Here is a 54,854-nt window from a genome sequence, read left to right as displayed (position 1 = left end):
TTCGAAGGAAACGCGGATCTTGCCGCCCGCATCGGGCCGCCGCGCGAATCGGTAGTTCGTCATCACGCCATCTCCCTGCGTGCGGAATTCTCTTCGGCCGCGACGGCGACCCGCCGGTCGCGCGCAAGCCACAGCTTCACGGTCAGCCCCTCGCCCGCCTCGGCCTCGGGCGCGAAGCTGCGCGTCTCTTCCAGATCGAGTTCGGCTTCGGCCAGCCATTCGGCGATCTGCCGGTCGGCGAAGCCGAGACGCAGATGCGCATGCTCCTCGCGCAGGAACTCATGCCCGTGCGGCGCGAAATCGGCGATGACCAGCCGACCGCCAGGCCTGAGCAGACGCGCGGCCTCGCGGATCGCGGCGGCCGGATCCTCGAGATAATGCAGGACCTGATGGATGGTCACGAGGTCGTGCGCGTCCCGCTCGACGGGCGGCGCATAGATATCGCCCTGGCGCACCTGCGCGCTGGCGATCTCTGCCCGCTCCAGATTGGCGCGCGCCACCGCGAGCATGTCCCGCGAAAGGTCGACGCCGACGCCGCGGCGGTAGAGTGGGGAGAAGAGCTCCAGGAGCCGGCCGGTACCGGTGCCGAGATCGACCATAGACTGGAAGGGCCGATCCCCGACGAGCGCCTTCAGGCCGGCCTCCACGGCAGCATCCGGCACGTGAAGCGACCGGATCTGGTCCCAGCTCGCGGCGTTCTTGGAGAAATACTCCGCCGCCCTCTCCTGCCGCCGGCGCTTGATGCCCTCGAGGCGCTCGAGATCGCGGTCGGTGACGGGGTCTGTGCGGTCGATGCGCGCCACCACCCCATCGATGAATTCCCGCGCCGCTTCCGTATCGGAAAGACGGAAGAAGGCCCAGGAGCCCTCCTGATAGCGGGCGATGAGATCCGCATCGAGCAGGAGCTTCAGATGGCGGGAGACGCGCGGCTGCGACTGGTTGAGGATCTCCGTGAGATCGGAGACGGTGAGGTCGGCATAGGAAAGCAGCACGAGAATGCGCAGCCGGCTCGGCTCCGCCGCCGCCTTCAGGATGTCGACCATCACGTCGAGCCGGATTCTCGCCCGTGTCAGCATGCGCCTCACTCCAGAAAGATATAAAGATATGTTTATATCGATAGAAGCCATTTGGCAAGTGGCTTGCGAAAGGCGGTGCTGGTAACTAACCACCCTTCACTCGACGCATCGGCAGGAAAGGTGAGCCGTGAAAGCACCAACCACACGCAGGCGCGCCGTAGACAAGGCGCTCACGGCGCTGCTGCCGCAAGCGCCCTATTCCGACACGGAGGCAATCCGGACGCTTGCCAATGACCGCAAGCTGCGCTCACTGCCCGCTTCGGTGACGGTGTGGCTTGCGACGGTCGCACATGTTCGCCACGTCCACAGCGATTACGACCAGCTTTTGGCCGAGGGTTACGATCGGGATGCGGCGCGTTTTTTCGTGGTCGACCAGATCAACGACGTGCTGACGCACTGGCGCGCAACGCGCCTGCTGGACCCTGACGAGGACGAGGGCGAATTCACCGCCGGCACGATCGATGGCGGGCCGCCTGATTGATTGTTCGGCCCGGCCGCGATGGCCTGGCCGTCACATCATCCTCAGCAGCGCGCCGCCGATGGAATAACCCGCGCCGAAGGCGCAGAGCAGGCCGAACTGGCCGGGCTCCATGTCCTCGTGGTTTTCGGCGAGCGCGATGACGGCGCCCGCGGCGGCCGTGTTGCCGAGCCGCTCCAGCACGGTCGGCGCACGGTCCTGCCCCACCTCCTCCCCGAAGGCGAGCTTGAGGATCATCGCATTCATGCGGGCATTGGCCTGGTGCAGCCAGAACCGGCGCATGGTGTGCGGCGTGTGGCCGTACTCGGCCAGGAACTCGACGATGAACTGATGGCCGGCGACCGTGACCTCCTTGAAGACCTTGTTGCCGATCTGCTTGATGAGTTGCCCCTCCATCGCGAGATTGTAGGGGTCTTCCTGGGCAAGGCGGCTCATGAAGCCGAAATTGGTGCGGATATTGCTGGAGAACTGCGTCCAGAGGCGGGTGTCGACGACCTCGAAGCGGCCGGGATAGTGACTGCCCTGATCCATCGCCTCCACGACGAAGGCCACCGCCGCGTCGCCGAAGATGAAATGCGTCTGCCGGTCGCGGAAATTCAGGTGGGCGGTGATCAGCTCCGGCGTGACCACGAGGATGCGGCGGTGCGCTCCCGCACGCACGAGATTGGCGGCCATATGCAGTCCCGCGAGCGCCGAGGAGCAGCCGAGCCCCATGTCGAAAGCGGCCCCTTCCGCCCCCAGCGCCTGCTGGATCTCGATGGCGATCGCCGGATAGGGCCGCTGGTGATGGGCGGCCGAGCAGATGACGAGATCGATATCGCGCGGCGAAGCCTTGGCATGCGCCAGCGCCTTGCGGGCGGCCTTGAGCCCGAACTCGGCCATCACCGAGAGCTCGCCATCGCCGCGCGCGGGTATGACGGGGGCCATGCGGGCCGGATCGAGGATGCCCTCCCGCTCATAGACGTGACGCCGACGGATGCCGGACGCATGCACGATGAAATCCGCGCTCGAGCCGGGCAGCGGCTCCTCTCCGCGCTCGGCGCGGCCCATGTTCTCGGCCCCGACCCAGCGATTGAACGCGTCGACCAGTTCCTCGTTGGAAATCGAGGCTTCCGGGATTTCCACGCCGAGACCCGCGAGGCAGATGCGGTCGGACAGCTCCCGTGACCGGGCCGGCGCGAAGTCCTCTGCGCCGCGCTCACCTATCCGGCGTAGCATCATCGATCTGCCTTGTTGCGCATGCGAGCCGGAGCCACTATGGCTCCATCCTCCCTCCGATACTATGTTCGGCAGAGGAAGGGAATGCGGATAAGCTATATTTGCCGGCTTTGCGGCACGCCAGGCTTACTTATCCCCTAACGCCCGTCCAGCACCCGTGTGAGCGCGCGCGCCACATCCTCCGAGGTGTAAGGCTTCTGCAGCATGGGGCGCCCGTGCCATTCGGCCGGAATTCCCGTCTGGTCGTAGCCGGTCGCGAAGATGATGGGCATCCGGCCTTCGAGGCGGTGGGCGAGCGGGAAGACCTGTCGCCCACCGACATTGACGTCGAGGATCGCGACGTCGGCGGCAAGCTCGCCGCCGATCATCGCCTCGGCCCGGTCGAACCGCATCGCTGGGCCGACGATCAAGCAGCCGAGATCCTCGAGGATCATCTCCAGGTTCATCGCCACCAGCGCCTCGTCCTCCACAATGAAGATGCGCAGCCCATCGAAATTGTTCGGATCGGAAGACATTGTTTCAGGTTACCCGGGGGAAAAGGGGGCAGGAGTCGCGGCAAGGCGCATAGCGGCAGGGGACCATGTCTCTGACCGGTGCAGGAGTTGAATCATGGACATGGTCCCCGCTCATGTTTCATCAAACGCGGAGAACGCCTTTTGGTTTCCTGCGCTCTCTGCCGAATACCGACGCTCCCCTGCTCCCGTCGGCTAGCGCGTCAGCGGTTTATAGGTGACACGCTTCGGATTGACGCTGTCCGGCCCCAGCCGGCGCACCTTGTCCGCCTCATATTCCTCGAAATTGCCTTCGAACCATTCGACATGGCTGTCGCCCTCGAAGGCCAGGATGTGGGTGGCCAGCCGGTCGAGGAACATGCGGTCGTGGGAGATGATGACGGCGCAGCCCGGGAAAGCCTCCAGCGCATCCTCCAGCGCCGCCAGCGTCTCGGTGTCGAGGTCGTTGGTGGGCTCGTCGAGCAGGATCACGTTGCCGCCGTCCTTGAGCAGCTTGGCGAGATGCACGCGGTTGCGCTGGCCGCCCGAAAGCGTGCCGACCTTCTGCTGCTGGTCGCCGCCCTTGAAATTGAAGGAGGAGCAGTAGGCGCGGGAATTCACCTCGTGCCGGCCGAGCTTGATGACGTCGTTGCCGCCGGAGATCTCCTCCCACACGCTCTTGTTGGGATCGAGCGTGTCGCGGCTCTGGTCGACATAGCCGAGCTTCACCGTGTCGCCGATGCGGATCGACCCGCCGTCGGGCTCCTCCTGGCCGGTGAGCATGCGAAAGAGCGTCGTCTTGCCCGCGCCGTTGGGACCGATCACGCCGACGATGCCGCCGGGGGGAAGCATGAAGCTCAGATCGTCGATGAGAAGCCGATCGCCGTAGCCCTTGGTGAGCCCTTCGGCCTCGATCACCACCTGGCCCAGCCGCTCTCCGGCCGGGATGATGATCTGCGCCTCTCCGGGGCGGCGGTCGTTCGCAGCCGTCACCAGTTCGTCATAGGCGCGGATACGGGCCTTCGACTTGGCCTGTCTGGCCTTGGGGCTTGCCGCGATCCATTCGCGCTCGCGCGAGAGCGCCTTGAGGCGCGCGGCCTCTTCGCGGCCCTCCTGCTCCATGCGCTTGGCCTTCTTTTCCAGATAGGCGGTGTAGTTGCCTTCATAGGGAATGCCGCGCCCGCGATCGAGCTCCAGGATCCAGCCGGTGACGTTGTCGAGGAAGTAGCGGTCGTGGGTGATGATCATCACCGCGCCCGGATATTCGCGCAGGTGCTTTTCAAGCCAGGCGGTCGTCTCGGCGTCGAGATGGTTGGTGGGCTCGTCGAGGAGAAGCAGGTCGGGCTGGCGCAGCAGGAGCTGGCACAGCGCCACGCGGCGCTTCTCGCCGCCTGAAAGCTTCGTCACGTCCGCATCGGGTGGCGGGCAGCGCAGCGCCTCCATGGCCATCTCAACCTGGGAATCGAGGTCCCAGAGGTTCTGGCTGTCGATCTGGTCCTGCAGCTTCGCCGCTTCGTCTGCCGTCTCGTCCGAGTAGTTCATCATGAGCTCGTTGTAGCGGTCGAGAATGGCCTTCTTGGCGGCCACGCCCTCCATAACATTGCCCATGACGTCGAGCGCCGGGTCGAGTTGCGGCTCCTGTGGGAGGTAGCCGACGGTGGCGCCTTCGGCGAGCCAGGCCTCGCCGGTGAACTCCTTGTCCAGACCGGCCATGATGCGAAGCACGGTGGACTTGCCGGCGCCGTTGGGGCCGAGAATGCCGATCTTGGCATCCGGATAGAAGGACAGGTGAACGTTCTCGAGAACCTTCTTGGCTCCGTAGACCTTGCCGAGGCCGGCCATGTGGTAGATGAATTGGCGTGCCATGGGGGCGGGACTGCTCCGTGGTGTTGGGGGTGAGAGCGAATAGGGAGTAGCGAATAGGGATCAGGCGGGCGTCCGGAACCGCGTATTTCCCCTACTCGCTATTCGCTACTCCCTATTCGCTTTTTTCGCCGCGTATGTAGGCCAAACATGCCCAGGGGGCAACGTGGCATTCGAGATCGGGACGACACTGAGGACGCCGACCGGCGCGACGCTCCGCCTTTATGCGGAGCACACGCAGGATGCGCCGCGCGGCATTGTGCAGATCAATCACGGCCTGGCCGAGCACGCCGGGCGCTATGCCCGCTTCGCCCGCTTTCTCGCTGGGCACGGATTTCACGCCTACGCCCACGACCACCGCGGCCACGGGCACACCACGGCCCCAGGCGCGGCGTTCGGCTCCTTCGGGCCGGAGCCCGCGGCGAAGAATGTGCTGGCCGATGTGCTCGCCATCCATGACCACATCACGGCGGAGCACCCGGGCCTGCCGGTGATCCTCTTCGGCCACTCCATGGGCGCCATGATCGCGCTCGCCTTCCTTGCGCGCCATCCGGACCGCCTCCGGGCCGCCGCCCTCTGGAACATGCCGCTCGCCACGAGGACCGAAGCCCGCGCGGCCAGGGCGCTCCTTGCGTGGGAGCGCTTCCGGCTCGGCTCCGACGTGCCTTCGCGCCTGATGCCGCTGCTCACCTTCCGCGCCTGGGCGAAGGCGGTTCCGGATGCGCGCACGCCTTTCGACTGGCTGTCGCGCGACCGGGAGGAGGTGGAAAGCTACATCGCCGACCCGCTCTGCGGCTGGGACGCCACGGTGGGCATGTGGCGGGAGATATTCGATTTCAACCTGATGGACACGGACGATCGCGCGCTCGCGGCCATTCCCGCCACCTTGCCGATCCAGCTCGTCGGTGGCGGTGCCGATCCCGCCACCGCGGGCGGGATCGCGCTCAGGAAGCTTGAAATGCGCCTACGACGACTGCGCATTTCGAATCTGGAAACAAGGATTTATCCCGAAACCCGACACGAATCTCTCAACGAGGTGAACAGAAGCGAGATCATGCGCGATTTCGTGACCTGGGCCAGCAAAGCGCTCCGCTGAGGATCATTCGTGCCGTGTGGCGCGGCATGCCGGCATCTGCTAGGCAGCACCGTATATTCGAGGGAAGGGCACACCGGTCCATGGCAGAACCGCCGCTCAAAGGCATTCGCGTCGTCGAGCTCGCACGCATCCTGGCCGGCCCCTGGGCGGGGCAGATGCTCGCCGATCTCGGCGCCGACGTGATCAAGGTGGAAAACCCCGACGGCGGCGACGACACGCGCGAATGGGGACCTCCGTTCGTCACGGGTGCGGACGGCGACAACCTCTCGGCCGCCTATTTCCACGCCTGCAACCGCGGAAAGCGCTCCGTTGCGCTCGATTTCAGCCGGGAGAAGGACCGTGCTGTCCTCCTGAAACTGATCGCCTCGGCCGACGTGCTGATCGAGAATTTCAAGCTCGGCGGCCTGAAAAAATACGGACTCGACTACGAGAGCCTGACGGCGGTCAATCCGCGCCTCGTCTATTGCTCGATCACCGGCTTCGGCCAGGACGGCCCCTACGCGCCGCGCGCGGGCTATGACTTCATCATCCAGGGCATGTCCGGCCTGATGTCGATCACCGGCCCCGCCGACGGCGAGCCGCAGAAGGTGGGGGTGGCCGTCACCGATATCTTCACCGGCCTCTACTCGGTGATCGCCATCCAGGCCGCACTCCGCCACGCGGACAAGACCGGCGAAGGCCAGTTCATCGACATGGCGCTCTTCGACACGCAGATCGCCGTGCTCGCCAATCAGAATCTGAATTTCCTGGTCTCGGGCGTCGCGCCCGGCCGCATGGGCAACGCCCACCCCAATATCTGCCCCTATGAGGTGTTCGAGGTGGAAGACGGGCATTTCATCCTGGCGGTCGGGAACGACGGGCAGTTCAAGCGCTTCTGTGCCGTGATCGGGCGTGAGGACCTGTCCGCAAGCCCGGACTTCGCCACCAATGCCGCCCGCGTCGCCAACCGCATCAGGCTGCGCGAGGAGATCGCGCCGCGGCTGAAGACCTTCGCTCGCGACAAGCTCCTTGCAAAGCTGGAGGAAGCGGGCGTGCCCGCAAGCCCGATCAACACCATCGCCGACATGTTCGCGGACCCGCAGACGATCGCCCGTGGCATGCGGCTCGACCTGAAGGACGGGCAAGGCAACGTGCTTCCCTCCGTGCGTTCACCTATGGTTCTATCCGAAACGCCGCTCGCCTATTCGCGCCCGAGCCCGCGGCTGGGCGAGCATACGGAAGAGATATTGCAGGAATTGGGAGAGGCCGAATGAAGACCGGCGGACAGCTCATCGTCGAGGCCTTGGAGGCCAACGGTGTCGACCGGCTCTATTGCGTGCCCGGTGAAAGCTATCTCGCCGTGCTCGACACCCTCCACGATTCAGAGATCCGCACCATCGTCTGCCGGCAGGAAGGGGGTGCTGCCATGATGGCTGACTGCCACGGCAGGCTCACGGGCCGCCCGGGCATCTGCTTCGTCACGCGCGGCCCCGGCGCCACCAATGCCTCGGCGGGCGTCCACATCGCCCGCCAGGATTCCGTGCCGATGATCCTCTTCATCGGCCAGGTGGCAAGCCACGCCCGCGAGCGCGAGGCCTTCCAGGAGGTGGACTACCGCGCCTTCTACGGCCCGATGGCCAAGTGGGCGACGGAAATCGACGACCCGGCGCGCATCCCGGAGATCGTCACGCGGGCCTTCGCGGTTGCGACTTCCGGCCGGCCAGGCCCGGTCGTGATCTCTCTTCCGGAGGATATGCTGACGAGCGAGGCGGACGCGCCCGCCGCCCTGCCCTATACGCCCGTGGAGACCCGGCCCGGCCATCACGAGATGCAGAAGCTGCGAGAGCTTCTGGACACGGCCATGCGCCCCTTCGTCATCCTCGGTGGCACGCGCTGGGACGAAGCCTCCGTCTCGGCCTTCCAGAAGGCGGCGGAGCGTTGGGCGCTTCCGGTCGGCGTCTCCTTCCGCCGCCAGATGCTCTTCGACCACCTCCATCCCTGCTATGCGGGGGACATCGGCATCGGCCCAAACCCGAAGCTTGCGGAGGCGGTCAAGACCGCCGATCTCGTGCTGCTCGTCGGCGGACGTTTTGGGGAGATTCCGTCTTCAGACTACACGCTTCTGAAGAGCCCCTACCCCGACCAGAAGCTGGTGCATGTACACCCCGACCCGGACGAACTCGGCCGCGTCTATCGCCCGACGCTCGCCATCAACGCCACGCCGGCAAGCTTCGCCACGGCCTTCGCGGAGCTCGATCCCGGCGCCACGCCCGACTGGGCGGACGAGACGACGCGGCTGCACGGCGCCTATCGCGCCTGGTCGACGCCGCCCGCCACCGGCCCCGGCCCGGTGCAGATGGGGCCGATCTGGACCCATCTCGAAAGCGTGCTGCCGGAAGATGCGATCCTGACCAATGGCGCGGGCAACTACGCCACCTGGATCCACCGCTTCCACCGCTTCCGCCGCTATGCCACGCAAGGAGCTCCCACCTCGGGCTCCATGGGATACGGCACGCCGGCCGCGGTGGCGGCGAAGGACCTCTTCCCCGACCGTCTCGTCGTGGCCTTCGCCGGCGACGGCTGCTTCCTCATGAACGGGCAGGAATTCGCCACCGCCGTGCAATACGGCCTGCCCGTCATCGTGATCGTCGTCAACAACGGCACCTACGGCACCATCCGCATGCACCAGGAGCGCGAATATCCCGGCCGCGTCTCTAGCACGGACCTGAGAAACCCCGACTTCGCCGCCTTGGCCCGCGCCTATGGCGGGCACGGGGAGACGGTGGAGAAGACCGAGGACTTCGCCCCGGCCTTCGAGCGCGCGCGGGAAAGCGGCAAGCCGGCCATCATCGAGGTGAAGCTCGACCCGGAAGCGATCACCCCGACGAGGACGCTGACGGAGATCAGGGAGGGGCGGTAGGCCTGGCGGTAGCTATCGCCGCATTCTGGACATTTGACGCGAGCCGATGATCTCTTGAAAGCCGACTGTCCTACCGGCCTGTGTCTTCCACGAAATTCATCATCACTTCCTCGAGTCTGGAAAAGCCGATGCCCGTGCCGTTCTCCCGGACATCTCCGTCAGCCGGGTTTGCGAAGACAGCTTGTTCGGTAAATGTCATCGCGGTTTTGCCGTCCCGGCCTTCGAACTCGACAGTGACGAGCGAGGACGAAATGGGGGCGCCGTCGGTCCGCATTGTGTAGGCATAGACGATGCGTTGGCGGGGGTGAACTTCGAGGAAGTGCGCCAGCAGAGCCTGCTCGGTGCCGTCTGGCATTCGCCAGACCATGCTCTCATGGCCATCGACGCGGAAGTCGAAGCGATCCTGGATGACCGTCCAGTCCGGATGGCAGCTGTTCCAGCGGCGCTTGAGCTGGTGGTCCGACCAGAAGCGAAAGGCGTGCGCAGGGCTGCCCGGCAACTCACGTTCGATGACGAAGCTGCGGTGGTCGACATTGGTACCCATCAGTGATCCTTCTCTTCGGGCACTTCGGCCATAGCGGCCGCCAACCTGTCGAAGGCGGCATTCATGTCGTGCTGGCGCTGCTCTATCCAGGTGTTCACGGCATTGAAGGCATCGGGCCGAATGCGATAGGTGCGCACGCGGCCAACTTTTTCGCTCACGATGATGCCCCCCTCCTCGAGCACACGAAGGTGCTTGAGCACGGCCGGCAGCTGAACGTCTGCCGGGGCCGCCAACTCCTTCACCGAGGCGGGGCCCTTGGAGAGCCGCTCGACGAAGCCACGCCGGTAAGGGTCCGCCATGGCCTGGAAATAAAGATCGACGGGTTCCGTTCTGGTCATGTCACAGGCTCCAGAAAGCGTGGCGGCATGGCGTCGCGATACGGAAAAAACTTGAAGCAAGGCTGCGCCTCGGCGAGCACGCGCTGCACCGATGGCCGCCCCAGCAGGCGCTCGAAATAGTCTCTAGACTGCGGCCTGCCTTCGCCAAGCGGATGAACGATGGACCCGAAGAATAGCGCTGGCAGCGCCGAACAATCTGCCATGGTAAAAGTCTCCCCTGTGACCCAGCTGCGTCCATCGAGCTGCCTCTCGATCATGTCATAGGCCGTCTCCAATGTCGCATGTGCTTCCGCAACGCCGTAGGGGTCGGTGGCGCCTTCGGGACGAATGCGGTCACCCACGATCTTCTGCATGGGCACACTGACATAGAGATCGAAAAAGCGATCCCAAAGGCGCACATCGAGCTGCTCCTCGGGCTCGCGCGGGATCAACTGGACCGGACCGGGATAGTGCTGCTGCAGATACTCTATCATGATGCTGGTTTCGGCGACCACTCTATTGCGGGCGCTGTCATGCAGAACCGGAACCTTGCCCACCGGCCAGCGCTCGATATGAGCGGCAGCGGACCTGGGATTCGAAAAGTCGACGAAACTGGGTTCAAACGCCGTGCCGTTCTCATAGAGGCCGATAAGGACCTTATGACAGAAAGAAGCGAGGGGGTGGAGGTAGAGTGTGAGAGCCATTGCTGCGCCTATTAGTTTCCAATTGTGGAAACTAATAGATCACTGCTTCAGGCGAGTCAATAACAGTTTCCGATTCAGGAAACTTATCTGGTCGACTTTTGCATAGCCGCAATGCGACGACTGCTTTTCTCGATTCGTGCTAAAGCCTGCCAGCCGCTTTCCACCCCGTTCCTGCCAGGCAAGTGTCGACCCCCTTGCGGCCGATCGCGGGCTTGGTAGCTGCATCAAAAGCGGACATAGAGCAACAAATTGAGCGTGTTGCAGGTTAGGGAATTCGCGGCAGGTGGCGGAATCTATTGGTAGCTAGTCAGCCAGCCAGCGAAACGCCCGGCGCAGGAACGCTTGCCCGTCATTGGAGATCAGCGGGCCGTGGGCTATAACCACCTTGTCCGTGGGCCACGTCAGAATACGCTGGAGAGATTCGCGCGCGGCGCGTCGGTCGGTGAATGCGACCCGAAACTTTCGAGGCACCGAAGGTTCGGACGCCACCATCAGGTCTAGCCGGGCAACGAGCGCCCGCCAGCCCCTGAACCATCCGCGCGGAAACTGCTGAATCAGATCGGTGAAGATCGCGGTTCCGCTCTCACGGTGAAAGAAGACAACCTCCGTTGTGATCCGATTGCCCCACATGATCGCCAGGTCGATCTCTCCCGCCCATGCTGCGATAGGACCATCGCTAATATCGCCATCAAATCTGATGTCCTTGCGCTTCTCCCGCAGGCCGGGCGGCGCATAGATCTTGGCGTCAGGATATGCCCGCTGCCATTCGCCAAGAAATGCGTGGTGGAGGGAGTTGGGAGGGATTAGATAGCGCACCGCGCCCAACGTCTCCACCTCGCTGCGCAAATCGTCCGTAAGGGCCGTTGGCGACCAAACAACTACATCGCCATTGGTCAACCTGATGACGGCCATGCGCGTGGGATAGTGAAATCCGGCCGCCGCGGTGACCGTTGGCCCCTCCGCAATCCAGATATTCGGTCCAAACTCTTTCAACACGACGGTCACTCCATTAATGTTTACATGTGTGTAAATTTATACCATCGTGTAAATATGGCAATCCCAAAGCGAACTGAACGATCCCGAGTCCTCATCCTCAATGCTGCCGACGCGGCGTTTCGGGAGATGGGGTTTGCTGCTACCTCCGTTGAGGAAATCGCGAACCGGGCGGGGCTGACCCGCAAGACGGTCTACAACCTGTTCGCCTCGAAATACGAAATCGCCTCGCAGCTCATAGCCCGCGTGGAAGCCAATGACGCGCCCTACCGCGACCGAATGAAGGCCGGAGAAGACGTATTTCCTTTGCTTGAAGGCGTCTTTCTCGACAGCGCGTGTTGGTGTCTGGCGAATCCCTCGCTTGCAAAGCTGGCCCTCGCCCCGGCCGAAAGACCATCCCTTGAGCCACCTTCCGACCGACCGTCATTCCAGCGACTTGTCAGGGACATTCTGGTGCTCGGCCAGAGGCAGGGTGTCATTCGCAAGGATGATGACCCCAATTTCATGGCGCTGATTCTACTTGGAGTTTACGGGCAGGCGATGCTTTCGATCCTCGCCGGACGGCACTTCACAGAGGACGAAATCAGACGCCTTATCCGTATCGTTGTTGAAGGCATTGGCGAGCGTTCATCGCGGTAAGCCGCGTTGTCGCGCATCTGCCAAGATCGGCCGCCCGTCGGGCCCAGTTCTTTGACTGCGAACCCCGTCGCCAAAATCAGTCCTATCTCCTAATTTGCTACGGCATCGAAAGGCCGCATGATAATGTTGCCAGCCCAAAGTTGCCGGTCCGGAAACCACCCCACAGCGGACGCGCAGACCAAAGCTCCTCACCCCAGGAACAGCCCCTCCAGAAACCGCGCCGCGTCCTCGAACCGCCCTTCCCCGCCCCGGTCCGGCCCTAGCACGGCGCGCACCTGCACGTCGAAATCGGCATAGTGCTGGGTGGTGGCCCAGATGGCGAAGATGAGGTGGTGAGGGTCGCCCTTCTTCAGCCGGCCCTGCCGCATCCATTCCTTGATGATCTTCGCCTTCTCGTCGACGAGATCCTTCAGCTCTCCTTCGAGCAGCGGCATGATGCGGGGGGCGCCCTGCAGGATCTCGTTGGCGAAGAGCCGGCTTTCGCGCGGGAAGTCGCGCGCCATTTCCATCTTACGTCTTATATAAGATCTTATTTCCCGGACCGGGTCGCCGTCCGCATCCATCTCGCGCAGCGGCGCCAGCCACGCCTCCATGAGCCGGTCGATCAGCGTGACGAACATCGCCTCCTTGCCCCTGAAATAATAGAGCAGGTTCGGCTTCGACATGCCGGCGGCCTCCGCGATCTGGTCGATGGTCGAGCCGCGGAAGCCGTGCTGCGAGAACACCTCGAGCGCCGCTTCGAGGATCAGTTCGCGTTTCTCGCGCTGAATGCGCGTGCGCCGCGGCCTCGCGATTTCATCCATCTCGTCGTCCGCCCTCGGGCACTCTTCTTCCCACGTCCCCCCGCCCTCCAGACTGGCCCAGCGTATCTGACGGACTGGTGCGCGCGGGCGCAAGCGCAAATCCCTACAATGCCCTTGACCACCCCAATCGCGATGTTAACGTTTGTCCAAACGGTCAAAAATTGAGTATCATATTCGGGGCGGAGTACCAAGCTTGACCGGGACAACAAAGGAAAGAAGGAGGCTTGGTGATGCTCGAGCGAGCCAATAAGAGGCCGAACGATCTCAGTGCATTCTGGATGCCTTTCACGGCGAACCGGCAGTTCAAGCAGGCGCCGCGCATGCTCGTCTCGGCGAAGGACATGCAATACACGACCGACGACGGCCGCAAGCTGCTCGACGGCACCGCCGGGCTGTGGTGCGTGAATGCCGGCCACTGCCGGCCGCAGATCACCGAGGCCATCCGCCATCAGGCCGGCGAGCTCGACTATGCGCCGGCCTTCCAGATGGGCCATCCCCTCGCTTTCGAATTCGCAAGCCGTCTGGTCGATGTCGCGCCTGCGGGCATGGACCACGTCTTCTTCACCAATTCGGGCTCTGAATCGGTGGAGACGGCGCTGAAGATCGCGCTCGCCTATCACCGCGCGAAGGGCGACGGCGCCCGCACGCGCCTCATCGGCCGCGAGCGGGGCTATCACGGTGTGAATTTCGGCGGCATTTCCGTGGGCGGCATCGTCAACAACAGAAAAATGTTCGGCACGCTGCTTGCGGGCGTCGACCATCTGCCGCACACGCATATGCTCGACAGGAACGCCTTCTCCCGCGGCGAGCCGGAGCACGGGGTGGAGCTTGCCAACGAGTTGGAGCGGATCGTCGCCCTCCACGACGCCTCCACCATCGCCGCCGTGATCGTCGAGCCGGTGGCGGGCTCGGCGGGCGTGCTGATCCCGCCGAAGGGGTATCTCAAGCGGCTGCGCGAGATCTGCGACAAGCACGGCATCCTGTTGATCTTCGACGAGGTGATCACCGGATTCGGCCGCCTGGGCACGCCGTTTGCCGCTGACTATTTCGGCGTGGTGCCGGATATCATGACGACGGCCAAGGGCGTCACCAACGGCGTGATCCCCATGGGCGCGGTGTTCGTGAAGAAGGATATCCACGACGCCTTCATGAACGGCCCCGAGCACATGATCGAGTTCTTCCACGGCTACACCTATTCGGGCAACCCGATCGCCTGTGCGGCCGGCATCGCCACGCTGGAGACCTACAGGGAGGAAGGTCTCCTCACGCGCGGCGAGGAGATCGGGCAACATTGGGAAGACGCGCTGCACTCGCTCAAGGATGCGCCGCACGTGATCGACATCCGCAATATCGGTCTCGTCGGCGCAATCGAGCTGGAGCCTATCCCCGGCCAGCCCACCAAGCGCGCCTTCTCCGCCTTCCTGAACGCGTTCGAGAAGGGCCTGCTCATGCGCACCACGGGCGACATCATCGCGCTCTCGCCGCCGCTCATCATCACCAAGGGGCAGATCGACGAGATTGTCGACCACCTGCGGGATGTGCTGAACACGATCGATTGACACATCAAGGAAGGCCGGCCCCTCGGGGCCGGCCTTTTTCGCACCGAGCCATAAGAAGACCACAAGGGGAACAGATGGCAGCACCCGGCGAAAACCTGAGAATCAATGCGGACCGATTGTGGGAGTCCATTCACGAGATGGCGGAGATCGGGCCCGGCGTGGCGGGCGGCAACAACCGCCAGACGCTGACGGACGAGGACGGCGAAGGCCGTCATCTCTTCAAGAAATGGTGCGAGGAGGCGGGCATGACCGTCTCGGTCGACGCCATGGGCACCATGTTCGCGCTGCGTCCGGGAACCGATCCCGACGCCCTGCCCGTCTATGTCGGCTCCCATCTCGACACCCAACCGACGGGCGGCCGCTATGACGGCGTGCTGGGCGTGCTCGGTGGGCTGGAGGTCGTGCGCACGCTGAACGATCTCGGCATCAGGACGAAGCACCCGATCGTCGTCACCAACTGGACCAACGAGGAGGGCACGCGCTTCGCGCCGGCCATGCTCGCCTCCGGCGTCTTCGCCGGGGTGCACGAGCTGGAATGGGCCTACGACCGGACGGACCGGGAAGGAAAGCGCTTCGGCGACGAGCTGGCGCGCATCGGCTGGAAAGGCGAGGAGCCGGTCGGCGAGCGCAAGATGAAGGCCTTCTTCGAACTGCATATCGAGCAGGGCCCGATCCTCGAGGACGAGGGCGTCGATATCGGCGTCGTCACCCACGGCCAGGGGCTGAAATGGCTGCAGGTGACCATTCACGGCAAGGAGAGCCATACCGGCTCCACGCCCATGCCAAAGCGGCGCAATGCCGGCCTCGGCATGGCCCGCGTGATCGAGCTCGTGCACGAGGTGGCGATGGACTACCAGCCCCATGCGGTGGGCGCCGTCGGCCACATGGAAGTCTACCCGAATTCGCGCAACATCATCCCCGGCAGGACGGTCTTCACCATCGACATCCGCTCGCCGGACAAGAAGGTGCTGGATGCGATGGACGCGCGGATCCGCGAGGGCATTCAGACCATCTGCGAGGCGATGGACGTCGATTGCGAGGTGGAGCAGGTCGGCCATTTCGACCCGGTCACCTTCGACGAGACCTGCGTGAAGGCGATCCGCGACGCGGCCGAGCGGCTGGGCTACACGCACCGCAACATCGTTTCCGGCGCGGGGCACGACGCCTGCTGGATCAACCGCGTCGCACCCACGGCGATGGTCATGTGTCCTTGCGTCGACGGCCTCTCGCACAACGAGGCGGAGGAGATCACCAGGGAATGGGCGCAGGCGGGCGCCGACGTGCTGTTCCATGCCGTGGTGGAGACGGCGGAAATCGTGGAATAGGCTGCGGCGCAGCCGACAACGAGTGGACGAGGAGAACCGATCCCGGCATAAAGCCTTGATCTTCAGACGCACAAGAACAACAAATTCGGGGAACGTGCGTGCACCCAACGCAGAACATCGTCGAGGCCCGCAACCTGAGCCTCATCTTCGAGACCGGCGACGGGCCGGTCCAGGCCCTGTCCAATGTGGATCTCACCGTCGGCCGCGGCGAGTTCGTCTCCTTCATCGGCCCGTCCGGCTGCGGCAAGACGACCTTCCTGCGCGTCATCGCGGATCTGGAGCAGCCGACGGCGGGCGAAATTCGCGTCGGCGGGCTTTCGCCGCAGGAAGCACGCAAGGCGCGCACCTATGGCTATGTGTTCCAGGCCGCGGGGCTCTTTCCCTGGCGCACCATCGAGAAGAACGTCGCCCTGCCGCTGGAGATCATGGGCTACTCCGCCGGCGAGCAGAAGGAGCGCGTGGCGCGGACGCTCGACCTCGTCAACCTCGCCGGCTTCGAGCGCAAGTTCCCCTGGCAGCTTTCGGGCGGCATGCAGCAGCGCGCCTCGATCGCCCGCGCGCTTTCCTTCGACGCCGACCTTCTCCTGATGGACGAGCCCTTCGGCGCGCTGGACGAAATCGTGCGCGATCATTTGAACGAGCAGTTGCTGGAGCTATGGGCGCGCACGAACAAGACGATCTGCTTCGTCACGCACTCGATTCCCGAGGCGGTCTATCTCTCGACACGCATCGTGGTCATGTCGCCCCGCCCGGGTCGCGTGACGGATGTGATCGAATCCACTTTGCCGAAGGAGCGCCCGCTCGACATCCGCGACACGCCGGAATTCCTGGAGATCGCCCATCGCGTCCGCGAGGGCCTGAGGGCGGGGCATGGAGATGATTGATCGTGGCGCCACATACGCTCTGCCCTGCCGGGCATCTCCCCCTCAAGGGGGGAGATCAGTCGCTTCGATGTCAGCGCCTCTGCTGGGTTTCCGAATAAGGCGAGGCCTTGATGAAGGCGTAATCGCCCCCCTTGAGAGGGAGATGCCCGGCAGCCCAGAGGGGGGTGCAGCAACCCCTCTACCGTCCTGTCGGAGGCATGGATGACCGCCTCCGCGCGCATAGCCGCGCCGGGCTCCGCCTCCGCCGCGACCGGTGCGGCGCTGCGCAAGCTCACGCAGGGCAACACCCTGCCTGTGCTGATCGTCGTGGCTGCCATCGTGGCGGTCTGGTACGGCTTCACGGTCTATCTGAACGCGCCCTGGCAGATCGACGCCTATGAGCGCGCCGGCACGCAGTGGACGGCGGCGGATCTGGTGCGCGACACCATGGCCCAGGACCGGCCGGTGCTGCCCGCGCCGCATCAGGTGGTGGCCGAACTCTGGAAGACGGTGGTGGAGGTCCGCCCGACCTCCAACCGCAGCCTTTTGAAACACGCCTGGATCACACTCTCCTCGACATTGCTCGGCTTCGCGATCGGCACCACGCTCGGCGTGCTCCTGGCCATAGGCATCGTGCATAACCGCGCCATGGACAAATCCGTGATGCCGTGGGTGATCGCCAGCCAGACGATCCCCATTCTCGCCGTGGCGCCGATGATCATCGTCGTGCTCAACGCGATCGGCCTTTCCGGCCTCCTGCCCAAGGCGCTGATCTCCACATACCTTTCCTTTTTTCCGGTGGTCGTCGGCATGGTGAAGGGCTTCCGCAGCCCCGAAGCGATCCAGCTCGACCTGATGCGCACCTACAATGCGAGCGGCCCGCAGACCTTCTGGAAGCTGCGCTGGCCGTCCGCCCTGCCCTTCCTCTTCACTTCCATGAAGGTGGCCGTCGCCATCAGCCTCGTGGGGGCCATCGTGGGCGAGTTGCCCACGGGCGCGGTCGCGGGTCTCGGTGCACGGCTGCTCGCCGGCTCCTATTACGGCCAGACCGTGCAGATCTGGTCCGCGCTCTTCATGGCTGCCGCCCTTGCCGCTATTCTCGTCGCCGCCATCGGCATCGCTCAGCGGCTGGTCATGGCCCGCATGGGGGCGCGTCCATGAACGTCGCGGTCACGGGCGCGCTGGTTTTCTGGGCGGGCGCCTGGGCGCTCAATGAATGGCTGTCGCGGCTCAGCCCGCGCACGAAGCTCGGCCGCCGGGCTGTGGGCCTTCTGGTGCCCGCCATTTTCGGCGTGACCCTGCTCGCCGTCTGGGAGGGCCTGGTGCGCGGACTCGATGTGCCCACGGTGCTGCTCCCGCCGCCCTCCATGATCTGGGCACGCATTGTCGGATCCCTTCCCACGCTCTGGGCCGATTTCCGCCAGACATTCCTGAAGGCGGTGCTCATCGGCTACGCGCTCGGCTGCGGCTCGGGGTTCGTGGCGGCGATCCTCATCGACCGCTCGCCCTTCCTGAAACGCGGGCTCTTGCCGCTCGGCAATTTCGTCTCGGCGCTGCCGATCGTGGGCATCGCGCCCATCATGGTCATGTGGTTCGGCTTCGACTGGCCCTCGAAGGCCGCCGTCGTGGTGGTGATGACCTTCTTCCCCATGCTGGTGAACACGGTCGAGGGGCTCAATGCTTCGAGCGCGATCGACCGGGACCTGATGCGCACCTATGCCGCCTCCTATTGGCAGACGCTCTTCAAGCTGCGCCTGCCCGCGGCTGCGCCCTTCATCTTCAACGCGCTGAAAATCAACTCCACCCTGGCGCTGATCGGCGCTATCGTGGCGGAGTTCTTCGGCACACCCATCGTCGGCATGGGCTTTCGCATTTCCACCGAGGTCGGACGCATGAACATCGACATGGTGTGGGCGGAAATCGCGGTCGCGGCACTCGCGGGTTCGCTCTTCTACGGTGTCGTGGCCCTGATCGAACGGGCCGTCACCTTCTGGCACCCGTCCGTCCGCGGTGGATGAACACGAGCAACAAGAAACCAACCTCAGAGGGAACGAAAATGAAAAGACTGATGACGACCATGCTAGCGGGCGCGCTGTCGCTTACGGCTTTCTCCGCACTGGCGGCCGACGACGTTGCCCTGCAGCTCAAATGGGTGACGCAGGCCCAGTTCGCTGGCTACTACGTGGCCAAGGACCAGGGCTTCTACGAGGAAGAGGACCTGAACGTCGAGATCAAGCCCGGCGGACCGGACATCGCGCCCGTGCAGGTGCTGGCCGGCGGCGGCGCAGACGTGATGGTGGACTGGATGCCCTCCGCGCTCGCCGCCCGCGAAAAGGGCGTGCCGGTGGTCAACATCGCCCAGCCCTTCGCCCGCTCCGGCCTCAACATGGTCTGCCGCAAGGAAACCGGCATCGAGAAGCCGGAGGATTTCAAGGGAAAAACGCTCGGCACCTGGTTCTTCGGCAACGAGTATCCGCTCTACAGCTGGCTCGCGAAGCTCGGCATCCCCCGCGACGGTTCGCCCGAGGGCGTGACGATCCAGAAGATCGGCTTCAATGTCGATCCGCTCCTGCAGAAGCAGGCCGACTGCATCACGGCCATGACCTACAACGAATACTGGCAGATCATCGATGCCGGACTGACACCTGAGGACCTCGTGGTCTTCAACTACACGGACGAGGGCGTGGCGACGCTGGAGGACGGGCTTTATGTGCTGGAGGACAAGCTCCAGGACCCCGCCTTTGTCGACAAGATGACCCGTTTCGTGCGCGCTTCCATGAAGGGCTGGCAGTGGGCGAAGGAGAACCCGGACGAGGCGGCGATGATCGTGCTCGACAACGACGCGACCGGCGCCCAGACGGAAGAGCACCAGAAGCGCATGATGGGCGAGATCGCCAAGCTTCTTGGCGACAGCCCCAGGCTCGACGAGGCGGCCTACCAGCAGACGGTGGAATCGCTCCTGCAGGGGGGCTCCGACCCCGTGATCACCAAGGAGCCGGAGGGCGCCTACACGCACGAGATCACGGACAAGCTCTAGGCGCGGCTGTTGCGGGGGGCGGGCATCCCGCCCCCAAGTTGCCTACAGCCCTACTGCCTTTCGCAGCGCCGCATTCATGCGGCGCTGCCAACCAGGGCCTGTCGCCTTGAAGCGTTCGAGAACTTCGGCATCTACCCGCAGCGAGATCGCCTTTTTCGGGTTCTCGGATGGCGGACGGCCTCGGCGTACCAGCCTTTCGCCCTCATAGACGTCCGCCCGCTCGAAATAATCGTCCGTCAGTTCCGGAGCGTCGTCGAGGTCAACCCAGTCGTTTGAGCCAGCGTGCTTCTTCTTTGGCATGACAAAACCTCATCGAGATGATGTGCCGCGCGTCTCCGCGGGGCGTCCATACGAGCACCACCATGCGGCCGCGAAGATAGCCGGCCGAGATGTAGCGCCGCGACCGGAAAAAACCTCCACCGCATCAGCGAAGTCCAAGCCCCGCTCTTCCAAGGTTCGCACACGCTTTGCAGGATCAAAGGCTATCTTCATTATTGTATATACATAAATCTCCTGAAACGACAAGAGCGCTTCCCTAAGCCGCCAGCTTCCTCTGCTCCATCTCGCGGAAGGCGCCCGGCGTGATCCCGGTCTGGCGCTTGAAGAAGCGGTTGAAGTAGGCGGGATCCTGGAAACCCAGCGAATAGGCGATCGCCTGGATCGGTGTGGGGGTGAAGACGAGTTCGCGTCGCGCGGCCTTCAGGAGATGACGGGCGGCAAGTTCCTGCACGCTGGCGCTCGCCTCGCGCCGCGCGATGCGGTTGAGATGGGCGGGCGAGACACCGAGCTTTTCGGCATAGAAGCCGACCGGCCGGTGCTCCCGGCAGTGGGCGGCGAGTAGTGTCGAGAGCGCGTGCATACGCTGGCGGTCGCGGTTCCGGAGGGCGGCCGGGGTCTCCGCTTCCTCGGCACGAGCGCCCGCCCGCGCAAGCCGCAGCACCAGTTCCGTAACCATGGCGTCGAGCAGGACATCGCCCCCCGGCCCGGCACGGTGAAGCTCGTCATGGATGCGGGCCGCCAGGGGCGCGACCAGCGCGCCGTCGGCCCCCGTTCCGGCGAGCGCCGTGATCTGCGTCCTGGCCAGATAAGCTGCGATGGCGGGATCCACGGCGCGGATCGGCGACAGGCGGTCCGCCAGAGTCGTGATCACCAGCCCGTCGGCATTGCGTGCATAGTAGCGGAAGCCGTGCGCCGCACCCGGCGCAATGTAGATGGCAGCGGGGGCAGCAAAGGGATGCGGCTCGTCCTCCCCGAGAAGCTCACCCTCGCCGGCCTCCAGGATGAAGATCTGGAAGAGCGCCTCGTGCCGGTGCAGCGAAATCTCCCAATTGTGCAGCCGGCTGCGCAGCGGCAAGGTTTCACTATGTAGCCAGAAACCTTCCGATTCTCCTGTTTTTTCTCGATAAAGCCGGTAGTTGGGAACTTTCTTCGCGCACATGGTATCCTCACGCCATGATCGGAAAGTGCAATAATACGCCGCAAAAGTCCATTGCCGCTCGACATCGGGAGTTCCAATGTCCGCCGCAAGGATACATGCTGTCCCCGCCATGGTTTTTTGACGGGCAGATGCGGGAGGAAATATGAGCGCTGACGAAAAGTCGAAGCGGTTCAAGGAAGGCATGGCGACGCGCCGCTCCGTGCTGGGCGATGCCTGGGTGGATCGGGCCGAGGCCAACAAAACGGAGTTCGATGTCCCGTTTCAGGAGCTGATCACCGAAGCCGCCTGGGGGCATGTGTGGTCGCGCCCGGACTGGACCAAGCGCGAGCGCTCGATGGTGACCATTGCGCTGCTCGCAGCTCTTGGCCAGCATGAGGAGCTTGCCATGCATGTGCGCGCCACCGCGAACACGGGCGCCACGGCGGAAGACCTTCGCGAGGCCATGCTGCATGTGGCTGTTTATGCCGGCGTTCCCGCCGCCAACCACGCGATCAAGATCATCAAGCAGACGCTTGCCGAGATGGAATCGGGAGAGAAGACATGAAGAATACGAAGCCTGAGACGGGCGGCTTCTTCCAGCGCGACCGGACCTGGCATCCGCCGGCCTTCGCGCCGGGCTACAAGAGCACGGTGGTGCGCTCGCCGCAGCGCGCGCCCGTCTCCTTCGGCAACACGCTTTCCGAGATCACCGGCCCGGTCTTCGGCCGCAGCATGCTGGGCCCGCTCGACAACGACCTGACGCTGAACTACGCCAAATCAGGCGAGAGTGCCATCGGCCCGCGCATCATCGTCTATGGCCGGGTGCTGGACGAGAGCGCGCGGCCCGTGCCGAACGTGCTGGTGGAGTTCTGGCAAGCCAATGCCGGCGGGCGTTACCGGCACAAGAAGGATGGCTATCTCGCGCCACTCGATCCCAATTTCGGCGGCTGCGGGCGCACGATCACCGACGAGGACGGCAACTATCACTTCCGCACCGTCCAGCCGGGCGCCTACCCCTGGCCCAACGGCATCAATGATTGGCGCCCGGCCCACATCCATTTCGCCATCTTCGGGCACGGCTTCGTGCAGCGGTTGATCACGCAGATGTATTTCGAGGGCGACCCGATGATCTGGCAGTGCCCGATCGTGCGCACCATTCCCGACAAGCGCGCGATCGAGGGGCTGATCGCCGCGCTCGACATGGAATCGACCGTGCCGATGGATGCGCGGGCCTATAAGTTCGACATCGTGCTGCGCGGGCGCCGCTCGACGCTGTTCGAGAACAGACTGGAGGGGAATTGATGATGGCGCAGACGCTGACGCGGCTTAAGGAAACCGCCTCCCAGACCGCAGGCCCTTACGTCCATATCGGGCTCACGCCGAATGTCTGCGAAATCAATGGCGTGTACCCGGAGGATCTCGGCATCGCCATGGTCAACGAGAAGACCAGGGGCGAGCGGATCACGCTGAAGATGCGCATCTTCGACGGCACGGGCTCGGTGATCAGGGACGCGCTGATCGAGATCTGGCAGGCGGACGCCGACGGGCTCTACAACTCGCCGTCCGAGCCGCGCGGCAAGGCCGATCCCAACTTCACCGGCTGGGGCCGTCAGGCCGCCGACGGCGATGGTGTCTTCACCTTCGCGACGGTCAAGCCCGGCCGCGTGCCCTTCCTCGATGGAAGGCCGCAGGCGCCGCACGTCTCGCTCTGGATCGCCGCGCGCGGCATCAATCTCGGCCTGCAGACGCGCATGTATTTCGGTGACGAGCAGGAGGCGAATGCCGAGGATCCCATCCTCACGCGCCTGGAGCACCAGAACCGGGTGCCGACCTTGATTGCGCAGCGGGACGGCGACACCTACAGTTTCGATATCCATCTCCAGGGCGAGAAGGAAACCGTGTTCTTCGACGTGTGAGGCGGAATGAGCGTCAGCGCCTTCGACCACCCGATCCTTTCAGCACTCGTCGGCGACGAGGATTTCGCTACGCTCTTTTCCGTGGCCGCGGAGCTTGCGGCCATTCTCCGCTTCGAGGCGGCACTCGCCGAGGCCGAAGCCGAGGAGGACCTCATTCCGGCGGAAGCGGCGGAGGCGATTTCCGCCGCCCTCAAGCGTTTCAAGCCGGATATCGGCGCGCTGAACCAGGGTGTCGCGCAGGATGGGGTGGTCGTCCCCGCCCTTCTCCGACAGGTCCGCGAGACGCTCGCGGACGAGCACCGCGTCCATCTCCATTTCGGCGGGACCAGCCAGGATGTGATCGACACCGCACTCGCGATCCGTCTTTCCGAAGCGGCCTCTCTTCTCGCCGCACGGCTCGATACGGTGGTCGAGACCCTCGATGCGCTGGAGAAGCGCGACGGCGGCATCGAGGTGATGGCGCATACGCGCATGCAGGCGGCGATCCCCATCACTGCCGCGCGCAAGATCGCCTCCTGGCGCGAGCCGCTGATGCGGCACCGCGCGCGGCTTGAAACGGTGCGCAAGTCGGTGGCCACCCTTACCTTCGGCGGTGCTGCGGGTACGCTTGAGAAACTCGGCGGCAAAGGCGCGGCCGTCGCCGCGCGGCTCGCCAGGAAGCTGGGCCTCAACGTCGTCGCCCATGCCCGCCATTCCGAGCGCGACGGCATCGCCGACCTCGCGGCCTTCCTGTCACTTGTCACGGGAAGCCTGGGCAAGATGGGTCAGGATGTCGCCCTGATGGCGCAGAGCGAGATGGGCGAAGTGAAGCTCTCTACAGGCGGCGGATCCTCCGCCATGCCGCACAAGCATAACCCGGTGAAGGCGGAGACCCTCGTCACGCTCGCCCGCTTCAACGCGACGCTGCTTTCGGGCATGCACCACGCGCTGGTGCATGAAAACGAGCGCTCTGGTGCCGCCTGGACGCTCGAATGGATGCTCCTGCCGCAGATGGTGGTGGCGACGGGAGCCGCGCTCAGGACGGCGAACGATCTCGCGGGCGGGATTTCCTTCGTCGGGCGGAGGAAGTCATAACGCCCCTATCCCAGACGCTCAGCAATCCATAATTTGATAAGAGCTTGGCGGCTGACGCCCAGCTTCTTCGCCTGCTGGTCAAGTCCTTCCACGACCCAGGCTGGAAAGTCGACGTTCACCCTTCTGGTTTCCAGATTGGGCCGTCGAGAAGCGCCCCAATCAACCAGATCGGAGACATCCTCTCCTGCGTCGAAGGCCTCATCGAACTCTGCGGCTTTAACTTTCATATCACGTCCTCGTAGTGGCGGACTTCCTGTTCCCGAGAGCAGCGAACCGACATAAGCCTTATCCGGCCGTTTCTGCGCGTGAAGACCGCTGTCCAATGCTTCCCGCCCAACGTGCCGATCGCGAGATACCGCGGCTCATCGACCGTTCGCGCCGAGACTTCGAGCAGCCACTCGTCCAGCCAAAGGGCCTGTGCCTCCTCGAAATCAATGCCGTGTTTGGCGCGGTTTCGAGCGCTCTTCTCCGGATCATATTCGAACTCCATGCTATAAATATACCAAATGGGTATGAATTCATCACCGGCAACACCTCTGCCGTGGCTATAATGCCATCACCAGCAGAAACGCGCCGACCAGCGCCACGTTGCTGACCACGCCGTTGATGCGGTTGCCGCGCTCGATCCCCTGATGATCCCAGAAATTGTTGAAAAGATAGGTGGCGAGGACGAGGAAAAGGATGAGCCCCGCCGCCGCGGCGACGGTCCAAACCCCGGTGATGACCAGCAAGCCGCAGACGATCTGAACGGCAATCCCGGCAAGAAGCGCCACGCGCGGCAGCGGTACGCCGCGGCCGGCCAGGATGGAGGTCAGCACGGGGAGGTTTGTGAGGTTGCGGAGCCCCGCGAAGGCGAAGGCGCCGCCGAGAAGGATGCGGGCAAGGATCACGACCCAGGGAAGGCTGTCGCCAGGCATGGAGTTTCCTTTCGGACCGCCTGCGCAGCTGCGCCCGGCGTCAAGGTGGGTAGCGGAGCGCCGCCCAGGCGGCGCTCCGACGCGGGATCACTCGGCAGCGGCCCGGCTCTCCGTCTTCACCGGATGGATGCTGCGGAAGGGCACGCAGAGGCGGTTCCACACATTGATCATGCCGATGGCGACGGAGAGCTTCACCAGCTCGTCCTCGGAGAAATGCTTGCGCGCCTCCTCGAATTCCTCGTCCTCGACCATGGCGGTTTGCGAAAGCCGCGTCAGCTTCTCCGTCCAGGCGAAGGCGGCACGCTCGCGCTCGGAATAGAGCGGCGATTCCCGCCAGGCCGCCACGAGAAGCACGCGCTGTTCGCTGTCGCCGTCCTCGCGCGCCTCGCGGCTGTGCATGTCCACGCAATAGGAGCAGCCGTTGATCTGCGACGCCCTGAGCTTGACGAGGTGCAGGAGGCTCTTTTCAAGGCCGCACGTGTCCACGGCCTGATTCAGCGTCCGAACGGCTTTGATGATCTCAGGGGAAGCCTGGAAGAAATTGAGGCGCGGTTGCATGCGTTTTCCTTTCACGTCTGCTTTTCGGAGGAGGATTCGTCGTGCGGCCGCTGGTGGCGGGCCACAAAGGCGCAGTTGAAGGCGATTGCGCGGGGATCGGCCTCGGCCTTGTAGCCGGCGACGATCTCGGAAAGCTTCGTTTCGGCGAGCACGGCGCGCCAGGCGCGCTCGGCCTTGAGCATGGCGACCTTGATGCCGCATGGCTTCACATAGGCCGCAGGTTCCAGCGCGCCCGGACCGCGCTGCCGGATCTCGGCGCAGCGGAAGGCGGGCTGCTGCCCTTCCACGGCCAGCACGATGTCGAGCAGGCTGATCTTCTGCGGCGCGCGGGCGAGGCGATAGCCGCCATGCGGGCCGGGGACGGATTCGAACACCTTCGCCGCCGCGAGAGCCTGCAGATGCTTGAGCAGGTAGCTCTGCGAAAGGCCGTGCAGCTCGGCAAGCGCACTCGCCGGCAATGTGCGCCCTTCTTCAAGGCTCGCCAGCACCGCCGCACAGTGAATTGCCGCCTCGACCCCTTCGCTCAACTTCATCTCAAGCTCCTATCCTGGATATTTTATATCATCGATAATTCTTATCTACAATCAAGAGGCCGTCCAATCGCCCCAGCTCACGCAACGCTGCTGACAACTCCTGTCGATTTGAGATGAAGGAAGGCGCGCTGCTATTCGAGCTTCTTCAGAAGGCGCACGAAAGTCTCGGCTTCCGCGGCGCTGAGGCGGGAGCCCACCGTCTCCTCGATCGCCGGTCCGTAGATCTTCCACATCTGCGCGCGCAGCGCGCGGCCCTCCCCCGTGATCCTCAGCACCTGGCCGCGGCGGTCTTCCGGGCACGCGCAGCGCTCGATCAGGCCCGCGGCGGCCAGCCGGTCGGCGAGCCGCGAGAGATTGTACTGCTCGAACAGCAGCGCCTTTTCGAGCTCGAAGGGACGCAGCCCCTCCTCGCCGGCCCTTTCCAGTTCCCAGAGCGCGTCGTACCAGGCCAGCGGCGGTAGCTCCGCCGCTTTCAACCGCGCCTCCACCCGGCCCACCGCGAGCCGCTGCGCGCGCATGAGGCCGGTCCAGGCGGCAGTGATGGTTTCGTTCGGCTTGGCGGACATGGATCACCAACAGTTGATTAGATGCAATTGCATGCAGATTGACACGGCATGCGACCCATCCAATATAGATGCAACTGCATCAAAGATCCATGCAGGCGATTTCAGGAGAAACTCACATGCCCGAGAAACTCACCCTCGTATCCTTCGATCTCTGCCCTTACGTTCAGCGCGCCGCGATCGTGCTCAACGAGAAGGGAGTGCCCTTCGAACGCGTCGACATCGATCTCGAGAACAAGCCCGACTGGTTCCTGAAGATTTCGCCGCGCGGCAAGGTGCCGGTGCTGCAGGTGGGCGATGACGTGCTCTTCGAAAGCACGGCAATCGTCGAATACCTGGACGAGACGCATGAGCCGAGGCTGCACCCCGACAATCCGATCCAGCGCGCGCGCCATCGCGCGTGGATGGAGTTCGGCTCGGCCGCCCTGAGCGACATATGGACGATCGAGACGACAGGCGACCAGGCCGCGTTCGATAAAGCGGTCGCCGCGCTCAAGGAGAAGTTCGCCCGGCTGGAAGCCGAGCTGGGTGACGGCCCGTATTTCGCCGGCCAGAAGTTCACGGTCGTCGATGCGGTCTTCGCGCCCGTCTTCCGCTATTTCGAAACCTTCGACACGATCACCGAACTCGGTATCTTCGATGGTTTGACGAAGGTGCAGGCCTGGCGCAGGGCGCTGGCGGAGCGCCCGTCGGTCAGGAATGCCGTCGCTCCGGATTTCAGCGACCGCCTGCGCAGGTTCCTGGCCAAGAAGGGCGGTCTGCTGGCGCGGAAACAGGCCGTCACGACCTGACCTCTTGCCGGAGGTGACGGCGGTCCGCCCCTACTCCGCCGCCACCTTCGCCATCGGGTTGTTGGGGTGCGTGGTCCAGTTGGCGTAGTCGGCAGGGACCACCCTGCCCGTCCGCCGGTCCATCTCGCCCGCGGCCAGCGGCACCATGGTGATGCAGTCCTCCACCGGGCAGACATTGACGCAGAGATTGCAGCCGACGCACTCCTCCTCGATCACCTCGAAATGGCGGATGCCGTCGACCATGGCCGTGATCGCCTGGTGCGAGGTGTCCTCGCAGGCGATATGGCAGCGCCCGCATTTGATGCACAGGTCCTGGTCGATACGGGCCTTGGTGATGTAGTTGAGATTGAGATACTGCCAGTCGGTGACGTTCGGAACGGCGCGGCCGACGACGTCGTCCAGCGCGGCATGCCCCTTTTCGTCCATCCAGTTCTTCAGGCCTTCGATCATCTCCTCGACGATCTTGAACCCGTAGGTCATGGCAGCCGTGCACACCTGCACGTTGCCCGCACCGAGCGCCAGGAACTCCGCCGCGTCGCGCCAGGTGGTGATGCCGCCGATGCCGGAGATGGGCAGCCCCCGCGTCTCTGCGTCCCGGGCGATCTCGGCCACCATGTTGAGTGCGATGGGCTTCACCGCCGGCCCGCAATAGCCGCCGTGGCTGCCTTTGCCGTCGATGGTGGGTTCCGGGGCAAAAGTGTCGAGGTCGACAGCCGTGATGGAGTTGATCGTGTTGATCAGCGACACCGCGTCAGTACCGCCGGCATGCGCCGCGCGCGCAGGCTTGCGGATGTCGGTAATGTTGGGCGTGAGCTTGGTGATGACGGGCATGCGCGTGTTCTGCTTGCACCAGCGCACCACCATCTCGACATATTCCGGCACCTGGCCCACGGCCGAGCCCATGCCGCGCTCGCTCATGCCGTGCGGGCAGCCGAAATTGAGTTCTATGCCGTCGGCTTCGGTCTCTTCCACCAGCGGCAGGATGGCCTTCCAGGCCTCCTCCTCGCAGGGCACCATGAGCGAGACCACCAGCGCCCGGTCCGGCCAGTTGCGTTTCACCTGCTTGATCTCGGTGAGGTTCAGGTAGAGGTCGCGGTCGGTGATGAGCTCGATATTGTTGAGGCCGAGCAGTCGGCGGTCCGCGCCCCAGATGGCCCCGTAGCGCGGGCCGTTCACATTGACGACGGGCAGCCCCTCCTCGCCCAGCGTCTTCCAGACAACGCCGCCCCAGCCCGCCCTATAGGCGCGCTCGACGTTATAGGCCTTGTCGGTGGGCGGCGCGGAGGCGAGCCAGAACGGGTTCGGCGATCTGATGCCGACGAAATTCGAACGGATGTCTGCCATGGGGTTTCTCCTCCTCAGCCCAGCAGCGCGCCGTGAATACTCTCCGCCGCGTCACGCCCCTGCGCCACGGCCGAGACGGTGAGGTCGTCGCCGCCCGCGATGCAGTCGCCGCCGGCCCAGACTTTCGGCATGGAGGTGCGGCCTTCCGCATCCACGAGAACGCGGCCATTCTCCAGAGCGATCGCCTCGCCGCTGCCATTGAGCACGGCCGGCTCGAAGGTCTGGCCGATGGCCTTGAAGATCTGATCGGCCCTCAGCGTCAGCGTCTCGCCCGTGCCGACAAGTCGCCCGTCCACCATCGCAGTGTACTCCATCTCGATGCCGGCGGCGCGGTTCTCTTCCAAGACAACGCGCTTCGGCTGCAGCCAATGGCGGATGGTGACGCCCTTGGCCGCGGCGAGTTCCTGCTCCCATTCGGAGGCGTTCATGTGCTCCTTGCCCCGGCGGTAGCAGATCGTCACTTCCTCGGCGCCGAGCAGGCGCGCCTGCACGGCCACGTCGATGGCCGTCATGCCGCCGCCGATGACGACGACACGCCGGCCGACCGGGAGCTGCGCCAGATCCTGCGCCTGACGAAGGGTGGCGATGTAGTCGACGGCATTCTCGACGCCTTCCGCTTCCTCGCCCCCGGCGCGCAACGCATTCACGCCGGCAAGCCCCATGGCGAGGAACACGGCGTCGTGGCTTTGCGTCAAGCCCGCCGGCGTGAAGTCGCGGCCGAGCGCCTTGTCGTGCTCGATCGTGATGCCGCCGATGGAAAGAAGGTAGTCCACCTCCGCCTGCGCGAAACCGCCCGGCGTCTTGTAGGCGGCGATGCCGTATTCGTTGAGCCCGCCGGGCTTCGGCCGGGCCTCGTAGATGGTCACGTCATGGCCGTGCATGGCGAGCCGGTGCGCGCAGGCGAGACCCGCCGGCCCCGCGCCGACCACCGCCGCTTTTTTGCCGGTGGGTGCGGCCCGCGTGTAGAACTGGCGGCCAGCGGCCATGGCCGTATCGGTGGCGTAACGCTGCAGCCTGCCGATCTGCACCGGCTTGCCTTCCGCATGCTCACGCACGCAGGCCTCCTCGCACAGCGTCTCGGTGGGGCAGACACGGGCGCACATGCCGCCCAGGATGTTCTGGTCGAAAATGGTCTTGGCCGAGCCGAGCGGGTTTCCCGTCGCGATCTGGCGGATGAACAGCGGAATATCGATGGAGGTGGGACAGGCCTGCATGCAGGGCGCGTCGTAGCAGAAGTAGCAACGGTCCGCCTCGACATGGGCTTCATGCTCGTCGAGCGCGGGATGCAGGTCCGCGAAATTCCGCGCATAGACGTCCGGCGAGAGGCGGCCGGCGACGATCCCGTCCTCATAGTGGCGCTGAGCCATACCGTTCCCCTTTTTTCTTTTATGAGGGAACGGTACCGCAGTTTGTTTTTTTGATCAATCGGTCAAATTCTGGCCGCCGGCATGCTCGCCGAAGGCTCATCAAGAAGTGAGCGGGCTCCCCACGATTGAGTGTATGGCTGCGCTCCGCCGATCGTCCTATGGTGGCAACATTGGTCCCGTATGGTCTTCGCAGGGCTCAAGCCACGGCGACAGGCCGAAACGTGAGGAGAAACGACCATGCCTGCCAAATCCTTCTTCTGGTACGAACTGATGACCACCGACATGAAGGCCGCCGCGGCGTTCTACGCCGACGTGGTCGGCTGGCAGGCCACCCCCTGGGGCGAGCCGAGCAGCCCGCCCTACACCATCATGAATGCCGGGGAGCGCGGCGTCGCCGGCATCATGCACATCCCGGACGAGGTGCGCCGCTCCGGCGGCCAGCCGATGTGGCTCGGCTATATCTACGCGGAGGATACCGACAAGGCGACCAACGGCGTCGAGCAGGCGGGCGGCACGGTGCACCGCCCGCCCTCCGACATCCCTGGTGTCGGGCGCTTTTCGGTGGTTTCCGACCCGCAGGGTGTGATGTTCATGCTGCTCAGCCCCATCGGGCCGGACCAGCCGCCCGTACCCGCCGGTACACCCGGCCATATCGGCTGGCACGAGCTCTACACGAGCGATTGGCAGAAGGCATTCGAGTTCTATTCCGGCCAGTTCGGCTGGACCAAGGAGGACGCGATGGATATGGGCCCGATGGGCACGTACCAGCTCTTCGCGGCAGGCGACGATCTGATCGGCGGCATGATGAACAGGCCGGCCCAGATCCCCTTCCCCTTCTGGCAGTTCTATTTCAATGTGCCGGCGGTCGAGGCCGCCGCCCAGCGCGTGAAAACCGGCGGCGGACAGATCCTGATGGACCCCATGGAAGTGCCGGGCGGCAGCTGGATCGTGCAATGCATGGACCCCCAGGGCGCGGCTTTCGCGCTGGCGGCACCGGAGCTATGAAGCCGGCAGCGCCTCCCTTAGGAGGGAGTCTCATGCTTCCTCCACCTCGATTACCGGCTTCATCCCGGTGACCACGTCATCGCCGAGCCAGCAGAGGCTGCGGTGGCCCTGCCCTAGGTCACGGAATGGCGGCAGCTCGCGCTCGCAGAGCCTGTCCGGCACAAGATGCTTGTAGCGGCAGCGGGTCTGGAACGGGCAGCCGGGCGGGGGGTCGATGGCCGAGGGGACGTCGCCCTCCAGCACGATCCGCCGCTTTTTCACCCGCGTGTCGGCGATGGGGACGGCCGACAGCAGCGCCTCCGTGTAGGGGTGGTAGGGCGGCGCGAAGATCTGGTCGGTCGTGCCCTGCTCCACGATGTGGCCGAGATACATGACGATCACCCGGTCGGCGATATAGCGCACGACCGAGAGATCATGGCTGATGAAGAGCATCGTCGTCCTGTTCCGCCGCTGGATATCCATGAGCAGCTCGGTGACGGCCGCCTGCACCGAGACGTCGAGCGTGGAGACAGGCTCGTCCGCGACCACCACCTTCGCATCGCCCGCGAAGGCGCGGGCCACGCCGATGCGCTGCTTCTGCCCGCCCGAAAGCTGGCGCGGCATGCGCGTCGCGAAGGACTTCGGCAGCTTCACGAGGTCGAGCAGCTCGAACATCCTCTTGCGCCGCTCCCGGCCCGTGCGGCCTATCCCGAACTTCTCCAGCGTGCGCATGATCTGCGCACCGACGGAATGGCTGGGGTTCAGGGTGTCGAACGGGTTCTGGAACACCATCTGGATGCCGGATACCGTTTCCGCGTCACGCTCCTCCACCGGCGTGCCCTCGATTTCCTCGGTTCCGAGGACGACCCGGCCCTCCGTTGCGGTCTCCAGCCCCAGCAGCACCTTGGCGAGCGTGGATTTCCCGCAGCCTGACTCGCCGACGATGGCGAGCGTCTCCCCCGCCCGCGCCTCGAAGCTGACGGCCTCGTTGGCCTTGACCATGCGCGCCTCGCCACCGAGCAGGCCGCCGCCCTCCGCCCGGTAGTACTTCTTCAGTCCGTCGACCCTGAGCGTCGGTGCACCGGGAGGGACCGGCTCTCGTGTCGCGGCAGTACCCACCGGTACGGTGTCCCAATCGATCTCCCCGATACGCACGCAGCGCGAAAAATGCCCCGCCGCTTCGTCCGCCGTTACCATGGGAATGTCGGCGGCATCGCAGAAGCCGGCGCGGAAATGCACGCAGCGCGGCCCGAAATTGCAGCCCTGCGGCCGCTCCTGCGGCGCCGGCTGCTGGCCGGGGATGGCCACGAGCGGTCGCGTGTTCTTGTCCGCCGAGGGCAACGGAATCGCGCGGAAAAGCCCCTGCGTATAAGGGTGGCGCATGCGCTGGAACACGTCCCGTACGGGGCCGGTCTCCACCGCCTCCCCGGAATACATGACCGTGACGCGGTCGCAGGTCTCCAGGACGAGGCCGAGATTGTGCGAGATGAAAAGCATCGACGTGCCGTATTCCCGGCCGAGCGTCTTCAGGAGATCGATGATGCCGGCCTCCACCGTCACATCGAGCGCGGTGGTGGGCTCGTCGAGGATGAGCAGCGAAGGCCGCGACAGGAGCGCCATGGCGATGACGATGCGCTGCTGCTGGCCGCCGGAAAGCTGGTGCGGATAGGCGCTCATCATGCGCTCCGGGTCCGGCAGGCGCACGGCGCGAACCATGTCGAGCGCCCGGCTGCGTGCCTCTTCCTTCGACACCTTCTCGTGGACGAGCGGCACTTCGATGAGCTGGCTGCCGATCCTCATGGCCGGATTCAGGCTCGCCATGGGCTCCTGATAGACCATGGCGATGTCCTTGCCGCGGATGCGGCGCAGCTCCTCCTCGCGCATCGCGCCCAAGTCGCGGCCCTGGAAGCGGATGTGCCCGCCGGTGATCTTCCCGGCATTGGAAAGGTCGCGCATGATGGCGAGCGCGACGGTGGACTTGCCGCAGCCGGATTCGCCGACGATCCCCATGGTTTCCCCCGGCATGACGCTGCAGGAGAAATCCGTGACGGCCGGCACCTCGCCGGCGCGCGTGAAGAAGGAGATCGAGAGATTCTCGATCTCGAGGAGGGTGTGCCCTCCCCCGCTGACACCATTACCTTGAACGGCATCTGTCATGGCGCCGCCCTCCCGCGTGGAAATGCAGCGATATCGCCCTTCACACCCCCTCTGGCCTGCCGGCCATCTCCCACTCAAGGGTGGAGATTACTCTATGGCGATGCCGACTCCCTGCTGGAAAGCCGTCCATAGGGGAGCGAGGCTGATGCAGGCTAATCTCCACCCTTGAGTGGGAGATGGCCGGCAGGCCAGATGGGGGTGTATCTGAGCACGGCATCGATCAATCCTTCAGCGCCTGCTCGCGCAGCGCGTCGGCGAGCAGGTTGAGTCCCAGGACGAAGGACATGAGGGCCACCACCGGCGGCAGCGCGGGATGGATATGCGCGCGCAGGAGCCTGCTCGATTCCTTGATGGCGGTGCCCCAGTCCGGGCTTTCGGGCGCGAGCCCCAGGCCGAAATAGCCGAGCGTGCCAAGCAGGATCGTCGTGTAGCCCACCCTGAGGCACGCATCCACGATCAGCGGCCCGCGCGCATTGGGCAGGATCTCCCACAGCATGATATACCAGGGGCCTTCGCCGCGCGTCTGGGCCGCTGCCACATATTCGCGCGTCTTGATGTCCATGGTGAGCCCGCGCACGATGCGGAAAACGCCGGGGCTCGAAGCGAAGACCACCGCCACGAAAATGTTGAGCTCGTTGGGCGCGATCGAGATCACGCCGAGCGGGTCCGCATCGAAGACCAGCCCCGCATAGACCCAGCCGCCGAGGAGGACGACGGCGACCAGGAGCACGGCAAGAAGGCCGGGCCGGCTCGAGAAGCCCGTATAGACCAGCGTTCCGAAGAAGATCATCGGAAAGATGAAGAAAATGCCCGCAAGCCATTGGGGGAGCGGCGTTTCCCGGACACCCGGCGTGACCAGAAGGTAGAAGAGCAGGATCACGGGGAAGGCGAGCACCAGATTGGCGAGGAAGGACAGGACCTTGTCGATCCGCCCGCCGTGATAGCCCGCAGGCAGGCCGAGCATGGTGCCCACGACGAGGGCGAAGAGCGTGGCGGCCGGCGCGATCAGAAGCACGATCTGGCTGCCGAAGACCACGCGTGAGAAGACATCGCGCGCGAGCCTGTCGCCGCCCAGCAGGAAGACGCCGCCCGTCTCCGGGACGATCGCGCCGGGCGGCGCGTCCTTCATCACGGCGATCTGCTGCAGCGGGTCGAAGGGTGCGACGGCATCGGCGAAGATGGCCGTGAACAGCCAAAAGAAGCAGATCGCCAGCCCCGCAATGCCCGCCGGGCTGGCATAGAGATGGCCGTAGAGCCCGAGGCGCTTTCTGAAGCTCAGGCTGACGGCGAACACCAGGGCGAGTGCCCCCCACACCGGCCAGAAGCGGGCGACGACGCCGAGGAAGATGCCGAGGGCTCCGACGGTCTCGTACTGCATCTTCTGCCCTATCGCACGCGGATGCGCGGATTGAGGACCGCGTAGCCCACATCGGAAACGAGCTGGGTCGTGAGCACCACGAAAACCGAAATCAGCGAACAGGCGAGAAGCAGGTCGATATCGTTGTTGGCCGCCCCCTCGACCAGCGTGAAGCCGAACCCCTGATAGCGGAACATCACCTCCACGATCGCAACACCGGTAAGGAGCCACGGGAACTGCAGCATGATGACGGTGAAGGGCGCAATGAGCGCGTTGCGCAGCGCGTGCCTGAACACCACCGCGCCAAAGCTCAAGCCTTTCAGCCGTGCCGTGCGAATATATTGCTGCGTCATCACCTCGGCCATGGAGGCTCGCGTCATGCGCGCGATATAGCCCGTCCCGTAGATGGCCATGGTCATCACCGGCAGGGCGAAATTGTAGAAGGTCACGCCCTGGTTCGTAGCGGAAGCGGCCGAGCCATTGAGCCAGCCGAGCCAGGAGGCGAAGATCACCGTGAGGATGACGCCGGAGATATATTCCGGCGTCGCGGCGGTGATGATGGAGGCGGTGGAGAGCGTCCGGTCGGTGCGGCTGCCCTCGCGCATGCCCGCCAGCACGCCGATCAGCAGCGAGACGGGCACCATCACCGCCATCACCCAGAACATCAGGACCCCGGTGGCTTGAAGCGCGGGAAAGAGCTTCTGGACCACGGGCACCTTGAACTTGGTCGAGCAGCCGAAATCGCCCTGCAGGACACCGGAATAGCGCAGTTCCGCCGGTTCATCGCAAAACCTGAAGCGCGGCGAAGCCTCGCCCGTCCCCGCATCGACGCCCGGAGCCTTCGGCACGACGCCCAGCCACTGGCCGTAGCGCACCAGGAAATTCTCGCGATAACCGTTCCGTTCGAGCCAGCTCTCCAGGTCTTGCGCCGAAGAGCGCATGTCGAGCTGACTGATCGCCAGCTTCTTCAGGTTCGGCTCCAGATTGACGAGGTAGAAGACCGCCAGCGAAAGGCACAGCATCGCGAGTGCCATGCCGGCCAGGCGGCGGGTGATGAAACTCAGCATTCCCGCCCCGAAGATTGTTGTCCCATACCAGCAGTCCTTGCTTTCACCGCTGGCTTAGCGGGTTCGTTCAGGCATGGATCCTCGGGTCAAGCCCGAGGATGACGAGGAGGAGAGGCCTCCGCCAAGCACCGACGTCGGTGTCTTGCGGCCAGCAACCCCGCTTTCGTCATCCTCGGGCTTGACCCGAGGATCCATGCCTGAACATCGACGCGCCACTACAACTCAGTCTTGGCCAATTATCAGCTTTTCGCCTCACGCCTCGTCCAGCCACACCTTCCCGAACTCCACCTCGAAACCCGGATGGATCCTGTGGTTCTTCACCGCCTCGACCGAGTGGTTGTAGACCCTGCGCCAATAGGGCTGGATGATGATGCCGGAATCCTGGATATGCTGCTCGATCTCCTCCATCACCCCCCGGCGCTCGTCCGGATCGGGTATGGTCAGCGCCTTGTCGATCATCGCGTCGAGCTCCGGGTTGGAATAGCCGGACTCGTTCCACGACTCGCCAGAGCGATAGGCGAGCGCCACCGTCTGGATGCCGAGCGGACGCGAGGCCCAGTTGGTCATGGAGAAAGGATATTTCATCCAGTCGTTCCAGAAGGTTGAGCCGGGCAGGACCTCGCGCTTGACCTTGAACCCCGCCTCGCGGATCTGGGCGGCGATCGCATCGCCGGTGTTCTTGTGCCAGTCCTCGTCCACCGTGATCAGCACATGCTCGAAATCGCTCTGTCCGGCTTCCTCCATCAGCGCCTTCGCCTCGTCCATGTCCCGCCCGACCTTCGGCAGTTCGGCATATTCGGGATGGATCGGGCAGACGTGGTGGTTTTCGGCCACGTCGCCGGCATTTCCGTAGCCGAGCGCAAGCACCGTCGCATTGTCCACCGCAAGCTGCAGCGCCCGGCGCACGCGCTGGTCGTCATACGGCTTGTTGGTGACATTGGTGCGGGCGACGATGGTGGCGGCCGTCAAGGTCTCGCTCTTCACCAGCCCCAGCCCGTCCAGGATGTCGACGTAATCGGCGCTGGTCTCGTAATTCGTGTGGATCTCGCCCGCCTCGAAGGCCGAGACCATGGCGGAAGGATCGGTTCCATAGTCGATGAACTCCACCCCGTCGAGATAGGGCTCGCCACCCCACCACTGGCCGTTCTCGCGCCGCTTGACGACGACGCGGTTGCCCACCTCGTAGGACACGAGCTCGAACGGCCCCGTGCCGATCGGGTTCGCCACGAAATCGCGGCCCGTCTCGTCGAAGCTCCGGTGCACCACGAGCGCGGGATAATCGGTGAAGTTCGCGATGATCGAGATATCCGGCTGCTGCAGGACGAGCCTCACCGTATGGTCGTCCACCTTTTCGAGGGCGCCGTCCCGGACCTTCTTGGTCCCCGGCTCGATAAGCGAGGTCAGCCGCGTGGCCATGGAATTGCCTTCGGCCGTCTGGTCGCACCAGCGGGTGATGTTGTAGATCACGTCGTCGGCCGTGAAGGGATCGCCATTGTTCCAGGTCACCCCCGGCCGGACGTGAAGCACGTATTCCGTCGCCTCCTCGTTCACCTCCCAGCTTTCGAGCAGCCGCCCCTCGAAGGTGAAGTCGGCGGTGTATTTGACGAGCGGCTCCAGCGTCTGGCGCATGGCGTTGGCGATCTCGGACCAGTCGGCCGTGCGTGGATCCTTGGGTTCCTTGATCCACATGGCCATCTTGAGCACGCCGCCTTGCCTCGGCTCCTGCGCCAGCGCCCGGACGGGCAAGGTCAGGCCCGCCATCGCATAGGCGCCGGCAGCGGTCGCGCCGAAGGTGCTCGCGAGCGCCAGGAATTCGCGGCGGTCGATCCGGCCGGTCCGGGCCTTCTCGCCGAGTGCCTCGATACGCGCGGGGACGGCTCCACTGTTGCTCTTGAAGAATTTCATGGGCTCTCTCCCCTCGGGTTGCCGATCTACTGCCGTCTGGATGGCCTGATCCCTAACATTCCGCAACCACAGCCGCCTTGTCAAAGAGCCTTTCCTGACGGGACCCTGTCAGTTGCCCGGCACCTGGCGGCGTGCAGCAAGTTGAGCCGGGAGAATACCGTTTTGGCTACCCTGCGTCTTCGACAATATCGCGGCCGTTTCGAGGCGGCGCCAAGCGCCGATTGACGGCGTGCCGGCGCATTGATAATGCTCGCTTCGTGCCTGAGGTGCCCCGCGGAACGCGGGGTTAAAAGGGAATATGGAAGGGCGGTTTCCGCCTGAACCGTAGCTGCTCCCGCAACTGTGAGCGCCGAGGTCTTCTCATTTGCCACTGGGCCGTTGCGGCCTGGGAAGGCGAGGATACCGGTGAAGCGCAAGCCAGGAAACCTGCCTCGGGTCGTCACCTGCCGGATGCGGGACGCTTCCGGAGCTGTGGTTTTCGCAGTGGTGACGGACAGTCATCGCTGGCGGGGACCAGGCCAAGACGGCCGTTCCTCCAGCATACCGGGGTATGTGCGGAGGGGACGACATGACCGCATCATCGAAGACATTCCTGGCCGGCGTTTCGGCCCTTTCCATCATGCTTGCCTCAGGCGGCGCAGACGCGCAGGACCTCGATCTCGGCGAGATCGTGGTGACGCCGGATCGTGCGCCCACTGAACTTTCCAGGACCGGTTCCTCGGTCACCCGCATCGACAGCGAAGAGATAGCCGAGCAGTCGCAGCCGCTCGTCCTCGACTACCTGACGCTCGTGCCGGGCGTGGCGATCACCTCCCCCGGCGGGCCGGGCACCGAATCCAGCCTGGCGATCCGCGGCGCCCCCCGGCGCTATGTGAAGACGCTCTATAACGGGATCGACATCTCCGACCCCACCAACACCCAGGTCCAGACCTCCTACCAGTATCTGCTCTCCGGCGGCATCGATTCCATCGAGGTGCTGCGCGGCTCCCAGAGCACGCTCTACGGTTCGGATGCGATCGCGGGCGTCGTCAGCCTCTCCACCTTCGGCGAGATCGAGCCGGGCGTGACGCACCTGATCTCCGGCGAAGGCGGCTCCTTCGGCACCGCGCGGGGCACCTACGGCCTGCGCGCGGCGAACGCTGACTCGCGCCTCTCCTTCAACGCGACCGGCTTCCGCACCGACGGCATCTCCGCGGCGGAGGAGCATGCCGGCAATCCCGAACGCGATGGCTATGAGAACATCACGCTGGATATCGCCGCCGAGCATGCATTCTCCGACGTCTTCTCCGTCTTCGGCTCCGCGCTGCTGATCGACGCCGAGGCGGAGTTCGACGATTCCGGCTTCACGGATTTCTTCACCGGCGATTTCGTGCCGCCGACGGACAATCCGACGGCGACGAATGTGAGCAAGCAGCTTGCGGGCCGCGCCGGCTTCAACCTTAACCTCCTCGACGGCCGCTTCCGCAACACCGTCTCGGTCCAGGCCTTCGATCTGGAACGCACCATCGACGGCACCACCTTCGACGGCACCTATGAGGGCCGCCGCAAGAAGATCGACTACCAGGGCGCCTTCGACGTGACCGAATGGCTGACCCTGCAGGCGGGCGCGGATTACGAGAAGCAGGAGGCCACCTTCCCCGAGGGCGCGTTCAACCCGGAGATCGACGCGGATTTCCACATGACCGGCCTCTGGACGGAGGCGATCCTCACGCCGGTCGAGGATCTGACGCTCACCGCGGGGCTGCGACACGACCATCATTCCGAATTCGGCGGCCACACCACCTACCGCCTGACGGGATCCTATCTCTTCGCCCAGACCGGCACGCGCCTGCACGGCTCCTTCGGTACGGGCTTCCGCGCGCCCAGCCTCAACGAGCTCTTCGGCCCCTTCGGCGCCAATCCGAACCTCGATCCGGAGACGAGCACCGGCTTCGACATCGGCGTGGAACAGCGATTCCTCGGCGGCGCGCTCATCGCCGACGTGACCTATTTCGATCTCGAGATCGAAGACCTGATCGCCTATGAGAACGGGGCCTACACGCAGATCGAAGGCACCTCCACCTCGCGCGGCGTGGAGACCTCCCTCACATGGCGCCCGGACGACCGTTTCTCCTTCACCGGCTCCTACACCTACACGGATTCGAAGGACCAGAACGACGACCGGCTCGTGCGCATCCCCCGCCACGCCGTCGGCCTGACGGCGGCCTACAGGCCGACCGAAAAATGGATGATCTCGGCCATGGGCAAGGTCGCGCTCGACACTGTGGATTCGGACGAATTCGAGCTCGACGACTATTTCCTGCTCAACGCCAAGGTGGCCTACAAGCCGACGGAAGACACCGAGCTCTACCTGCGCGTGGAGAACCTGCTCGACCAGGATTACCAGACCGCCCGCGGCTACGGCACGCCGGACATCTCGGTCTTCGCGGGCTTCAAGGCGAAGTTCGGGCCGTGATGACGGCGGGCCGGAACATCGTCCTGCATCTTTCCGGCTTCGTTCTATGTGCCGGCGCGGTTCTCGCGCCGGCATTTTTGCTTTTTGCCCAGCCAACCGCAGCCGACGCACCATCGCGAGTCATGTCGCTCAACCTGTGCACGGACCAGCTTGCCATGGCGCTCGCCGCCCCCGGGCAGCTCGTCTCCGTCTCATTCCTCTCGCGCGACCCGTCGCTCTCCCCCATGCACCGCGAGGCCGGGTCCTATCCGGTCAACCATGGCCGGGCGGAGGAAGTGTTCCTCGAACGGCCCGACCTCGTCGTCACCGGCACCTATTCCCTGCAGAACACGACCGGGCTCCTGAAGCGGCTCGGCTTTCGCGTGGAGGAGTTCAGCTTCGTCCAGACGCTCGACACCATCCCCGGCGAGATCCGGCGGATGGGGGCGCTCCTCGGGCGCGATGAGCAGGCGGAAGCGATGGCGGAAAGGTTCGAGACCGAGCTTGGCGAAATCGAAGCCCGGCAGTGCGCCAAGCCTCCGACCGCGCTCGCCTTCGAGCAGGGCGGGGTGGCCGCGGGAAGCGGCACTCTGGCGGATTCGGTGCTCGCGGCGGCGGGCTTCCGCAACCTGGCCGCCGAAGCGGGCATCGTCGGGATGGCCCCCCTGCCGATCGAGCTGATCGTGGAAAAGGAGCCCGATGTCATCATCACCCGGGCGGGCGAGGAGGATGCGCCGTCGCTCGGCGCGCGCGTGCCATACCATCCGGCGCTGCGCGCGCTCGAGGAGACGCGCATCGGCCCCTTCGTGCCGCGCGGCGCATGGTCCTGCGGCGGCCCCTTCGTCATCGAGGCGGTAAAGGCGCTCGCCGCCTTGCGCGAGGAGATCGCGCCCTGCGAGGCGACGCAATGAAGCCGCTCGCCCTCAATCTCGCGCTGGGCGCGCTGATGCTCGCCCTCTTCATCGCCTCGCTCGCCGTGGGGCCGGCGGAGCTGGGCGTTTCGGAAAGCGTTCGCGGGCTTTTCGCGGGCGGGGGCGAGGCGGCGGCGATCATCATGCGCGAGATCCGCCTGCCCCGGGCGCTCCTGGGCCTCGGCATCGGCTTCACGCTCGGCGTCTCAGGCGCCGTGCTGCAGGGCTTCCTGCGCAACCCGCTGGCGGAGCCCGGCATCATCGGCGTTTCGGCCGTGGCGGCCTTCGGCGCCGTCCTGATTTTCTATTCGGGCCTCGCGGGCAGCACGCTCTATGCCCTGCCTGCCGGCGCGCTGATCGGGGCGCTGGTCGCCGTCCTCCTGCTTCTGGCGCTTGCCGCCCGCAGCGGCTCGACGCTCACGCTGATTCTCGCGGGCGTGGCACTCTCCAGCCTTTCCGGGGCGCTGACCTCGCTCGTGCTCAACCTCTCGCCCAACCCCTTCGCGAGCTACGAGATCATCTTCTGGCTGCTCGGCTCGCTCAAGGACCGGTCGATCGAGCATGTCTGGATCGCCCTCCCCCTGATGGCGGCGGGCTGGCTGCTGATCGCGCTCGCCGCCCGCGCCATCGACGCGCTGTCCCTGGGCGAGGAGGCGGCCGCGAGCCTCGGCACGCATATGCCCCGCACGCGGCTTCTCATCATCATGGGCGTCGCGCTCGGCGTGAGCGCTGCCACCGCCGTTGCCGGCACGATCGGCTTCGTGGGGCTGGTCGTGCCCCATCTCATCCGCCCTCTGACGAACCGCCTGCCGAGCCGCCTGCTTCTGCCGGCGGGCCTCGGCGGCGCCGCTCTGCTGCTCGCCGCCGATGTGGCGGTGCGCATCGTGCTGCCTGCGGGCGAGCTCAATGTCGGCGTGCTGACGGCGCTCATCGGCGCGCCCTTCTTCCTCTGGCTGGTCGTACGCTCCCGCCGGGAGGTCTTCTGATGCGACTCGTCGTGGAGCATCTCGATGTCTCGCTGTCCGGCCGCCCGGTGCTCCACGGCATCAATATGGCGCTTTCGCCCGGCGAGGTGGTGGGCCTGCTGGGCCCGAACGGCGCCGGCAAGTCCACCCTGATGCGCGCTCTGGCGGGGCAAATCGCGGCAGGCGGCAGGATGCGGCTCGATGGCGGGGATCTCGCCGGCCTTGCTCCGGCTGCCCGAGCGCGCCTCCTCGCCTACCTGCCGCAGGCCCGCGTGATCGGCTGGCGGCTCACCGTGCGCGATCTGGTGGCGCTCGGAAGGCTCCCCTGGCGCAGCTTCGGAGTCCGTCCCACGGTTGAGGACGAGCGGATCGTCGCGGATGCCCTGAAGCTGATGGACATCGCGCATCTCGCCCAGCGGCCGGCGACGGAGCTTTCCGGCGGCGAGCAGGCGCGCGTGCTTGCCGCCCGAGCCGTCGCGCAATCCACATCGCTCCTGATCGCCGACGAGCCGGCCTCCGGACTGGATCCGGCCCACCAGATGATGATGATGCACGCGCTGCGCCGCCTCGCCGCCGAGGGCCGCACCATCCTCGTCTCCCTGCACGATCTCACGCTCGCCGCCCGCTGGTGCGATCGCGTGGTGATGCTGAAGGAGGGGCGGACCGCCGCCGAAGGTGCGCCGGAAGAGGTCATGACGCCTGAGCGGCTGGCGGAAGTCTACGGTGTGACGGCGCATTTCGCGCGCGACGAGGGCGGCATGATCCTTGCGCCCACGGGGCTGACGGGTGCGCCATGATTCCCTGGCCGAAGATCGCGCACCTGCGTGAGCTTGCCGCGGCCGAGCCGGTAGAGCCGCCGCGCCCCGAAACGGCTGGGGCGAAGGCGGAGACGCCGCCGGTGGTCCTCGACGCCGCTCTTCCCGCAGGCGAGGCCGGGCCTGCCCTGCCCGGCCCGACTGAACCCTTCCTCCCGCGCCGCACCCGCGCCTACTCGATCGGCCTTGTGCTCGCACTGGGCTTTTCGGCGCTGGTGCATGCAGGTGTGCTCTCCTTTCTCGTCGAGCGGATCGCCAGACCGGGCGTGGAAGCGACGGCCGAAGCGGCAAGCGTGGAAATCGTGCTGGAAGAGCCGCCTTCGTCCGATGCGGGACAGCAAAGGCCCGCGGCTCGATCGTCACCTGCCGCCGAACCGCAGGCCTCCGCGAACCATACACCTGCTCCGAAGGATGCCCCGGCAAAGCAAGAAGTCACCCACGAGGGGCCGCGGCGAGAGAGCACCCGGACCGGAGAGGTTTCGGAGAAGCCCGCGTCGGACCGGGCGGAACACGCCGCTCCCCCATCCGAGGCGGAGACCGCCGAGGCACGGCCATCGATGGAACCTGCACCGCACCGCCCCGCGCGGGCGGAAGCGCAGCGGGACCGGCCGCAAGCCGAGCCGGCGCCGGAGGACGTAACGGACGCTCCGTCCGACGAGGTGGCGACGGTCACGCTGCCGGTCGAGAACATTCCCGTGCCCGCCTCCCGCCCCGAGCTTTCCGAAAGAAAGGCGGAGAGGACGGAACGCAAGCGGGCTTCCGCGCCGGCGAGAACACGGGAAGGCCGGTCAGCCGAAGCCCCCGCGAAGCGGAAACAGGCCGCCGCGGCGAAACCAGCCGAATCGACCCGTCAGCCCGCCACCGCTTCGGCCGGCAGAAAAGGCGGCGCGACCGCGGGCGAGATCGAGGCGTATGCACGCCGGCTCAACAGGCATGTGCGGCGGCACCAGAATTATCCGCCGGAAGCCAGGGGCATTTCCGGCACGGTCCGGCTGGCGATCACCCTCGATTCGCGGGGCCGCTTCCGGGGCGCGAAGGTTTCCGGAAGCTCCGGCCATGCCGTGTTCGACCGGGAAGCGCTGGCCACGGCCCACCGCGCCCAGCCTTATCCCCGCCCGCCTGAGGGCTACACCGGCGGCACCAACATGGTCTCACTGGTCTTCAAGCGGCGCTAGCTTGAATTCCGCCGCAAAAGGCCGATATCCGCTTCGAGCGTTTCGCCGGTGCAAGGATTCCGGCGGACGGCAAATCGAGCGGCGCACCGCTTTGGAACGAAGAGATGGAGCGGATCACCCGATCGGAATCGCTCCAGAGCAAGACATCGGAGAAGCGCCATGGTCTCGGACAAACTTGAAGTGCGATGCCGGCGGACGGCGGGCAAGCACCGCCTTCTTCCTGGTCTTCTCCTCGTCGCCGTTGCTCTCTCCGCCCCGGCATCCGCCCAGAGCGGTCAGCGCCACCGCAATATCGAACCCACCTGCCCCACGGGTTCCGTTCAGATCGACGGTCGCTGCACCAGACCGCAACTGCGACAGTCATGTCCGCCGGGCACACTCGGCGTATATCCCAATTGCAGGCCGGCGGTGCGGTCCGCCTGCCCGAGCGGAACGGTGGGCGTCTACCCCAACTGCCGGCCGACGCTGAAACTGCCGCCCCCGCTGGACGAGCAGCAGCGCATGCCGCGAATCCAGCCGGAGCCGCCGGAGGTCCGTATCCCCTCATACCCAACGGGAGAACCCCGCCGGTAAACCGACGGGGCCTCTGCCGCATTCGCCGCGGCTGCCCGGGCGACCGAGGGAGAACCGCCGGGCGCTTCCCCCTGGGCTCTCCGCCGCGGGGGAAGCAGGCAAGCCTATCGGTTGCTTGCCACCGGAGCGACGAGCGGCGTGATGCGGCGGATCGCGACGCGGCGGTTCTCCCGCTCCCGCTGTTCCGTGTTGATCTTCAGGTACTGCTCGCCATAGCCCTGGGTCACCAGGTTCTCGGGCGGGATGCCGAAGACATTCGTGAGCGCCTGTGCCACCGCCTCGGCCCGCCGGTCGGACAGCGCGAGGTTGGCGACCTCCGAGCCGACGGCATCCGTATGCCCCTCGATCAGGAAGGTCTCGGCCGGATTCCGCTCCAGGATATCCTGCATGGCCGTGGCCACCCCTTCGAGCTTCGGGATCTCACTTTCCGAAATGCTCGCGGAGCCGAACTCGAAATTGATCGAGTCGAGGTCGATGCGCCGCACCATGTCGCGCACGCGGGCTGAATAGCGCACCTCCTCCAGCGAATAGAGCCGGGTTACAGGTTCCACGGGCGGCTGCTCGAGGAACTCGTAGTAGCGCTGAGGGTCGTCCACGCTCTCCGCTTCGAGGATGTACTCGCTGACGGGGATCGTAAGCTGCAGCGGCGGCAGGTCGCGGGCGGGATCGCGGAATTCGAGGACATCGTCATAGCGGTCGTCGGGCACGTAGACGAGCACATATTCGCGCCCTTCCGGCGTCACCCGCACGCGCCGGATCACGTCACCGTAGCGGTTGCGCACGGTGATGACGCGCGTTCCGTCGGAACGCTCGATCACCTCGCGCACGCGCCCGCCCCGCAATTCCTCGTAATAGACCTGGTCGTCGCGGCGCACGATGCGGTCGTAGTCCGGGCTTTCCACATAGATGTGGTTGTTGATCTCGACGATCGTGCGGTTGTCGTTGAACTCCTCGACCACCCGGGCCGCCTCGCGCGGCTGGAACATCTCGCGGCGGCGTACCCTCCGGTCCTCCGGGGTCTGACCGAGCTCGATCCTCTGGCCCTGTTCCTCGACGATCGAGCGGATTTCCTGCTGCACCTGCTCGGGGTTCACGAGATCCTGCTGCGCCTGCGCATCGGATTCGGGCAGCGGCGCCGGCTGGGCCTCCTGGGCGGGCTCGGCCTGCTGCTGCTGTTCCGGCTGCATCGGCTGGCTTTCGGCGGGCTGCTGCGCCTCATCGGTCGGCTGGGCTTCGCCAGTCGGCTGTTCTGCTTCCTTCTGGCTGTCGAGCACGGGCGCAGCATTCTCGGGCAGGGCTTCCTCGCCCTCGGGCGGGGTCTCGGCGCCGGGCTGCGCCTGCTCTTCCGTCTGGCCGTCCGTTGTGGGCTGCTCGCCGTCCAGGCCGGCGCCGGGTTCCGTTGCCGGCTGCTCGGTCCCGGGTGCAGGAGCGGCTTCCTCGCCCGCGGGCGCCTCCTCGGCGGGGGCGGGTTGCGTCGGCTCCGTACCTTCCTCTGCCGGCTCGGCCGCTTCCGGCTGCATGGGCGTCGTCTCTTCGGCAGCAGGCGCATCTTCCGTGGCCGGCGCTTCCTGACCGGCCGGAGCCTCCTCCGTGATCGGCGCCTCCTCCGTCACCGGCGCCTGGTCGGCGGCTGGCGCTTCCTCCTGAGCGGGGGCCTGCTCTTCCGCCGGCGCGGCATCTTCCACAGGCGCCTGCTCTTCGACGGGAGCCTCTTGCTGGAGAGGCGCCTGCTCTTCGGTCGGCGCGGCTTCTTCGGCGGGAACTTCCTCCGGCTGGGCTTGCGGCTCCGGCGCAGGCTCTTCCTGGACGGGCGGCTGCTCTTCCGTAGGGGCAGCCTCTTCGGCCGGCGCTTCTTCCGCGGGCGCAGCCTCCGGCTCCGATGCGGGCTGTTCTTCAGCCGCCGGCTCTTCCTCGGGTGCGGGCTCTGGTGCCTGCTCCTCCGCAGGGGGCTGGGCCTGATCCACCGGAGCGCATCCGCCGTCGGCCGGGGCGGTTCCGGGCGGGCATTCCGCGCCGCCTTCCTGCCCGGCGGCATTCGGATCTTCTGCCTGTGCCAGCATCAGGGATGTCGGCGCGCCCATGTCATGCTCCGCCGTGCCGGGATGCGCGGCATCCGCCTGCGCCGGGACCGGCGCGGCCATCAGCAGGCACAATGCAGTCCCCGCCCAAAACCGATTCGACTTCGTCATTCTACTTGCTCCTGTGGGCGTCCCTTCCGGTGCATAAATTTGCGATGTTCTGCTTGGTTCCCCCGATGGGCGGAAAGATGGCGGGCGTGAGCAGCCGTGCGGGCTCCAAAAGACCCCGCTTGACCTTCCATCCGCGCCGCGCCACATCGTGGCAATGGAACCCTTCTGGAAGACGAAGCCGCTTGCGGCCATGAGCGAGGCCGAGTGGGAGTCCCTCTGCGACGGCTGCGGCAAATGCTGCCTTGCCAAGCTCGAGGACGAGGATACCGGCGACATCCACTGGACCAGCGTCGCCTGCCGCCTGTTCGACGCCGGCACCTGCCGCTGCACGGACTATGCCGGCCGGTTTGCACGCGTGCCGGATTGCGTGCAGCTGACGCCGCGGAATGTAGGGGAAATCACCTGGCTTCCTTCCACCTGTGCCTACAGGCTGCTCGCCGAGGGCAAGGACCTTCCCTGGTGGCATCCGCTGGTCTCCGGCAGCGCGGAGACCGTGCACGAAGCCGGCATCTCCATACGCGACCGCATCAGCGCGCATGAGGACGATCTCGCCGAGGCGGAGGAATATTTCGAGCATGTTCTGGAGGAAGAGCCATGAGCGAGTCTGAGACACGGGATGTGACCATGCGGGCCTTCACCGCCTTCAACGCCGGCGATATGGAAGGCACCATCGCCTGCCTTTCGGAGGACGTGGCCGTCGACGTGCCGGGCCAGGCGCGGGAGATCGGGCGGGAGAAAGCCCGCTGGCGCCTTGCCGCACTCGCACGCCATTTCCGCGCCGAGGCCGCCGACATCGCCGTGATGACGGCGCCGGGCGGGTTTCGAGCGGCAGCGGAATTCACCCTGAGCGGAACCTATCTGGCCGCCCTGCCCGGCTTTCCGCCCGCCAGCGGCCAGTCCTTCCGGCTCCCCGCCGGGCTGTTCCTCGACATCGACGACGAGGCCTTGATCTCACGGGTCACCGTCTGCTGCGACCCCACAAGGCTTTCACGGGCGCTGGAGAAGGGCTGACCCGCGACTGAACCCCAGATGAACGGTGGGTTCGCATCCGGTTCAGATGCAGGCTGGCACTCTCCAGCCATCGCTTCGGTGAGAAGCATCGAACCAGATCGGAGAGCCCGCATGTTCCGCACAATCAAGATCGCAGCCATTTCCGCCCTCCTCGGCCTCGGCACGCTGGCCGCAGCGCCGGCGACGGCCCAGGCAGACGGCATCTATTTCAGCTTCGGCAGCAGCGATGCCCGCGGCGGCATCCATGTCCGCGACCATGACCGGCGCGACCGGGGCGGCTGGGGCCGCGATCACCGCGACCGGGACCGGGGCCGCTGGGATCGCCGCGACCGCGCCTGCACCCCGCGGGATGCGGTGGAAAAGGCCCATCGCATGGGCCTGCGCCACGTGCAGGTGACGCGCGCCAACCGCAACACGATCCGCGTCACCGGCCGCACGCGCCACGACCGCACAAGCATCGTCTTCGCCCGTGCGCCGCACTGCCCGGTGATCCGCGCCCGATAGGCCGCAGCCCAACCGAAAGAAAAACGCCGCCGGCGATCCTGGCGGCGTTTTCGTCGTTGGGACCTTCGTTACTGCTGGTCGAGGCCGAAGGTCACGTTCACCTGGACGGTGTAGCTGTTTTCCCCGGCCTGCACGGGCACGGAAGCGTCGGCTGCCGCCTCCATCCGCATCATCTTGGCGCCGAGCGGCCTGGGCGGGGGTGTGCCGATCATATGCTCGGAGATCTCGATGACGTCGCCGAGCTTCACGCCGGCCGTCTCGGCCAGGATGCGCGCCTTGGAGACTGCGTCCTCCACCGCCTTCTTGCGTGCATCGTTCATCGCCGAAGACGGATCGTCATTGGTGAAGAAGATGTTGCCGCCCTGGTTCACACCGAGCGTGACCGAGCGGTCGAGGATCTCGCCCACCTTGTCGAGGTCGCGGATGCGCACGGTGAGGCCGTTCGTCACCTGATAGCCGGTGATGCGGGGCTCCTTCTCGTCGTTTTGGTCGTTGGGGTAGACATAACGCGGATCGATGGAGAGGCCGGTCGTCTGCAGGTCGCGTTCCTCTATACCCGCCTCCTTGAGTGCGGCGACCACGGCGACCATTGCCTGGCTGTTGGCGTCCATGGCCTCGCGCGCCGTCTCGGCCTCGCGCACCACGGAAAGCCTGATGATGGCCATGTCCGGAGCAAGGGTGGCCTCCCCCTCTCCCGTCACCGAGATCTTCGGCTGTCGGTCGGACTCTTGCGCTCCTGCCGGCAGCGCCGCCAGGAACGAAGCGGCAAGCGCCAGCGGAATGAAGGAACGGGTCATGGCAATCTCCTGAGTCTGTTGAACGCGAATCTGAATAAGCGCGGATTATGAACCGATTGCGGCGCCGAGGCTTGTGCCTCGCGGGAAAGTTCATTAATTGAGCGGCACCGGGCCTGTAGCTCAATGGTTAGAGCCGGCGGCTCATAACCGCTTGGTTGGGGGTTCGAGTCCCTCCGGGCCCACCAGCTACTTAAGTAGCAGCTGACCCCACTGCAATTTCTTGGTCGCCAGAACCGGGTGTACATCAAGAATACACCTGGGGGCTAGCAATGGATCGGCCCCGCGATCGCGCTGCCGGAGGCAGTGTCGCTTGGGCTCGCCTGATCATTCGAGAGGCGAAGCAGGCCAGTTTCGATTTTCCGTGCACTGCATTGTCAGGCCATCACGAGATGGCCCTGAGCCACCTGCCTGTATTTCCGTTCCGCTGGAACGTAATTGACCGGGCGGACGGGGCTGCGGATATCCTCGTTCCCGATGAAGCGGCGCCGGTTGCGCTGCGCGGGATCTGCCACCGGCACGGCGGAAAGCAGCTTGCGGGTATAGGGATGCTGCGGGTTGGAGAAGATGTCGGTCCGAGGTCCGATCTCGACAATTTCGCCGAGATACATCACAGCCACACGGTGGCTGATGCGCTCGACCACAGCCATATCGTGCGAGATGAAGAGGTAAGACAGGCGGAGACTTTCCTGCAACTCTAGCAGAAGGTTCACCACCTGAGCCTTGATGGAGACGTCGAGGGCCGAGACGCTTTCGTCGGCCACGATGACGCTCGGCTCAACCGCCAGGGCGCGTGCGATGCAGATGCGCTGTCGCTGCCCGCCGGAAAGCTGGTGCGGATAGCGATTGGCCATGGCGGGCGACAACCCAACGCGTCGCAGCAATTCAGCGACCTTGTCCGGGGCTTCCGCCGGCATGGCCATCTCGTGCAGCAGCAGAGGCTCGGCGATGGCGGCGCCGACGGTCATCCGCGGATTGAGACTGGCGAAGGGATCCTGAAAGATCATCTGTATCCGCTTGCGGCGGCTGCGCATCTCCTGCTCGGTCAACCCCGTGACGTCTTCGCCGTCGAGACGCACGGAACCAGATGCCAGCGAGAGGAGCTTCATGACGGAAAGGCTGGTCGTCGATTTGCCGCATCCGGACTCGCCGACGAGCGAGAGCGTCTCGCCTCGCTGCAATGTGAAGGACACGTTCTCGACGGCGTGGACCATCCCTTTCACACGGCCCATGAGACCGGATCTGATGGCGAATCTTGTGGTGAGATTCCTCACCTCCAGCACGGGAGGACCATCGCGATCCACAGTGTCCGCGCTGGCCGCCGGTTCACCGAGCAGGCCCGTTTCGGGGTCCGCGATTGCGAACCGTCGCGGCAGCGGTTCATTCGTCATCGAGCCCAGTCGAGGAACGGCCGAGAGGAGGGCCTTGGTATAAGGCTGCTGGGGATTTGCAAAAACAGCGTCTGTCGTCCCTTCCTCCACCACTCGTCCATGGCGCATGACCACTGTCCGGTCGGCGATCTCGGCCACGACACCCATGTCGTGGGTGATGAAGAGGACCGACATCCCCTCCTCTTCCTGAAGCGACTTGATGAGTTCGATGATCTGGGCCTGAATGGTGACGTCGAGCGCGGTCGTCGGCTCGTCGGCAATCAGCAGCTTCGGGCCGCAAGCGAGCGCCATGGCGATCATCACGCGCTGGCGCATTCCTCCCGAAAACTGGTATGAATGCTCGGAGTAACGTGAGGCCGCATCGGGAATGCGCACGCGATCAAGCTGCCGGATCGCCTCGGCGCGGGCTTCCGCATGCGAAATCGGCTTGTGCGCCAGCAACGCCTCCGCAATCTGCTCACCGACCGGCATCACAGGGTTGAGACTAGTCATCGGCTCCTGGAAGATCATGCCGATACGCCGGCCGCGGATTGCATTCATCCGCTGCTCGTCCAGCTCGAGCAGTTCCTCGCCTTCCAGCTTGATGCTGCCTTCGATGCGGGTCAGGTTCGGGTTCAAGAGCCGCATCACCGACATGGCGGTGACGCTTTTGCCCGAACCCGATTCCCCGACGAGAGCGACGATCTCGCGCTCGCCGACTGTGAAGTCGATCTCGTGGACGACAGGGGTCCACTTGCCGCGGGTCCGAAACGAGGTCCTGAGGCCATCGACTGACAGGACGGGAAAGGCCATCGAATGCTCCTCCGCAGGCGGGGCAGGCTGCACGTTGTCTCTCGCGCCGGCAGCCATGCACGTTGTCGCGCCTGGCAGCAGGGCGGTTCCCGGCACCTAATGGCACCTCCGAATAATTGTCAAGTTAGCAAATTCCTCACCTAAGGCAGAGAATCTCATAAATGCTTTAATTTCAACTGGATGCATTCCGACTTCTTGCCTTGTCCGCCTCCTTTAGCGCATGTCCAAGTTGACAGAATCCGAGAGATGTTTACAAGCAAGGAAACGGTTTCTCTGCACAGGGACGCAGGAAGTGGCACGCGTGGCCATCGTCGCAGACGATTTGACAGGAGCTCTGGATGTCTGCGCTCCATTCGCAGCCAAGGGATTGCGCTGTCATGTCGCCACAGTTCCCGACGGAGTGGAAGCTGCCCTTGCGCAAGATGGCGACGTCATATGTGTCAACACCGCGACGCGAGAGATGGCGGCCGGCATCGCCGGAGCGATCGTGGCCCGCATCGCGCAGCGCCTGGCGGATGCCGGCCCCGAGATCGCCTTCAAGAAGATTGACTCCCGATTGAAGGGGCATGCTGCGGTCGAAAGCCGGGCGTGCCTGGTGGCCTTCAAACGCCGCAGGGCGGTGATCGTCCCGGCCGTCCCGGACCAGGGTCGCTTCGTCGTCGGCGGACGACTTACCGGCATGGGCGTGGCCGCGCCGCTTTCCATTGCGGACGTGTTCGGAAACGCTTTCGCTTACGAAGCGCCTGACAGCGCAGAGGCGTCAGACCTGGAGCGAATAGCGCGAATCGAGTGGGCGGACGTACTGTTCGTAGGCGCAAGCGGCTTGGCCGCAGGGCTGGCCTCGGTTCTCTCCTCCCGGCCACAATGGAGGTCCGGCCCTATCTGCGCGCCCATTCTGATCGCCGTCGGTTCGCACGATCCCATCACCGTCGAGCAGGTGGCCAGAACCGCCCGGCTCCCCGATACGTTGCACCTGACGTCCAGCGACGGCGGCATAGAGATGCCGGCTCTCGTTCCACCCGTGACGATCGTTCAGGCCACGGTTCCCCTCGACGCTCCCGACCGAACGCAGGCGATGGTCCGGTTCGGCGCTTCCGTGGCCTGGGCGCTGCGGCGGGGCTGGTTCAGGACCATGCTCCTTTCGGGCGGCGAGACAGCGCAGACCGTGCTGAGCGCGCTCGCCATCGATTGTGTCGAAGTGCTGGGCGAGGCATTGCCGGGTATTCCGGCCGTGCAGGCGCAGATCGCTGACCGTCCGATTGGAATCTTGACGAAATCAGGCGGCTTCGGCACACCGGATGACATTCTCCGGCTGGCCGAAACAGCCCGGCTGCATCTTGCCCAACCCAGCATTGCGGGAGAACAAGCATGACGGGCTCCAAGTACAGGACAAACAGCTTCGACGAGGAGCCGCGGCACCGCACGCTGTTTGCCGACCGCGTCTATCAGCTGCTTCTGATGCGGATCTCGAACGGAGACTATGCACCGGACACCAAGCTGCCGAGCGAAAAGGAACTGTCGGAGCAGTTCGACGTGTCCCGTCCGATCGTGCGAGAGGCGCTTGAGCGGTTGCGCAACGAGGGCCTGATCTATTCGCGCCAGGGCTCCGGCAGTTTTGTTCGGTTGCGCAGCGAGCCGCGCTCGCTGGGCTTTCCGCCCGTCGAGACCATTGCCGATATCCAGCGCTGCTACGAATTCCGCCTCACCATCGAGCCGGAGGCGGCCTATTACGCCGCGCGTCGTCGCAACGATGCAGCGATCCAGGCGATTGCTCGGGTGGTCGAACTCTTGAGCAGCGCCACCGACCAACAGCGCCACAGGGAAGATGCGGACTTCGCCTTTCACCTGGCGATCGCGGAAGCCGCCAACAACCACTACTACAGCTCCGCCATGCAGGCCCTGCGCAGCCACATCGCCGTGGGGATGAAGCTGCATGGTCTTGCCTTGATGGGGCCGGGGCGCGGGCTGGAGAAAGTGCTCGGCGAACACCGGGCTATCTATGAAGCCATCCGTGACGGGAATGCGGAAGTTGCCCGCCAGCTGATGCGTCAGCATCTCGAAGGATCCAGGAATCGCCTGTTCGAGGATCGCTTGCTTGATTTGTCGCTTCAGTAAGCGCGCGCCCACCTACCAGGCGGCGCGATAGATTTCCAGGATGTCGCTGCCCGTCATGTCGCGGGGATTGAAGTCGAGCAGACGCCTGATGCCCAGCGCCTCTGCCGCCATGGAAGGCAGGTCATCGGGGGGGACGCCCAATTTCGACATGTGCATCTCGATGCCAAGCTCTGCGCAATAGCGATAGGCGCTGTCGAAAAGCCTGTTGCCGTCGAAGCCCATAAGCTCGGCGATGATGGCGGTCTTTTCGGGTTGCGCTGGCGCGTTGAAGGCCAAGGCATGCGGAAAGATCACCGCATTCGCGAGACCGTGGGCTATGCCGTAACGTGTGCCGAGCGGATAGGACAAGGCATGGCCGGCGGTCGTGTTCACCGGTCCGAGGCAAAAGCCGCCATAAAGCGCCGCCATCGCAAGCCCGGCCCGCGCTTCCACGTCGGCGCCGTCGGCCACGGCGCGCGCCAAGTATTGCCCGACGAGCTCGATGCCCTTCTGCGCGTAGATATCGAGGAGGGGATGGGCGCGGCGGCTGGTGAAGGCCTCCACGCAATGGGCAAGTGCGTCAATGCCCGTCGCGGCCGTGACGGCGGGTGGCAGGGAAACGGTCAGGTCCGGGTCCACGATGGCCATATCCGCCACCATGTGCCTGCTTTCGGCCGCGACCTTGCTTCGGCTTGCGGGATCGGTGACGAGGGCCCGCGCCCCCACCTCGCTGCCCGTGCCGGAGGTGGTCGGAATGGCGATGAGCCCGACCGTGCGGGGATCGGCCTTGTCCACGCCGGCGATCGCATGAAATTCCTTCGCGCTCCCGACCAGGACGGCGGCGAGCTTGGCGAGGTCCATGGCGCTGCCGCCCCCGAAGCCGATGACGAGGTCGGGCGCAAAGCCCCGCGCCTGGTCCAGAAGCCGGGCGAGATTGGGCAAGTCGGGCTCCGGCTTGGCCTCCGGGAAGACGAGGTTCTGGCGCGGCAGGCCCAACAGGTCGGCTCGCCCGGCATTGAAGGCATCGGCCACGACCAGAACGCGCCGCTCCGGCCAGTCCGGGATCAATTCGGCAAGCAGACGCGCCTTGCCTGACCCAAATTCAATCCGCGGCGGCTGCACGAATGACAAAGGGCGGAGTAAAGGCGAGGAGAAGGCACCGGATGCTGCCGTGGTGGAAGCCGTGTCGGCCGAGGACATTATTTGGCACCCTTTGGATTGAGAGCGTCGTTGAGGCCATCACCCACGAAGCTGAAGGCGACCGATGCTATGGCGAGCGCAATGGCAGGTGCCGCCAGCAGATGAGGATATTGCTGCCACGTCCGCAGCCCGTCGGAAATCATGAGCCCCC

Annotated in this window: 56 protein-coding genes, 1 tRNA gene and 1 riboswitch (2 of these 58 cut by a window edge); of the genes, 28 read left to right on the top strand and 29 right to left on the bottom strand. The window is 65.2% G+C overall.

Going from position 1 to position 54,854, the window contains the following annotated elements:
* Both metF and PVE73_RS10515 read right to left on the bottom strand, forming a co-directional pair.
* Positions 1-63: the beginning of a methylenetetrahydrofolate reductase [NAD(P)H] gene (gene metF, locus PVE73_RS10520; protein ID WP_277366889.1), read on the bottom strand. Its footprint begins 855 nt before the window's first position; 63 of the gene's 918 nt are visible here — the first part of the coding sequence; it begins with the start codon at positions 61-63; the stop codon falls past the left edge of the window.
* Entirely contained in the window at positions 63-1,076 is a 1,014-nt protein-coding gene (locus tag PVE73_RS10515) for a metalloregulator ArsR/SmtB family transcription factor (protein ID WP_277366888.1), read from the bottom strand. The genes metF and PVE73_RS10515 overlap by 1 nt, the downstream gene beginning before the upstream one ends.
* Positions 1,077-1,203: 127 nt before the next feature.
* Here PVE73_RS10515 and PVE73_RS10510 point away from each other — a divergent pair, with 127 nt between their 5' ends.
* Positions 1,204-1,557, top strand: coding sequence for a DUF2293 domain-containing protein (locus PVE73_RS10510; protein ID WP_277366887.1), 354 nt, complete (start codon positions 1,204-1,206; stop codon positions 1,555-1,557).
* A 30-nt stretch (positions 1,558-1,587) separates the two neighbouring features.
* Here PVE73_RS10510 and PVE73_RS10505 read toward each other — a convergent pair whose 3' ends face one another.
* The 3 genes from PVE73_RS10505 to ettA all read right to left on the bottom strand — a co-directional run bounded on the left by PVE73_RS10505 (position 1,588) and on the right by ettA (position 5,129).
* Positions 1,588-2,772, bottom strand: coding sequence for a beta-ketoacyl-ACP synthase III (locus PVE73_RS10505; RefSeq protein WP_277366886.1), 1,185 nt, complete (start codon positions 2,770-2,772; stop codon positions 1,588-1,590).
* Between the two features lie 137 nt (positions 2,773-2,909).
* Entirely contained in the window at positions 2,910-3,287 is a 378-nt protein-coding gene (locus PVE73_RS10500) for a response regulator (RefSeq protein ID WP_277366885.1), read from the bottom strand.
* Positions 3,288-3,479: 192 nt separating this feature from the next.
* On the bottom strand, positions 3,480-5,129 hold the full coding sequence (gene ettA, locus PVE73_RS10495) for an energy-dependent translational throttle protein EttA (protein ID WP_277366884.1): 1,650 nt from the start codon (positions 5,127-5,129) through the stop codon (positions 3,480-3,482).
* A gap of 163 nt (positions 5,130-5,292) precedes the next feature.
* On the opposite strand from ettA, the gene PVE73_RS10490 reads away from it, so the two are divergent.
* The 3 genes from PVE73_RS10490 to PVE73_RS10480 all read left to right on the top strand — a co-directional run bounded on the left by PVE73_RS10490 (position 5,293) and on the right by PVE73_RS10480 (position 9,121).
* On the top strand, positions 5,293-6,222 hold the full coding sequence (locus PVE73_RS10490; RefSeq protein ID WP_277366883.1) for an alpha/beta hydrolase: 930 nt from the start codon (positions 5,293-5,295) through the stop codon (positions 6,220-6,222).
* An 80-nt stretch (positions 6,223-6,302) separates the two neighbouring features.
* The gene (locus tag PVE73_RS10485; RefSeq protein ID WP_277366882.1) at positions 6,303-7,475 is read left to right on the top strand and encodes a CaiB/BaiF CoA-transferase family protein; all 1,173 of its coding nucleotides are present in this window, start codon (positions 6,303-6,305) and stop codon (positions 7,473-7,475) included.
* Positions 7,472-9,121 (top strand): thiamine pyrophosphate-binding protein, encoded by a 1,650-nt coding sequence (locus PVE73_RS10480; protein ID WP_277366881.1) that lies wholly within the window; start codon positions 7,472-7,474, stop codon positions 9,119-9,121. The genes PVE73_RS10485 and PVE73_RS10480 overlap by 4 nt, the downstream gene beginning before the upstream one ends.
* 70 nt (positions 9,122-9,191) lie before the next feature.
* On the opposite strand, the gene PVE73_RS10475 is transcribed toward PVE73_RS10480, so the two are convergent.
* The 4 genes from PVE73_RS10475 to PVE73_RS10460 form a co-directional block, all read right to left on the bottom strand.
* Positions 9,192-9,665 (bottom strand): SRPBCC domain-containing protein, encoded by a 474-nt coding sequence (locus PVE73_RS10475; protein ID WP_277366880.1) that lies wholly within the window; start codon positions 9,663-9,665, stop codon positions 9,192-9,194.
* Entirely contained in the window at positions 9,665-10,003 is a 339-nt protein-coding gene (locus PVE73_RS10470; RefSeq protein WP_277366879.1) for a metalloregulator ArsR/SmtB family transcription factor, read from the bottom strand. Before PVE73_RS10470 ends, PVE73_RS10475 begins: the two co-directional genes overlap by 1 nt.
* A complete protein-coding gene (locus PVE73_RS10465; RefSeq protein ID WP_277366878.1) occupies positions 10,000-10,686 on the bottom strand; it encodes a glutathione S-transferase family protein in 687 nt (228 codons plus the stop codon). The genes PVE73_RS10470 and PVE73_RS10465 overlap by 4 nt, the downstream gene beginning before the upstream one ends.
* Positions 10,687-10,989: 303 nt before the next feature.
* Entirely contained in the window at positions 10,990-11,682 is a 693-nt protein-coding gene (locus tag PVE73_RS10460; RefSeq protein ID WP_277366877.1) for a DUF4336 domain-containing protein, read from the bottom strand.
* Between the two features lie 126 nt (positions 11,683-11,808).
* Between PVE73_RS10460 and PVE73_RS10455 the strand changes: the two genes are divergently transcribed.
* Positions 11,809-12,318 carry a TetR/AcrR family transcriptional regulator gene (locus PVE73_RS10455; protein WP_277366876.1) on the top strand — a complete coding sequence of 170 codons (510 nt, stop codon included), beginning with the start codon at positions 11,809-11,811 and terminating at the stop codon, positions 12,316-12,318.
* A gap of 188 nt (positions 12,319-12,506) precedes the next feature.
* Here PVE73_RS10455 and PVE73_RS10450 read toward each other — a convergent pair whose 3' ends face one another.
* Positions 12,507-13,121: a TetR family transcriptional regulator C-terminal domain-containing protein gene (locus PVE73_RS10450; protein ID WP_277366875.1), complete on the bottom strand. Its 615-nt coding sequence runs from the start codon at positions 13,119-13,121 to the stop codon at positions 12,507-12,509.
* 230 nt (positions 13,122-13,351) lie between these two features.
* Here PVE73_RS10450 and PVE73_RS10445 point away from each other — a divergent pair, with 230 nt between their 5' ends.
* From PVE73_RS10445 to PVE73_RS10420, 6 genes are all read left to right on the top strand, one after another.
* Complete coding sequence (locus PVE73_RS10445; RefSeq protein WP_277366874.1) at positions 13,352-14,680, top strand: aspartate aminotransferase family protein; 1,329 nt, start codon at positions 13,352-13,354, stop codon at positions 14,678-14,680.
* A 74-nt stretch (positions 14,681-14,754) separates the two neighbouring features.
* Positions 14,755-16,005: a Zn-dependent hydrolase gene (locus tag PVE73_RS10440; RefSeq protein ID WP_277366873.1), complete on the top strand. Its 1,251-nt coding sequence runs from the start codon at positions 14,755-14,757 to the stop codon at positions 16,003-16,005.
* Positions 16,006-16,103: 98 nt separating this feature from the next.
* Positions 16,104-16,889: an ABC transporter ATP-binding protein gene (locus PVE73_RS10435; RefSeq protein WP_277366872.1), complete on the top strand. Its 786-nt coding sequence runs from the start codon at positions 16,104-16,106 to the stop codon at positions 16,887-16,889.
* A 201-nt stretch (positions 16,890-17,090) separates the two neighbouring features.
* On the top strand, positions 17,091-18,029 hold the full coding sequence (locus tag PVE73_RS10430; protein WP_277366871.1) for an ABC transporter permease: 939 nt from the start codon (positions 17,091-17,093) through the stop codon (positions 18,027-18,029).
* Positions 18,026-18,886, top strand: a complete 861-nt coding sequence (locus PVE73_RS10425) for an ABC transporter permease (RefSeq protein WP_277366870.1) — start codon at positions 18,026-18,028, stop codon at positions 18,884-18,886. Before PVE73_RS10430 ends, PVE73_RS10425 begins: the two co-directional genes overlap by 4 nt.
* 38 nt (positions 18,887-18,924) lie before the next feature.
* On the top strand, positions 18,925-19,905 hold the full coding sequence (locus PVE73_RS10420; RefSeq protein ID WP_277366869.1) for an ABC transporter substrate-binding protein: 981 nt from the start codon (positions 18,925-18,927) through the stop codon (positions 19,903-19,905).
* Between the two features lie 42 nt (positions 19,906-19,947).
* Here the strand turns inward: PVE73_RS10420 and PVE73_RS10415 are convergent, their stop codons facing one another.
* Together PVE73_RS10415 and PVE73_RS10405 are read right to left on the bottom strand one after the other, a co-directional pair.
* The gene (locus PVE73_RS10415; RefSeq protein WP_277366868.1) at positions 19,948-20,205 is read right to left on the bottom strand and encodes a BrnA antitoxin family protein; all 258 of its coding nucleotides are present in this window, start codon (positions 20,203-20,205) and stop codon (positions 19,948-19,950) included.
* Positions 20,206-20,440: 235 nt separating this feature from the next.
* On the bottom strand, positions 20,441-21,259 hold the full coding sequence (locus PVE73_RS10405) for a helix-turn-helix domain-containing protein (RefSeq protein WP_277366867.1): 819 nt from the start codon (positions 21,257-21,259) through the stop codon (positions 20,441-20,443).
* Positions 21,260-21,485: 226 nt separating this feature from the next.
* On the opposite strand from PVE73_RS10405, the gene pcaC reads away from it, so the two are divergent.
* From pcaC to PVE73_RS10385, 4 genes are read left to right on the top strand one after another with little or no spacing between them, the layout of a single operon-like run.
* Complete coding sequence (pcaC, locus tag PVE73_RS10400) at positions 21,486-21,887, top strand: 4-carboxymuconolactone decarboxylase (protein WP_277366866.1); 402 nt, start codon at positions 21,486-21,488, stop codon at positions 21,885-21,887.
* Positions 21,884-22,624, top strand: a complete 741-nt coding sequence (gene pcaH / locus PVE73_RS10395) for a protocatechuate 3,4-dioxygenase subunit beta (protein ID WP_277366865.1) — start codon at positions 21,884-21,886, stop codon at positions 22,622-22,624. The genes pcaC and pcaH overlap by 4 nt, the downstream gene beginning before the upstream one ends.
* Positions 22,625-22,626: 2 nt before the next feature.
* The gene (pcaG, locus tag PVE73_RS10390) at positions 22,627-23,238 is read left to right on the top strand and encodes a protocatechuate 3,4-dioxygenase subunit alpha (RefSeq protein ID WP_277367411.1); all 612 of its coding nucleotides are present in this window, start codon (positions 22,627-22,629) and stop codon (positions 23,236-23,238) included.
* Positions 23,239-23,244: 6 nt separating this feature from the next.
* Entirely contained in the window at positions 23,245-24,312 is a 1,068-nt protein-coding gene (locus PVE73_RS10385) for a 3-carboxy-cis,cis-muconate cycloisomerase (RefSeq protein ID WP_277366864.1), read from the top strand.
* 5 nt (positions 24,313-24,317) lie between these two features.
* On the opposite strand, the gene PVE73_RS10380 is transcribed toward PVE73_RS10385, so the two are convergent.
* The 6 genes from PVE73_RS10380 to PVE73_RS10355 form a co-directional block, all read right to left on the bottom strand.
* Complete coding sequence (locus PVE73_RS10380; RefSeq protein WP_277366863.1) at positions 24,318-24,539, bottom strand: CopG family antitoxin; 222 nt, start codon at positions 24,537-24,539, stop codon at positions 24,318-24,320.
* Entirely contained in the window at positions 24,536-24,802 is a 267-nt protein-coding gene (locus PVE73_RS10375; RefSeq protein ID WP_277366862.1) for a BrnT family toxin, read from the bottom strand. The genes PVE73_RS10380 and PVE73_RS10375 overlap by 4 nt, the downstream gene beginning before the upstream one ends.
* Before the next feature lie 55 nt (positions 24,803-24,857).
* Complete coding sequence (locus PVE73_RS10370; protein ID WP_277366861.1) at positions 24,858-25,229, bottom strand: DoxX family protein; 372 nt, start codon at positions 25,227-25,229, stop codon at positions 24,858-24,860.
* Positions 25,230-25,316: 87 nt separating this feature from the next.
* Entirely contained in the window at positions 25,317-25,787 is a 471-nt protein-coding gene (locus PVE73_RS10365; RefSeq protein ID WP_277366860.1) for a carboxymuconolactone decarboxylase family protein, read from the bottom strand.
* A gap of 11 nt (positions 25,788-25,798) precedes the next feature.
* Positions 25,799-26,320 (bottom strand): Rrf2 family transcriptional regulator, encoded by a 522-nt coding sequence (locus tag PVE73_RS10360; RefSeq protein ID WP_277366859.1) that lies wholly within the window; start codon positions 26,318-26,320, stop codon positions 25,799-25,801.
* A gap of 131 nt (positions 26,321-26,451) precedes the next feature.
* A complete protein-coding gene (locus PVE73_RS10355) occupies positions 26,452-26,886 on the bottom strand; it encodes a MarR family transcriptional regulator (RefSeq protein ID WP_277366858.1) in 435 nt (144 codons plus the stop codon).
* Positions 26,887-27,002: 116 nt separating this feature from the next.
* Here PVE73_RS10355 and PVE73_RS10350 point away from each other — a divergent pair, with 116 nt between their 5' ends.
* Positions 27,003-27,674 carry a glutathione S-transferase family protein gene (locus PVE73_RS10350; protein ID WP_277366857.1) on the top strand — a complete coding sequence of 224 codons (672 nt, stop codon included), beginning with the start codon at positions 27,003-27,005 and terminating at the stop codon, positions 27,672-27,674.
* A gap of 30 nt (positions 27,675-27,704) precedes the next feature.
* Here the strand turns inward: PVE73_RS10350 and preA are convergent, their stop codons facing one another.
* Together preA and PVE73_RS10340 are read right to left on the bottom strand one after the other, a co-directional pair.
* Positions 27,705-29,018 (bottom strand): NAD-dependent dihydropyrimidine dehydrogenase subunit PreA, encoded by a 1,314-nt coding sequence (preA, locus tag PVE73_RS10345; RefSeq protein WP_277366856.1) that lies wholly within the window; start codon positions 29,016-29,018, stop codon positions 27,705-27,707.
* 14 nt (positions 29,019-29,032) lie between these two features.
* Positions 29,033-30,385, bottom strand: a complete 1,353-nt coding sequence (locus tag PVE73_RS10340) for an NAD(P)-dependent oxidoreductase (protein WP_277366855.1) — start codon at positions 30,383-30,385, stop codon at positions 29,033-29,035.
* Between the two features lie 237 nt (positions 30,386-30,622).
* Here PVE73_RS10340 and PVE73_RS10335 point away from each other — a divergent pair, with 237 nt between their 5' ends.
* A complete protein-coding gene (locus tag PVE73_RS10335; protein WP_277366854.1) occupies positions 30,623-31,390 on the top strand; it encodes a VOC family protein in 768 nt (255 codons plus the stop codon).
* Positions 31,391-31,420: 30 nt separating this feature from the next.
* On the opposite strand, the gene PVE73_RS10330 is transcribed toward PVE73_RS10335, so the two are convergent.
* The 4 genes from PVE73_RS10330 to PVE73_RS10315 form a co-directional block, all read right to left on the bottom strand.
* Complete coding sequence (locus PVE73_RS10330) at positions 31,421-33,526, bottom strand: ABC transporter ATP-binding protein (RefSeq protein ID WP_277366853.1); 2,106 nt, start codon at positions 33,524-33,526, stop codon at positions 31,421-31,423.
* A 220-nt stretch (positions 33,527-33,746) separates the two neighbouring features.
* Complete coding sequence (locus tag PVE73_RS10325) at positions 33,747-34,904, bottom strand: ABC transporter permease (RefSeq protein WP_277366852.1); 1,158 nt, start codon at positions 34,902-34,904, stop codon at positions 33,747-33,749.
* 8 nt (positions 34,905-34,912) lie between these two features.
* Complete coding sequence (locus tag PVE73_RS10320) at positions 34,913-35,950, bottom strand: ABC transporter permease (RefSeq protein WP_277366851.1); 1,038 nt, start codon at positions 35,948-35,950, stop codon at positions 34,913-34,915.
* Positions 35,951-36,202: 252 nt separating this feature from the next.
* On the bottom strand, positions 36,203-37,855 hold the full coding sequence (locus tag PVE73_RS10315; protein WP_277366850.1) for an ABC transporter substrate-binding protein: 1,653 nt from the start codon (positions 37,853-37,855) through the stop codon (positions 36,203-36,205).
* Positions 37,856-38,102: 247 nt separating this feature from the next.
* A riboswitch (cobalamin riboswitch) is annotated at positions 38,103-38,304 on the top strand.
* Positions 38,305-38,423: 119 nt separating this feature from the next.
* Here PVE73_RS10315 and PVE73_RS10310 point away from each other — a divergent pair.
* The 5 genes from PVE73_RS10310 to PVE73_RS10290 are packed head-to-tail and all read left to right on the top strand — an operon-like array spanning position 38,424 to position 44,155.
* Positions 38,424-40,310: a TonB-dependent receptor gene (locus PVE73_RS10310; RefSeq protein ID WP_277366849.1), complete on the top strand. Its 1,887-nt coding sequence runs from the start codon at positions 38,424-38,426 to the stop codon at positions 40,308-40,310.
* Positions 40,310-41,200 (top strand): ABC transporter substrate-binding protein, encoded by an 891-nt coding sequence (locus tag PVE73_RS10305; RefSeq protein ID WP_277366848.1) that lies wholly within the window; start codon positions 40,310-40,312, stop codon positions 41,198-41,200. Before PVE73_RS10310 ends, PVE73_RS10305 begins: the two co-directional genes overlap by 1 nt.
* Complete coding sequence (locus PVE73_RS10300) at positions 41,197-42,186, top strand: iron ABC transporter permease (protein WP_277366847.1); 990 nt, start codon at positions 41,197-41,199, stop codon at positions 42,184-42,186. Before PVE73_RS10305 ends, PVE73_RS10300 begins: the two co-directional genes overlap by 4 nt.
* On the top strand, positions 42,186-42,962 hold the full coding sequence (locus PVE73_RS10295) for an ABC transporter ATP-binding protein (RefSeq protein ID WP_277366846.1): 777 nt from the start codon (positions 42,186-42,188) through the stop codon (positions 42,960-42,962). Before PVE73_RS10300 ends, PVE73_RS10295 begins: the two co-directional genes overlap by 1 nt.
* A complete protein-coding gene (locus tag PVE73_RS10290) occupies positions 42,959-44,155 on the top strand; it encodes a TonB family protein (protein ID WP_277366845.1) in 1,197 nt (398 codons plus the stop codon). The genes PVE73_RS10295 and PVE73_RS10290 overlap by 4 nt, the downstream gene beginning before the upstream one ends.
* 677 nt (positions 44,156-44,832) lie before the next feature.
* Here PVE73_RS10290 and PVE73_RS10285 read toward each other — a convergent pair.
* On the bottom strand, positions 44,833-46,917 hold the full coding sequence (locus PVE73_RS10285) for an OmpA family protein (RefSeq protein ID WP_277366844.1): 2,085 nt from the start codon (positions 46,915-46,917) through the stop codon (positions 44,833-44,835).
* 154 nt (positions 46,918-47,071) lie between these two features.
* Here PVE73_RS10285 and PVE73_RS10280 point away from each other — a divergent pair, with 154 nt between their 5' ends.
* The 3 genes from PVE73_RS10280 (at position 47,072) to PVE73_RS10270 (ending at position 48,432) form a co-directional block, all read left to right on the top strand.
* Positions 47,072-47,515 carry a YcgN family cysteine cluster protein gene (locus PVE73_RS10280; protein WP_277367410.1) on the top strand — a complete coding sequence of 148 codons (444 nt, stop codon included), beginning with the start codon at positions 47,072-47,074 and terminating at the stop codon, positions 47,513-47,515.
* A complete protein-coding gene (locus PVE73_RS10275) occupies positions 47,512-47,928 on the top strand; it encodes a nuclear transport factor 2 family protein (RefSeq protein WP_277366843.1) in 417 nt (138 codons plus the stop codon). The genes PVE73_RS10280 and PVE73_RS10275 overlap by 4 nt, the downstream gene beginning before the upstream one ends.
* Before the next feature lie 111 nt (positions 47,929-48,039).
* A complete protein-coding gene (locus PVE73_RS10270) occupies positions 48,040-48,432 on the top strand; it encodes a hypothetical protein (protein ID WP_277366842.1) in 393 nt (130 codons plus the stop codon).
* Between the two features lie 68 nt (positions 48,433-48,500).
* Here the strand turns inward: PVE73_RS10270 and PVE73_RS10265 are convergent, their stop codons facing one another.
* Positions 48,501-49,229 carry an SIMPL domain-containing protein gene (locus PVE73_RS10265; protein ID WP_277366841.1) on the bottom strand — a complete coding sequence of 243 codons (729 nt, stop codon included), beginning with the start codon at positions 49,227-49,229 and terminating at the stop codon, positions 48,501-48,503.
* Between the two features lie 109 nt (positions 49,230-49,338).
* On the opposite strand from PVE73_RS10265, the gene PVE73_RS10260 reads away from it, so the two are divergent.
* Positions 49,339-49,414, top strand: a tRNA-Ile gene (locus PVE73_RS10260).
* Between the two features lie 189 nt (positions 49,415-49,603).
* Here the strand turns inward: PVE73_RS10260 and PVE73_RS10255 are convergent.
* Complete coding sequence (locus PVE73_RS10255; protein WP_277366840.1) at positions 49,604-51,409, bottom strand: ABC transporter ATP-binding protein; 1,806 nt, start codon at positions 51,407-51,409, stop codon at positions 49,604-49,606.
* A gap of 301 nt (positions 51,410-51,710) precedes the next feature.
* On the opposite strand from PVE73_RS10255, the gene PVE73_RS10250 reads away from it, so the two are divergent.
* Together PVE73_RS10250 and PVE73_RS10245 are read left to right on the top strand one after the other, a co-directional pair.
* Positions 51,711-52,781: a four-carbon acid sugar kinase family protein gene (locus tag PVE73_RS10250; RefSeq protein ID WP_277366839.1), complete on the top strand. Its 1,071-nt coding sequence runs from the start codon at positions 51,711-51,713 to the stop codon at positions 52,779-52,781.
* Between the two features lie 86 nt (positions 52,782-52,867).
* Positions 52,868-53,524 (top strand): FadR/GntR family transcriptional regulator, encoded by a 657-nt coding sequence (locus tag PVE73_RS10245; RefSeq protein ID WP_277367409.1) that lies wholly within the window; start codon positions 52,868-52,870, stop codon positions 53,522-53,524.
* 12 nt (positions 53,525-53,536) lie between these two features.
* Here PVE73_RS10245 and PVE73_RS10240 read toward each other — a convergent pair whose 3' ends face one another.
* Entirely contained in the window at positions 53,537-54,703 is a 1,167-nt protein-coding gene (locus tag PVE73_RS10240) for an iron-containing alcohol dehydrogenase (protein ID WP_277366838.1), read from the bottom strand.
* Positions 54,703-54,854, bottom strand: the end of a protein-coding gene (locus tag PVE73_RS10235; RefSeq protein ID WP_277366837.1) for an ABC transporter permease. The gene runs 799 nt beyond the window's last position; the window shows 152 of its 951 coding nt (coding positions 800-951); the start codon falls outside the window, past its right edge; the stop codon is at positions 54,703-54,705. Before PVE73_RS10235 ends, PVE73_RS10240 begins: the two co-directional genes overlap by 1 nt.

Source organism: Chelativorans sp. AA-79, from assembly GCF_029457495.1.
Classification (GTDB): Bacteria; Pseudomonadota; Alphaproteobacteria; order Rhizobiales; family Rhizobiaceae; genus Chelativorans.
This window is presented reverse-complemented; position numbering and strand designations above follow the sequence as displayed.

Bases quoted from the DNA above. Each gene is read 5' to 3' on its own strand.
- PVE73_RS10270 (WP_277366842.1), top strand. From the start codon at position 48,040: ATGTTCCGCACAATCAAGATCGCAGCCATTTCCGCCCTCCTCGGCCTC.
- PVE73_RS10240 (WP_277366838.1), bottom strand. From the start codon at position 54,703: ATGTCCTCGGCCGACACGGCTTCCACCACGGCAGCATCCGGTGCCTTC.
- PVE73_RS10370 (WP_277366861.1), bottom strand. From the start codon at position 25,229: ATGCCTGGCGACAGCCTTCCCTGGGTCGTGATCCTTGCCCGCATCCTT.
- PVE73_RS10335 (WP_277366854.1), top strand. From the start codon at position 30,623: ATGCCTGCCAAATCCTTCTTCTGGTACGAACTGATGACCACCGACATG.
- PVE73_RS10440 (WP_277366873.1), top strand. From the start codon at position 14,755: ATGGCAGCACCCGGCGAAAACCTGAGAATCAATGCGGACCGATTGTGG.
- PVE73_RS10425 (WP_277366870.1), top strand. From the start codon at position 18,026: ATGAACGTCGCGGTCACGGGCGCGCTGGTTTTCTGGGCGGGCGCCTGG.
- PVE73_RS10290 (WP_277366845.1), top strand. From the start codon at position 42,959: ATGATTCCCTGGCCGAAGATCGCGCACCTGCGTGAGCTTGCCGCGGCC.
- PVE73_RS10245 (WP_277367409.1), top strand. From the start codon at position 52,868: ATGCGGATCTCGAACGGAGACTATGCACCGGACACCAAGCTGCCGAGC.
- PVE73_RS10300 (WP_277366847.1), top strand. From the start codon at position 41,197: ATGAAGCCGCTCGCCCTCAATCTCGCGCTGGGCGCGCTGATGCTCGCC.
- PVE73_RS10430 (WP_277366871.1), top strand. From the start codon at position 17,091: ATGACCGCCTCCGCGCGCATAGCCGCGCCGGGCTCCGCCTCCGCCGCG.
- preA (WP_277366856.1), bottom strand. From the start codon at position 29,018: ATGGCAGACATCCGTTCGAATTTCGTCGGCATCAGATCGCCGAACCCG.
- PVE73_RS10375 (WP_277366862.1), bottom strand. From the start codon at position 24,802: ATGGAGTTCGAATATGATCCGGAGAAGAGCGCTCGAAACCGCGCCAAA.
- PVE73_RS10445 (WP_277366874.1), top strand. From the start codon at position 13,352: ATGCTCGAGCGAGCCAATAAGAGGCCGAACGATCTCAGTGCATTCTGG.
- pcaC (WP_277366866.1), top strand. From the start codon at position 21,486: ATGAGCGCTGACGAAAAGTCGAAGCGGTTCAAGGAAGGCATGGCGACG.
- PVE73_RS10350 (WP_277366857.1), top strand. From the start codon at position 27,003: ATGCCCGAGAAACTCACCCTCGTATCCTTCGATCTCTGCCCTTACGTT.
- ettA (WP_277366884.1), bottom strand. From the start codon at position 5,129: ATGGCACGCCAATTCATCTACCACATGGCCGGCCTCGGCAAGGTCTAC.
- PVE73_RS10355 (WP_277366858.1), bottom strand. From the start codon at position 26,886: ATGTCCGCCAAGCCGAACGAAACCATCACTGCCGCCTGGACCGGCCTC.
- PVE73_RS10465 (WP_277366878.1), bottom strand. From the start codon at position 10,686: ATGGCTCTCACACTCTACCTCCACCCCCTCGCTTCTTTCTGTCATAAG.
- PVE73_RS10485 (WP_277366882.1), top strand. From the start codon at position 6,303: ATGGCAGAACCGCCGCTCAAAGGCATTCGCGTCGTCGAGCTCGCACGC.
- PVE73_RS10455 (WP_277366876.1), top strand. From the start codon at position 11,809: ATGGGGTTTGCTGCTACCTCCGTTGAGGAAATCGCGAACCGGGCGGGG.
- PVE73_RS10515 (WP_277366888.1), bottom strand. From the start codon at position 1,076: ATGCTGACACGGGCGAGAATCCGGCTCGACGTGATGGTCGACATCCTG.
- PVE73_RS10500 (WP_277366885.1), bottom strand. From the start codon at position 3,287: ATGTCTTCCGATCCGAACAATTTCGATGGGCTGCGCATCTTCATTGTG.
- PVE73_RS10470 (WP_277366879.1), bottom strand. From the start codon at position 10,003: ATGACCAGAACGGAACCCGTCGATCTTTATTTCCAGGCCATGGCGGAC.
- PVE73_RS10385 (WP_277366864.1), top strand. From the start codon at position 23,245: ATGAGCGTCAGCGCCTTCGACCACCCGATCCTTTCAGCACTCGTCGGC.
- PVE73_RS10295 (WP_277366846.1), top strand. From the start codon at position 42,186: ATGCGACTCGTCGTGGAGCATCTCGATGTCTCGCTGTCCGGCCGCCCG.
- PVE73_RS10420 (WP_277366869.1), top strand. From the start codon at position 18,925: ATGAAAAGACTGATGACGACCATGCTAGCGGGCGCGCTGTCGCTTACG.
- PVE73_RS10320 (WP_277366851.1), bottom strand. From the start codon at position 35,950: ATGCTGAGTTTCATCACCCGCCGCCTGGCCGGCATGGCACTCGCGATG.
- PVE73_RS10265 (WP_277366841.1), bottom strand. From the start codon at position 49,229: ATGACCCGTTCCTTCATTCCGCTGGCGCTTGCCGCTTCGTTCCTGGCG.
- PVE73_RS10330 (WP_277366853.1), bottom strand. From the start codon at position 33,526: ATGACAGATGCCGTTCAAGGTAATGGTGTCAGCGGGGGAGGGCACACC.
- PVE73_RS10415 (WP_277366868.1), bottom strand. From the start codon at position 20,205: ATGCCAAAGAAGAAGCACGCTGGCTCAAACGACTGGGTTGACCTCGAC.
- PVE73_RS10360 (WP_277366859.1), bottom strand. From the start codon at position 26,320: ATGAAGTTGAGCGAAGGGGTCGAGGCGGCAATTCACTGTGCGGCGGTG.
- PVE73_RS10305 (WP_277366848.1), top strand. From the start codon at position 40,310: ATGACGGCGGGCCGGAACATCGTCCTGCATCTTTCCGGCTTCGTTCTA.
- PVE73_RS10255 (WP_277366840.1), bottom strand. From the start codon at position 51,409: ATGGCCTTTCCCGTCCTGTCAGTCGATGGCCTCAGGACCTCGTTTCGG.
- PVE73_RS10340 (WP_277366855.1), bottom strand. From the start codon at position 30,385: ATGGCTCAGCGCCACTATGAGGACGGGATCGTCGCCGGCCGCCTCTCG.
- PVE73_RS10475 (WP_277366880.1), bottom strand. From the start codon at position 9,665: ATGGGTACCAATGTCGACCACCGCAGCTTCGTCATCGAACGTGAGTTG.
- PVE73_RS10285 (WP_277366844.1), bottom strand. From the start codon at position 46,917: ATGACGAAGTCGAATCGGTTTTGGGCGGGGACTGCATTGTGCCTGCTG.
- PVE73_RS10275 (WP_277366843.1), top strand. From the start codon at position 47,512: ATGAGCGAGTCTGAGACACGGGATGTGACCATGCGGGCCTTCACCGCC.
- pcaH (WP_277366865.1), top strand. From the start codon at position 21,884: ATGAAGAATACGAAGCCTGAGACGGGCGGCTTCTTCCAGCGCGACCGG.
- PVE73_RS10280 (WP_277367410.1), top strand. From the start codon at position 47,072: ATGGAACCCTTCTGGAAGACGAAGCCGCTTGCGGCCATGAGCGAGGCC.
- PVE73_RS10325 (WP_277366852.1), bottom strand. From the start codon at position 34,904: ATGCAGTACGAGACCGTCGGAGCCCTCGGCATCTTCCTCGGCGTCGTC.
- PVE73_RS10480 (WP_277366881.1), top strand. From the start codon at position 7,472: ATGAAGACCGGCGGACAGCTCATCGTCGAGGCCTTGGAGGCCAACGGT.
- PVE73_RS10450 (WP_277366875.1), bottom strand. From the start codon at position 13,121: ATGGATGAAATCGCGAGGCCGCGGCGCACGCGCATTCAGCGCGAGAAA.
- PVE73_RS10365 (WP_277366860.1), bottom strand. From the start codon at position 25,787: ATGCAACCGCGCCTCAATTTCTTCCAGGCTTCCCCTGAGATCATCAAA.
- PVE73_RS10310 (WP_277366849.1), top strand. From the start codon at position 38,424: ATGACCGCATCATCGAAGACATTCCTGGCCGGCGTTTCGGCCCTTTCC.
- PVE73_RS10315 (WP_277366850.1), bottom strand. From the start codon at position 37,855: ATGAAATTCTTCAAGAGCAACAGTGGAGCCGTCCCCGCGCGTATCGAG.
- PVE73_RS10505 (WP_277366886.1), bottom strand. From the start codon at position 2,772: ATGCTACGCCGGATAGGTGAGCGCGGCGCAGAGGACTTCGCGCCGGCC.
- pcaG (WP_277367411.1), top strand. From the start codon at position 22,627: ATGGCGCAGACGCTGACGCGGCTTAAGGAAACCGCCTCCCAGACCGCA.
- PVE73_RS10380 (WP_277366863.1), bottom strand. From the start codon at position 24,539: ATGAAAGTTAAAGCCGCAGAGTTCGATGAGGCCTTCGACGCAGGAGAG.